General features: G+C 72.7%; 54 protein-coding genes (1 of these 54 only partly in view). 28 read left to right on the forward strand and 26 right to left on the reverse strand.

Annotated elements, in window-relative coordinates:
• The first annotated feature begins 561 nt into the window (after positions 1-561).
• The gene (gene gcl / locus ACIP67_RS28305; RefSeq protein ID WP_401695677.1) at positions 562-2,346 is read left to right on the forward strand and encodes a glyoxylate carboligase; all 1,785 of its coding nucleotides are present in this window, start codon (positions 562-564) and stop codon (positions 2,344-2,346) included.
• Between the two features lie 134 nt (positions 2,347-2,480).
• On the opposite strand, the gene ACIP67_RS28310 is transcribed toward gcl, so the two are convergent.
• The 4 genes from ACIP67_RS28310 to ACIP67_RS28325 all read right to left on the reverse strand — a co-directional run bounded on the left by ACIP67_RS28310 (position 2,481) and on the right by ACIP67_RS28325 (position 6,111).
• Positions 2,481-3,098 (reverse strand): TIGR04222 domain-containing membrane protein, encoded by a 618-nt coding sequence (locus ACIP67_RS28310; RefSeq protein ID WP_401695678.1) that lies wholly within the window; start codon positions 3,096-3,098, stop codon positions 2,481-2,483.
• Positions 3,099-3,275: 177 nt separating this feature from the next.
• The gene (locus ACIP67_RS28315; RefSeq protein ID WP_389515010.1) at positions 3,276-3,524 is read right to left on the reverse strand and encodes a hypothetical protein; all 249 of its coding nucleotides are present in this window, start codon (positions 3,522-3,524) and stop codon (positions 3,276-3,278) included.
• Positions 3,525-4,323: 799 nt separating this feature from the next.
• Positions 4,324-5,241, reverse strand: coding sequence for a 2-hydroxy-3-oxopropionate reductase (locus ACIP67_RS28320; protein WP_401695679.1), 918 nt, complete (start codon positions 5,239-5,241; stop codon positions 4,324-4,326).
• A 30-nt stretch (positions 5,242-5,271) separates the two neighbouring features.
• Positions 5,272-6,111: a TIM barrel protein gene (locus tag ACIP67_RS28325; protein WP_401695680.1), complete on the reverse strand. Its 840-nt coding sequence runs from the start codon at positions 6,109-6,111 to the stop codon at positions 5,272-5,274.
• 350 nt (positions 6,112-6,461) lie between these two features.
• Here ACIP67_RS28325 and ACIP67_RS28330 point away from each other — a divergent pair, with 350 nt between their 5' ends.
• The 8 genes from ACIP67_RS28330 (at position 6,462) to ACIP67_RS28365 (ending at position 13,792) form a co-directional block, all read left to right on the forward strand.
• Positions 6,462-6,713, forward strand: a complete 252-nt coding sequence (locus tag ACIP67_RS28330; RefSeq protein WP_401695681.1) for a hypothetical protein — start codon at positions 6,462-6,464, stop codon at positions 6,711-6,713.
• Positions 6,710-7,078 carry a helix-turn-helix domain-containing protein gene (locus ACIP67_RS28335; protein ID WP_401695682.1) on the forward strand — a complete coding sequence of 123 codons (369 nt, stop codon included), beginning with the start codon at positions 6,710-6,712 and terminating at the stop codon, positions 7,076-7,078. The genes ACIP67_RS28330 and ACIP67_RS28335 overlap by 4 nt, the downstream gene beginning before the upstream one ends.
• A gap of 267 nt (positions 7,079-7,345) precedes the next feature.
• Positions 7,346-7,858, forward strand: a complete 513-nt coding sequence (gene uraD / locus ACIP67_RS28340) for a 2-oxo-4-hydroxy-4-carboxy-5-ureidoimidazoline decarboxylase (protein ID WP_401695684.1) — start codon at positions 7,346-7,348, stop codon at positions 7,856-7,858.
• Positions 7,859-7,860: 2 nt separating this feature from the next.
• Positions 7,861-8,301 carry a hydroxyisourate hydrolase gene (gene uraH, locus ACIP67_RS28345; protein ID WP_401695685.1) on the forward strand — a complete coding sequence of 147 codons (441 nt, stop codon included), beginning with the start codon at positions 7,861-7,863 and terminating at the stop codon, positions 8,299-8,301.
• 6 nt (positions 8,302-8,307) lie between these two features.
• Positions 8,308-9,213: a factor-independent urate hydroxylase gene (pucL, locus tag ACIP67_RS28350; RefSeq protein WP_401695686.1), complete on the forward strand. Its 906-nt coding sequence runs from the start codon at positions 8,308-8,310 to the stop codon at positions 9,211-9,213.
• 123 nt (positions 9,214-9,336) lie between these two features.
• A complete protein-coding gene (locus tag ACIP67_RS28355; protein ID WP_401695687.1) occupies positions 9,337-10,716 on the forward strand; it encodes an 8-oxoguanine deaminase in 1,380 nt (459 codons plus the stop codon).
• Positions 10,717-11,242: 526 nt separating this feature from the next.
• Positions 11,243-12,622, forward strand: a complete 1,380-nt coding sequence (locus ACIP67_RS28360; RefSeq protein WP_401695688.1) for a nucleobase:cation symporter-2 family protein — start codon at positions 11,243-11,245, stop codon at positions 12,620-12,622.
• Positions 12,623-12,964: 342 nt separating this feature from the next.
• The gene (locus tag ACIP67_RS28365) at positions 12,965-13,792 is read left to right on the forward strand and encodes a glycoside hydrolase domain-containing protein (RefSeq protein WP_401695689.1); all 828 of its coding nucleotides are present in this window, start codon (positions 12,965-12,967) and stop codon (positions 13,790-13,792) included.
• Between the two features lie 90 nt (positions 13,793-13,882).
• Here ACIP67_RS28365 and ACIP67_RS28370 read toward each other — a convergent pair whose 3' ends face one another.
• The 4 genes from ACIP67_RS28370 to ACIP67_RS28385 are packed head-to-tail and all read right to left on the reverse strand — an operon-like array spanning position 13,883 to position 17,757.
• Positions 13,883-15,130 (reverse strand): ABC transporter permease, encoded by a 1,248-nt coding sequence (locus ACIP67_RS28370; RefSeq protein ID WP_401695690.1) that lies wholly within the window; start codon positions 15,128-15,130, stop codon positions 13,883-13,885.
• Entirely contained in the window at positions 15,127-15,903 is a 777-nt protein-coding gene (locus tag ACIP67_RS28375) for an ABC transporter ATP-binding protein (RefSeq protein ID WP_401695691.1), read from the reverse strand. The genes ACIP67_RS28370 and ACIP67_RS28375 overlap by 4 nt, the downstream gene beginning before the upstream one ends.
• Complete coding sequence (locus ACIP67_RS28380) at positions 15,900-17,246, reverse strand: peptidoglycan-binding protein (protein WP_401695692.1); 1,347 nt, start codon at positions 17,244-17,246, stop codon at positions 15,900-15,902. The genes ACIP67_RS28375 and ACIP67_RS28380 overlap by 4 nt, the downstream gene beginning before the upstream one ends.
• Positions 17,239-17,757, reverse strand: a complete 519-nt coding sequence (locus ACIP67_RS28385; protein ID WP_401695693.1) for a hypothetical protein — start codon at positions 17,755-17,757, stop codon at positions 17,239-17,241. The genes ACIP67_RS28380 and ACIP67_RS28385 overlap by 8 nt, the downstream gene beginning before the upstream one ends.
• Before the next feature lie 206 nt (positions 17,758-17,963).
• Here ACIP67_RS28385 and ACIP67_RS28390 point away from each other — a divergent pair, with 206 nt between their 5' ends.
• Positions 17,964-18,620: a response regulator transcription factor gene (locus ACIP67_RS28390; protein ID WP_401695694.1), complete on the forward strand. Its 657-nt coding sequence runs from the start codon at positions 17,964-17,966 to the stop codon at positions 18,618-18,620.
• Positions 18,617-20,044, forward strand: a complete 1,428-nt coding sequence (locus ACIP67_RS28395; RefSeq protein ID WP_401695695.1) for a sensor histidine kinase — start codon at positions 18,617-18,619, stop codon at positions 20,042-20,044. Before ACIP67_RS28390 ends, ACIP67_RS28395 begins: the two co-directional genes overlap by 4 nt.
• Here ACIP67_RS28395 and ACIP67_RS28400 read toward each other — a convergent pair.
• From ACIP67_RS28400 to ACIP67_RS28420, 5 genes are read right to left on the reverse strand one after another with little or no spacing between them, the layout of a single operon-like run.
• Complete coding sequence (locus ACIP67_RS28400) at positions 20,004-20,426, reverse strand: acyl-CoA thioesterase (RefSeq protein WP_401695696.1); 423 nt, start codon at positions 20,424-20,426, stop codon at positions 20,004-20,006. The genes ACIP67_RS28395 and ACIP67_RS28400 overlap by 41 nt on opposite strands.
• Before the next feature lie 60 nt (positions 20,427-20,486).
• A complete protein-coding gene (locus ACIP67_RS28405) occupies positions 20,487-21,188 on the reverse strand; it encodes a hypothetical protein (RefSeq protein ID WP_401695697.1) in 702 nt (233 codons plus the stop codon).
• A gap of 46 nt (positions 21,189-21,234) precedes the next feature.
• Positions 21,235-21,834, reverse strand: a complete 600-nt coding sequence (locus tag ACIP67_RS28410) for a histidine phosphatase family protein (protein WP_401695698.1) — start codon at positions 21,832-21,834, stop codon at positions 21,235-21,237.
• 27 nt (positions 21,835-21,861) lie between these two features.
• Positions 21,862-22,059 carry a DUF397 domain-containing protein gene (locus ACIP67_RS28415; protein WP_401695699.1) on the reverse strand — a complete coding sequence of 66 codons (198 nt, stop codon included), beginning with the start codon at positions 22,057-22,059 and terminating at the stop codon, positions 21,862-21,864.
• Positions 22,056-22,907: a helix-turn-helix transcriptional regulator gene (locus ACIP67_RS28420; RefSeq protein WP_401695700.1), complete on the reverse strand. Its 852-nt coding sequence runs from the start codon at positions 22,905-22,907 to the stop codon at positions 22,056-22,058. The genes ACIP67_RS28415 and ACIP67_RS28420 overlap by 4 nt, the downstream gene beginning before the upstream one ends.
• A gap of 157 nt (positions 22,908-23,064) precedes the next feature.
• Between ACIP67_RS28420 and ACIP67_RS28425 the strand changes: the two genes are divergently transcribed.
• Complete coding sequence (locus ACIP67_RS28425) at positions 23,065-23,511, forward strand: ATP-binding protein (RefSeq protein WP_401695701.1); 447 nt, start codon at positions 23,065-23,067, stop codon at positions 23,509-23,511.
• Between the two features lie 65 nt (positions 23,512-23,576).
• Here ACIP67_RS28425 and ACIP67_RS28430 read toward each other — a convergent pair whose 3' ends face one another.
• The gene (locus ACIP67_RS28430; protein WP_401695702.1) at positions 23,577-24,785 is read right to left on the reverse strand and encodes a pyridoxal phosphate-dependent aminotransferase; all 1,209 of its coding nucleotides are present in this window, start codon (positions 24,783-24,785) and stop codon (positions 23,577-23,579) included.
• Positions 24,786-24,866: 81 nt separating this feature from the next.
• On the opposite strand from ACIP67_RS28430, the gene ACIP67_RS28435 reads away from it, so the two are divergent.
• A complete protein-coding gene (locus tag ACIP67_RS28435) occupies positions 24,867-25,499 on the forward strand; it encodes a winged helix-turn-helix transcriptional regulator (RefSeq protein ID WP_401695703.1) in 633 nt (210 codons plus the stop codon).
• Positions 25,500-25,612: 113 nt separating this feature from the next.
• Here ACIP67_RS28435 and ACIP67_RS28440 read toward each other — a convergent pair whose 3' ends face one another.
• From ACIP67_RS28440 to ACIP67_RS28450, 3 genes are read right to left on the reverse strand one after another with little or no spacing between them, the layout of a single operon-like run.
• Positions 25,613-26,473: a hypothetical protein gene (locus tag ACIP67_RS28440; RefSeq protein WP_401695704.1), complete on the reverse strand. Its 861-nt coding sequence runs from the start codon at positions 26,471-26,473 to the stop codon at positions 25,613-25,615.
• Positions 26,473-27,735 carry a VWA domain-containing protein gene (locus tag ACIP67_RS28445; RefSeq protein ID WP_401695705.1) on the reverse strand — a complete coding sequence of 421 codons (1,263 nt, stop codon included), beginning with the start codon at positions 27,733-27,735 and terminating at the stop codon, positions 26,473-26,475. The genes ACIP67_RS28440 and ACIP67_RS28445 overlap by 1 nt, the downstream gene beginning before the upstream one ends.
• Positions 27,736-27,789: 54 nt before the next feature.
• Positions 27,790-29,493 (reverse strand): IucA/IucC family protein, encoded by a 1,704-nt coding sequence (locus tag ACIP67_RS28450; RefSeq protein ID WP_401695706.1) that lies wholly within the window; start codon positions 29,491-29,493, stop codon positions 27,790-27,792.
• Between the two features lie 73 nt (positions 29,494-29,566).
• On the opposite strand from ACIP67_RS28450, the gene ACIP67_RS28455 reads away from it, so the two are divergent.
• Entirely contained in the window at positions 29,567-31,144 is a 1,578-nt protein-coding gene (locus ACIP67_RS28455) for an IucA/IucC family protein (protein WP_401695707.1), read from the forward strand.
• Between the two features lie 250 nt (positions 31,145-31,394).
• Here ACIP67_RS28455 and ACIP67_RS28460 read toward each other — a convergent pair whose 3' ends face one another.
• Positions 31,395-32,237: an MBL fold metallo-hydrolase gene (locus tag ACIP67_RS28460; protein ID WP_401695708.1), complete on the reverse strand. Its 843-nt coding sequence runs from the start codon at positions 32,235-32,237 to the stop codon at positions 31,395-31,397.
• A 114-nt stretch (positions 32,238-32,351) separates the two neighbouring features.
• Positions 32,352-32,834, reverse strand: a complete 483-nt coding sequence (locus ACIP67_RS28465) for an SPW repeat protein (protein WP_401695709.1) — start codon at positions 32,832-32,834, stop codon at positions 32,352-32,354.
• Between the two features lie 225 nt (positions 32,835-33,059).
• Here ACIP67_RS28465 and ACIP67_RS28470 point away from each other — a divergent pair, with 225 nt between their 5' ends.
• Positions 33,060-33,974 (forward strand): HipA family kinase, encoded by a 915-nt coding sequence (locus ACIP67_RS28470; RefSeq protein ID WP_401695710.1) that lies wholly within the window; start codon positions 33,060-33,062, stop codon positions 33,972-33,974.
• Positions 33,975-34,018: 44 nt separating this feature from the next.
• Positions 34,019-34,303, forward strand: a complete 285-nt coding sequence (locus tag ACIP67_RS28475) for a SelT/SelW/SelH family protein (protein WP_401695864.1) — start codon at positions 34,019-34,021, stop codon at positions 34,301-34,303.
• Between the two features lie 3 nt (positions 34,304-34,306).
• On the opposite strand, the gene aceB is transcribed toward ACIP67_RS28475, so the two are convergent.
• Both aceB and ACIP67_RS28485 read right to left on the reverse strand, forming a co-directional pair.
• Positions 34,307-35,932, reverse strand: coding sequence for a malate synthase A (aceB, locus tag ACIP67_RS28480; protein WP_401695712.1), 1,626 nt, complete (start codon positions 35,930-35,932; stop codon positions 34,307-34,309).
• A 266-nt stretch (positions 35,933-36,198) separates the two neighbouring features.
• Complete coding sequence (locus ACIP67_RS28485) at positions 36,199-36,816, reverse strand: NTP transferase domain-containing protein (protein WP_401695713.1); 618 nt, start codon at positions 36,814-36,816, stop codon at positions 36,199-36,201.
• 198 nt (positions 36,817-37,014) lie between these two features.
• Here ACIP67_RS28485 and ACIP67_RS28490 point away from each other — a divergent pair, with 198 nt between their 5' ends.
• The gene (locus ACIP67_RS28490; RefSeq protein ID WP_401695714.1) at positions 37,015-37,317 is read left to right on the forward strand and encodes a DUF5955 family protein; all 303 of its coding nucleotides are present in this window, start codon (positions 37,015-37,017) and stop codon (positions 37,315-37,317) included.
• Between the two features lie 210 nt (positions 37,318-37,527).
• Here ACIP67_RS28490 and ACIP67_RS28495 read toward each other — a convergent pair whose 3' ends face one another.
• On the reverse strand, positions 37,528-38,325 hold the full coding sequence (locus ACIP67_RS28495; protein WP_401695715.1) for an IclR family transcriptional regulator: 798 nt from the start codon (positions 38,323-38,325) through the stop codon (positions 37,528-37,530).
• A 282-nt stretch (positions 38,326-38,607) separates the two neighbouring features.
• Here ACIP67_RS28495 and allB point away from each other — a divergent pair, with 282 nt between their 5' ends.
• The 3 genes from allB to ACIP67_RS28510 all read left to right on the forward strand — a co-directional run bounded on the left by allB (position 38,608) and on the right by ACIP67_RS28510 (position 42,942).
• Positions 38,608-39,945, forward strand: coding sequence for an allantoinase AllB (gene allB, locus ACIP67_RS28500; RefSeq protein WP_401695716.1), 1,338 nt, complete (start codon positions 38,608-38,610; stop codon positions 39,943-39,945).
• 46 nt (positions 39,946-39,991) lie between these two features.
• The gene (alc, locus tag ACIP67_RS28505; RefSeq protein ID WP_401695717.1) at positions 39,992-41,107 is read left to right on the forward strand and encodes an allantoicase; all 1,116 of its coding nucleotides are present in this window, start codon (positions 39,992-39,994) and stop codon (positions 41,105-41,107) included.
• 800 nt (positions 41,108-41,907) lie between these two features.
• On the forward strand, positions 41,908-42,942 hold the full coding sequence (locus ACIP67_RS28510; RefSeq protein WP_401695718.1) for a BTAD domain-containing putative transcriptional regulator: 1,035 nt from the start codon (positions 41,908-41,910) through the stop codon (positions 42,940-42,942).
• Positions 42,943-42,991: 49 nt separating this feature from the next.
• Here the strand turns inward: ACIP67_RS28510 and ACIP67_RS28515 are convergent, their stop codons facing one another.
• Complete coding sequence (locus tag ACIP67_RS28515) at positions 42,992-43,951, reverse strand: fatty acid desaturase family protein (protein ID WP_401695719.1); 960 nt, start codon at positions 43,949-43,951, stop codon at positions 42,992-42,994.
• Positions 43,952-44,068: 117 nt separating this feature from the next.
• On the reverse strand, positions 44,069-45,178 hold the full coding sequence (locus ACIP67_RS28520; RefSeq protein ID WP_401695720.1) for an amidinotransferase: 1,110 nt from the start codon (positions 45,176-45,178) through the stop codon (positions 44,069-44,071).
• Positions 45,179-45,575: 397 nt separating this feature from the next.
• Between ACIP67_RS28520 and ACIP67_RS28525 the strand changes: the two genes are divergently transcribed.
• Together ACIP67_RS28525 and ACIP67_RS28530 are read left to right on the forward strand one after the other, a co-directional pair.
• The gene (locus ACIP67_RS28525; protein ID WP_401695721.1) at positions 45,576-46,724 is read left to right on the forward strand and encodes an NAD(P)/FAD-dependent oxidoreductase; all 1,149 of its coding nucleotides are present in this window, start codon (positions 45,576-45,578) and stop codon (positions 46,722-46,724) included.
• Positions 46,725-46,811: 87 nt separating this feature from the next.
• Positions 46,812-47,726: a DMT family transporter gene (locus ACIP67_RS28530; protein ID WP_401695722.1), complete on the forward strand. Its 915-nt coding sequence runs from the start codon at positions 46,812-46,814 to the stop codon at positions 47,724-47,726.
• A 183-nt stretch (positions 47,727-47,909) separates the two neighbouring features.
• Here the strand turns inward: ACIP67_RS28530 and ACIP67_RS28535 are convergent, their stop codons facing one another.
• Positions 47,910-48,899, reverse strand: a complete 990-nt coding sequence (locus ACIP67_RS28535; RefSeq protein WP_401695724.1) for an aldo/keto reductase — start codon at positions 48,897-48,899, stop codon at positions 47,910-47,912.
• A gap of 34 nt (positions 48,900-48,933) precedes the next feature.
• Complete coding sequence (locus ACIP67_RS28540) at positions 48,934-49,677, reverse strand: 2OG-Fe dioxygenase family protein (RefSeq protein ID WP_401695725.1); 744 nt, start codon at positions 49,675-49,677, stop codon at positions 48,934-48,936.
• Positions 49,678-50,082: 405 nt separating this feature from the next.
• Here ACIP67_RS28540 and ACIP67_RS28545 point away from each other — a divergent pair, with 405 nt between their 5' ends.
• The 6 genes from ACIP67_RS28545 to ACIP67_RS28570 form a co-directional block, all read left to right on the forward strand.
• Positions 50,083-50,943: a hypothetical protein gene (locus ACIP67_RS28545; protein WP_401695726.1), complete on the forward strand. Its 861-nt coding sequence runs from the start codon at positions 50,083-50,085 to the stop codon at positions 50,941-50,943.
• 13 nt (positions 50,944-50,956) lie between these two features.
• Positions 50,957-51,523 carry a nitroreductase family protein gene (locus tag ACIP67_RS28550; RefSeq protein ID WP_401695865.1) on the forward strand — a complete coding sequence of 189 codons (567 nt, stop codon included), beginning with the start codon at positions 50,957-50,959 and terminating at the stop codon, positions 51,521-51,523.
• A 279-nt stretch (positions 51,524-51,802) separates the two neighbouring features.
• The gene (locus ACIP67_RS28555; protein ID WP_401695727.1) at positions 51,803-52,987 is read left to right on the forward strand and encodes a cytochrome P450; all 1,185 of its coding nucleotides are present in this window, start codon (positions 51,803-51,805) and stop codon (positions 52,985-52,987) included.
• 170 nt (positions 52,988-53,157) lie between these two features.
• A complete protein-coding gene (locus ACIP67_RS28560) occupies positions 53,158-53,895 on the forward strand; it encodes a GntR family transcriptional regulator (protein ID WP_401695867.1) in 738 nt (245 codons plus the stop codon).
• Between the two features lie 247 nt (positions 53,896-54,142).
• On the forward strand, positions 54,143-55,147 hold the full coding sequence (locus ACIP67_RS28565) for a sugar ABC transporter substrate-binding protein (protein ID WP_401695728.1): 1,005 nt from the start codon (positions 54,143-54,145) through the stop codon (positions 55,145-55,147).
• A protein-coding gene (locus ACIP67_RS28570) for an ABC transporter permease (RefSeq protein ID WP_401695729.1) crosses the window boundary here: on the forward strand, positions 55,144-55,734 show its 5' portion. 543 nt of this gene lie beyond the right edge of the window; the window shows 591 of its 1,134 coding nt (coding positions 1-591); it begins with the start codon at positions 55,144-55,146; its stop codon lies off the right edge, out of view. The genes ACIP67_RS28565 and ACIP67_RS28570 overlap by 4 nt, the downstream gene beginning before the upstream one ends.

The following is a 55,734-nucleotide window of genomic DNA, read 5'->3' on the forward strand; positions in this document are numbered from 1 at the left end:
GTCCCCACCGACACAACCGACAACGACTGAACCACCACCAACCGGGTCAGAATTCAACCGCCCAAAGTGGGTCCAAGTTCAACCGACGCCGACACCGGATTATGGACGTGTGCCCGCGACGAATCCAGAAATGTGTGGCTGGCGGGCTGATGTCGGTCGTCGTGGAGTGCGGTCATCGTCGGATTTCCTCGGCGCGCGGCGAGGGCGGATCCTCGCGGTCGGTGAGGGGGCCTGCCCGCGGGTGGGCGGCTGGTGTGGCGCAGCATGGCCCATCGAGCAGGTCGGCCGCCAGGTGTATGCCGCGCGGGGCGACTTCCGCGCGCATCATCGGAGGCGCGGCCTCGGGTGGCGGTGGCGCAGTGTGCGCCCCTCGCGCGGACACATCAGGACCGAGGTCGGTCTCTCATCCCTCCGTGCCCGTCTCTTGACGGCCTCTCCCCACCCCCCTACATTGCTTCCAGATAGTAGAAACAGTTTTCCGCAATGTGAAATTCATAGCGGAGGTGCTCGCCGCGGGGCGCGACGGGAGAGCACGTCCGACAGCCGAAGCTGGAGTACTCGATGGCTCGAATGACCGCTGCCCGCGCGGCAGTCGAAATCCTCAGGCGCGAGGGCGTCACCGCCGCGTTCGGTGTCCCCGGCGCGGCGATCAACCCGTTCTACGCGGCCCTCGAGGCCTCCGGCGGCATCGCCCACACGCTCGCCCGCCACGTCGAGGGCGCCTCGCACATGGCGGAGGGGTACACCCGCGCCCACCCGGGCAACATCGGCGTCTGCGTCGGCACGTCGGGACCCGCCGGCACCGACATGATCACCGGCCTGTACTCGGCCATCGGCGACTCCGTCCCGATTCTGTGCATCACGGGCCAGGCCCCGACCTCCGTGATCCACAAGGAGGACTTCCAGGCCGTCGACATCGCCTCGATCGCCAGGCCGGTGACCAAGATGGCGGTGACCGTCCTGGAGGCCGCCCAGGTGCCCGGCGTCTTCCAGCAGGCCTTCCACCTCATGCGCTCCGGCCGTCCCGGCCCGGTCCTCGTCGACCTGCCGATCGACGTCCAGCTCACCGAGATCGAGTTCGACCCGGACACCTACGAGCCGCTGCCCGTCTACAAGCCGGCCGCGACCCGCGCCCAGATCGACAAGGCGCTCGGCATGCTGAACGCCGCCGAACGCCCGCTGATCGTCGCGGGCGGCGGTGTCGTCAACGCCGACGCGTCCGACCTCCTGGTGGAGTTCGCCGAACTGACCGGCACACCGGTCGTGCCGACCCTGATGGGCTGGGGGACGATCCCCGACGACCACGACCTGAACGCGGGCATGGTCGGCCTCCAGACCTCGCACCGCTACGGCAACGCGACCTTCCTGGAGTCCGACTTCGTGCTCGGCATCGGGAACCGCTGGGCCAACCGCCACACCGGGAAACTGGACGTCTACACCGCCGGCCGCACCTTCGTCCACGTCGACGTCGAGCCCACCCAGATCGGCAGGATCTTCGCCCCCGACTACGGCATCGCCTCCGATGCCAAGGCGGCCCTGGAACTGTTCGTCGAGGCGGCCCGCGAGCTGAAGGCGGCGGGCAGGCTGCCCGACCGCTCCGCCTGGGCCGCCGCGGCGCAGGAGAAGCGGGCCACGCTCCAGCGCCGTACGCACTTCGACGACATCCCGATCAAGCCGCAGCGCGTCTACGAGGAGATGAACAAGGCCTTCGGCCCTCAGACCCGCTACGTCTCCACCATCGGCCTCTCGCAGATCGCCGGCGCCCAGATGCTGCACGTCTACCGGCCGCGCCACTGGATCAACTGCGGCCAGGCGGGCCCCCTCGGCTGGACCGTCCCGGCCGCCCTCGGCGTCGCCACGGCCGACCCGGAGGCCACCGTCGTCGCCCTCTCCGGGGACTACGACTTCCAGTTCATGATCGAGGAACTGGCGGTGGGCGCGCAGCACAAGATCCCCTACGTCCACGTCCTGGTCAACAACTCCTACCTGGGCCTCATCCGCCAGGCGCAACGCGCCTTCGACATCGACTTCCAGGTCAAGCTGGAGTTCGAGAACGTCAACTCGCCCGAGCTGGGCGTCTACGGCGTCGACCACGTCAAGGTCGCCGAGGGCCTCGGCTGCAAGGCGATCCGCGTGACCGACCCGAACGAGCTGGGCGCCGCCTTCGAGCAGGCCAGGAAGCTCGCCGCCGAGTTCCGGGTGCCGGTCGTCGTGGAGGCGATCCTGGAGCGCGTCACCAACATCTCCATGAGCGTCACCAACGACATCGGCAACGTCGTGGAGTTCGAGGAGACCGCCACGGAACCGGGGCACGCCCCGACGGCGATCAGGACGCTGAAGGTCTGACGCGCGGCGTCCTGGAGCCGTAGCGGGGAGTGTGGGAGCGGAGGAACGGGAGCGGCTCGTCGGGGGACGGGCCGCTTTTCCGCATGCCTTCCGCGGTGGGCGGGTTCAGGCGCGGTCCGGGGCGTGCGCGCTCCTCAGTCCGGGCCGCCGCCCCCGCCGCCGCAGGAGTACGGGGTCCCGCCCGTGCCGCCGCCGCGGGGCGACCGGGAGTGGAACCCCTTGTCCGCCACCGGGGCCCGGCCGACCAGTCCCGCCCGCAGGGCGAAGCGCGGGACGAGCACCCGCAGCGCCGCCTCGCCGTGCAGCGCGACGGCGAGCAGTCTGTCGTGGTCGGTCAGGCCGCGCCGCTCCGCGGGCAGGGCGTGCCGCTCCCGCAGGGCACGCACATGGCGGCGGGCGGCGCGGGTCGGGCCGAGCAGCGGGTAGCGCAGCAGACCGGCCTCCGCCAGGGGGATGCGCATCAGGGCCACCGCCAGGCGGACGTCCGGCCGTCTCACCAACTGCCGCAGCCCGCAGGGCTCGGCGAGGGACGCGCGCACGGCGCTCTCCAGCGGCGGGAGGGGAGGCGGCGACTGTCCCGGGACCGTGTCCGCGACGAGCGGTCGCGGCGCCCTCATCGTCCCCGGCCGGCCCGCTTCCACCGCGCCCCGCAGATGGAGGCCGACCACGGCGACCGTGACGGCGGCGCGCGGACCGCCCCGCAGCAGCGCGACCTCGTGCGGCTGGAGCCGGATGTCCGTGTCCCCACTCATGGCAGACCCCCTGGAGCGGAGCCCGCCGCCCCCGTGCAGGCGGGCCCCGCGTGACCAGGATGTGCCCGGGTACGGCAGGAGTTGAAGCCCGCTGAACCGAGTTCAGAGCTTGATTTGAGGTTCGGGTCACCACCGAAGTGAGGTTCGGGCCACCCCGGCCCGTGTCCCTCCGGCCGTCTACGGCTCGTGGTGCTGTTCGTGGTGTTCCGACAGCCCCGGCCAGTCGTCCGGGCCGCCGCCCTGCCACTCGATGAGGTCGCTCTCCTCCACCTCGATCCGGTCCAGGTCGGCCAGCCGGAGGATCTCGACGACGTCGTCGAGGTGGGTGGCGAGTCCCAGGGTGACGTCACCTGCGGTGACCCGGCGCGAGCCGTCCAGCGCCGGAGGGTGGACCACGATGTGCGGGTACTGCGTCGTATCGCCCATGCCTTCAGGCTGCTGCGGGCCGGGCGGACGCGCACGCCGGGGGGACCGGCAGGACCGTGGAGGAGCGTGGGGCGACGCGCCGCGCTCCCCCGCGGTCGTGGGACCGGCGGGGGAGCGCGGGACAGGGTGTGGCCGTCCGACGGCGCGAGACCGGGCGCGACAGGACGTTCGCGCCGCCGGACGGGGTATCGGGAGGCCGTCGAGGGGCCGGGACCGCGGCGGATGCGACGGAGCCGGGGTGTCCTCCCTCTGGCCGGAAGGGCACCGCGGGTCCTTCACCACCGCACTGGCTCGCACACCGCCGCGGTCCTCGCCCCGCCCGCCGCGCACCCCGCGATCACCCCTCATGCGGATCACGCGGTGGCGGCGGGTCACGCGCACGGGATCACGACCTCCCGTCGATCCCGTGCGCGGGCCGGGGGGTCAGTCCTCGCGCGGGGCGCGGGCCGCTGGGGTGTGGATCGCTGGGGTGTGGACCGCTGTGGCGCGGGCCGCTGTGGCGCGGGCCGCTGGGGTGTGGACCGCCGGGGCGCGGGCCGCTGTGGCGCGGGCTGCTGGGGCGTGGACCGCAGGGGCGTGGACCGCTGTGGCGCGGGCACGAGCGGTGGGCGCGCGCTTCGACATCGTGGACCATCCTGGAGAGGGAAGCGGAAAAGTTCTTCCGCTTCGTGGAGCCTAGGTTCGGGGTGAACCGGAGGTCAACAGTCTGTTGACGTCCGGTGGGTGGTTCCGGGCGGCGCCGCCGCCTCGGGCGCGACAGGACAGGTGTCGGCGGGGGTGCCGCCCGGAGGCCGGGGTGTCAGACCTGGGCGCCGGACAGGCGCTCCACGGCCCGCAGCAGTGCGGAGTGGTCCAGGCCGCCGTCGCCCTGCGCGCGCAGGCTCGCCACGAGCTGGGCCACCACGGCGCCGACGGGCAGGGCCGCGCCGACGGCGCGGGCGGCGTCCGTGACGATGCCCATGTCCTTGTGGTGCAGGTCGATGCGGAAGCCCGGCTTGAAGTCGCGCTCCAGGAAGTTGTCCTTCTTGCGGGTCAGCACGGTGGAGCCGGCCAGACCGCCGCCGAGGACGTCCAGCGCCGCCTTCAGGTCCACGCCCGACTTCTCCAGGAAGACCACGGCCTCGGCGCACGCCTGGATGTTCACGGCGACGATCAGCTGGTTGGCGGCCTTCACGGTCTGGCCCGAGCCGTGCGGACCGCACAGCACGATGGTCCTGCCCAGCGCCTCGAAGACCGGCCGGGCCTCGTCGAAGTCGGCCCGCTCGCCGCCGACCATGATGGACAGCACCGCCTCGACCGCGCCCGCCTCGCCGCCGGACACCGGCGCGTCGAGCACGCGGATGCCCTTGTCCCGCGCGGCCTCCGCCAGGCGGACCGAGGTCTGCGGGGTGATCGAGGACATGTCGATCAGCAGCGCGCCGGAGCGCGCGTTCTCGAGGATGCCGTCGGGGCCGTACGCGATGGCCTCGACCTGGGGGGAGGCGGGCACCATCGTGATCACGACGTCGGCGTCCCGGACGGCCTCGGCGATCGAGCCCGCCGCGGTGCCGCCGGCGGCGGCCAGGCGGTCCAGCTTCTCCCGCTCCAGGGTGAAGCCGGTGACGTCGTAGCCCGCCTTGATCAGGTTCTCCGACATGGGGGAGCCCATGATGCCGAGGCCGATCCAGGCGATCGCCGGGCGGGTCGGGTGGGAACCGGCTGCAAGGTTGTTGCTCATGGTGAGGGAGCCTCTCGGTGACGGGGGTGTTCAGCGGGCGGCGCGCGCCGCGGCCGGGAGCCAGTCGAACGCCTCGGAGCTCGGACGGTCGCCCGGCTTGTACTCCAGCCCCACCCAGCCCTCGTATCCGGCCTTCGCCAGCTGGTCGAGGAGGTCCTCCAGGGGGAGCGAGCCGGTGCCGGGGGCGCCGCGGCCGGGGTTGTCGGCGATCTGGACGTGCCCGGTCGCCGCCGCGTACCGCTCGATCACCGACGGAAGGTCCTCGCCGTTCATGGACAGGTGGTAGAGGTCCATCAGGAACCGGGCGTTGCCGAGGCCGGTGGCCTCGTTGACCCGGTCCACGACCGTCACGGCGGCCGGGGCCGACACCAGCGGGTACAGCGGTGACTCGGCGCGGTTCAGGGCCTCGATCAGCAGGGTCGCGCCGATCCGGTCGGCGGCCCGCGCGGCGAGCGCCAGGTTCTCCAGGGCCAGCGCGTCCTGCTCGGCCGGGTCCACGCCGTCGACGCGGTTGCCGTAGAGCGCGTTGAGCGCCGTGCAGCCCAGCGACCCGGCGAAACCGGCGGCCACGTCGATGTTGGCGCGGAACCGCTCCGACTCCTCGCCGGGGACCGACAGGGCGCCGCGGTCTGGGCCGGGGAGCCGCCCGGCGTAGAAGTTCAGGCCGGTCAGCCGTACGCCCGCGTCCTCGACGGCCGTCCTCAGGGCGTCGAGCTCGGACCGCTCGGGCGTGGGGGAGTCGATCCAGGGCCACCACAGCTCGACCGCGGTGAAGCCGGCCGCGGCGGCGGCCGCGGGGCGCTCCAGGAGCGGGAGTTCCGTGAAGAGGATGGACAGGTTGACGTTGAAGCGCTGGTCTGCGAATCCCATCGGGTGCCGCGCTCCTTCCGTGTCGCCACCGGGTGTGTCCAGTGAGTCGGTGTGTCTTTTATTCCGGCTTGGTTTCCGTAATGCGGAATTAGGTTTCTGCCTATTGGAAGACTGCCGTCGGGTGTCGGGCTTGTCAAGAGGCGCGGGGGCCACTCGGGGGCCGTGCGTGCTCTCGGGGGGCTGTCGCCGGCCGGAGGCTGCCGGGTCCGAGGGCCCGATGGCCGCGCGGCGCGGTCCGTTAAGGTCGGGGTCCGGGCGTCGGGAACCGGTTCACGACCGCGTGCGGGGCCCGGATCCGCCCTCCCGTCGGAGGGCGTCATGACGCGCAGGTCAGAGAGGTGTGCGGCGCGATGCGTCTGAGAGTTGAGTTCACCACCGAGCCCTTCGACCTCGACGAGGCGCCCGCGCACGCGCTGGTCGCCCGCGAGGTCGTCGAAGTCGCCGACCTCGACGCCGTCGACGTCGGCCCGTTCGGCAACACCGCGGAGGGCGGCGCCGACGCGGTCCTGAACGCCGTGGACGCCCTGCTGCGCCGGACCCTGGCGGCCGGCGCCACCCGGGTCACCCTCCAGGTCAACGTCCTCGGGGAGGGCGAGAAGTGACCGGTGCCCGGGACGAGCCCTTCATCACGGCGGTGAAGCCGCTGGTCGACGCCATGGGCGGCGAGTTGCTCCCGCCGGACGAGGCCGGCCCCGACGACGTCGTCCTGGCCTGGGAGGGCGCCGACGTCGTCGCCGTGCGCCTGCCGCAGCTCGCCGACTCGCTCGACCACATCCTGGCCGCCATGGAGCGCAAGAAGGGCAAGCCCCTGGCCGACCTGGACCGCAAGGCCAAGCAGGAGGTCGTGCGGACGCTCGAGGCGCGCGGCGCCTTCTCCGTCCGGCACGGCGTGGAGACCGTGGCGAGCGCGCTCGGCGTGAGCCGCTTCACCGTCTACAACTACCTCAACCGGGAGAAGGGCAACTGAGCGCGGCCGCGCTGCCGGGGCCGATGATGAGGCCCGGGGCGGGGGCGGCGCGCTCGGCGGCACGGGCGGCGGCGGGCCCCGACGGCCCCCGCGCGCGGCCCCGGACACGCGCCGGAGGCCCGGTCGGGCGCGGCTGCGGCGCCCTGTCGCGGCCCTCGGGTTTCGTTACCCGGAATTTTCAACAAAGTGTTGACGGGGTGTTTCTGAAGGGCGTTAAGTAGCCGCAGCCCGTTCAGCACGAAGGCCCACGCGGCCACGGAGGCTCCCGTGACGTCGACTTCCCTGCCCCCGGGTCTGGCCCGGTTCAACGAACTCGAGGAGTCCGCGGCCTCCGCCGCGCTCCACGAGGCGTGCGCCTCGACGGCCTGGGCCGGCCGACTGCTCGCGGCCCGCCCCTACGCCACCGCCGACGCCCTCTACGCCGCCAGTGACGCCGCCATGGCCGCGCTGACCGCGCGGGACCTCGCGGAGGCGATGGCCGGTCACCCCCCGATCGGCCGCCCCAAGCCGGGCGACCCGGCCTCGGCGCGCGAACAGCGCGGCATGGCCGGCGCCTCCGACGAGCTCAAGGCGGAGATGCTCGAACTCAACCTGGCCTACCAGGAGCGGTTCGGCCACGTCTTCCTGATCTGCGCCACCGGCCGTACCGGCGAGCAGATGCGCGACGCGGTCAAGGAGCGGATCGGCAACGCGCCGGAACAGGAGCGGGAGATCGTCCGCACCGAGCTCGGGAAGATCAACCGCATCCGGCTCGCCCGACTCGTCGAAGAGGAGGCCTGACCATGAGCACCAGCACCACCGCCTCCGTGTCCACGCACATCCTGGACACCAGCGTCGGCCGCCCCGCCGGGGGCGTCGCCGTCCGGCTCTCCGCCCGCTCCGGGCGCGACGCCGACTGGCGGGCGCTCGGCGGTTCCGCGACCGACGCGGACGGCCGGTGCAAGGACCTCCCGGCACTGCCGGAGGGCACCACCCACGTACGGCTCGACTTCGCCGTGGAGCCGTATTTCGAGAAGAACCAGAAGAACGAGAAGAACGAGAACAACGAGAAGAACGAGAAGAAGAAGCAAGCCGATGCGCAGCAGGACGCCCCCGCGAATCGGGACAGCGGTGCCGTGTTCTTCCCCGAGGTGGCGATCACCTTCGCCGTGAACCCCGGCGAGCACTACCACGTACCGCTGCTGCTCAACCCGTTCGGCTACTCCGTTTACCGAGGGAGCTAGCTAGATATGCCCACCCTTCTGGGACAGAACCAGTACGGCAAGGCCGAGAACCGGGTCGTCAAGATCACGCGGGACGGCGCCACCCACCACATCAAGGACCTCAACGTGTCGGTGTCGCTCAGCGGCGACATGGACGAGGTCCACCACTCCGGCTCCAACGCCCACGTCCTGCCGACCGACACCACCAAGAACACGGTGTACGCGTTCGCCAAGGAGCACGGCATCGAGTCCGCCGAGCAGTTCGGCATCCACCTCGCCCGCCACTTCGTCACCTCGCAGGAGCCGATCCACCGGGCGCGCATCCGCATCGAGGAGTACGCCTGGGAGCGGATCGAGCACGCGGGGGAGAGCGCGCACTCCTTCGCCCGCAAGGGCCAGGAGACCCGGCTGACCCAGATCACCTACGACGGCTCGTCCTGGGAGGTCGTCTCCGGTCTGAAGGACCTGGTCGTGATGAACTCCACCGACTCCGAGTTCTGGGGCTACGTCAAGGACAAGTACACGACCCTCACCGAGACGCACGACCGGATTCTCGCCACCGAGGTCTCCGCGCGCTGGCGGTTCAACTGGACCGACGACGGGCAGCCGGCGCCCGACTGGGACGCCTCCTACGCCCGCACCCGCACGCACCTGCTCGAAGCCTTCGCCGAGACCTACTCGCTCTCCCTCCAGCAGACCCTCTACGCGATGGGCACCCGGATCATCGACCACCGCGACGAGATAGACGAGGTCCGCTTCTCCCTCCCGAACAAGCACCACTTCCTGGTCGACCTGGAGCCGTTCGGGCTGAAGAACGACACCGCCGACGGGGCCGTCTACTTCGCCGCCGACCGCCCGTACGGCCTGATCGAGGCCACCGTCCTGCGGGACGGCTGCGAGGCGCGCATACCGGTGGACCTCACCAACCTGTAGGTCCCTCCGCTCGGCACCCGTGGCCGGGGTACGCGTCCCCGGCCACGGCGCTCGAACTCCCGCGGGTCCTGCCGTGCCCACTCCACCGCTCCACTGCCGAACCCCAGCGAACAAGGACGAACCATGGCAGCAGACCGGCGTATCGTCATCGAGAACTGTGCGATCGCGACCGTCGACGCCCACGACACCGAGTACGCGGACGGTCACCTCGTCATCGCCGGCAACCGCGTCGAGTCGCTCGGCGCGGGCAGGGCCCCGGACGGCCTGACGGACGTCGCCCGCCGTATCGACGCCACCGGGCACCTGGTGACCCCCGGTCTGGTCAACACCCACCACCACTTCTACCAGTGGATCACCCGGGGCCTGGCCACGGACCACAACCTCTTCGACTGGCTCGTCGCCCTCTACCCCACCTGGGCGCGCATCGACGAGCCGATGGTCCGCGCGGCCGCCGAGGGCTCGCTCGCGATGATGGCCCGCGGCGGCGTCACCACCGCCATGGACCACCACTACGTCTTCCCCCGGGGCACCGGCGACCTCTCCGGCGCGATCATCGGCGCCGCCCGCGACATGGGCGTGCGCTTCACCCTCGCCCGCGGCTCCATGGACCGCAGCGAGAAGGACGGCGGCCTGCCCCCCGACTTCGCCGTCGAGACCCTGGAGGGCGCCCTCACCGCCACCGAGGAGACGGTACGGCAGCACCACGACGCCTCCTCCGACGCGATGACCCAGGTCGCCGTCGCCCCCTGCTCCCCGTTCTCCGTCTCCACCGAACTGCTCCGCGAGGGCGCCGGACTGGCCCGCCGCCTCGGGGTGCGCCTGCACACCCACGGCTCGGAGACGGTCGAGGAGGAGAAGTTCTGCCACGAGCTGTTCGGCATGGGCCCGACCGACTACTTCGAGTCCACCGGCTGGCTCGGTGCGGACGTGTGGATGGCGCACTGCGTCCACATGAACGACTCCGACATCGCCGCGTTCGCCCGCACCGGGACCGGTGTCGCCCACTGCCCGTCCTCCAACGCCCGCCTGGCCGCCGGCATCGCCCGCGTCCCCGACATGCTCGCGGCCGGCGTCCCGGTCGGCCTCGGCGTCGACGGCACCGCCTCCAACGAGTCCGGCGAACTCCACACCGAACTGCGCAACGCCCTCCTCGTCAACCGCCTCGGCCCCCACCGCGAGGCCGCCCTGAACGCCCGCCAGGCGCTGCGCCTCGGCACCCACGGCGGTGCCCGGGTCCTGGGCCGGGCGGCCGAGATCGGCTCGCTGGAGCCGGGCAAGCTCGCCGACCTGGTGCTGTGGAAGCTGGACACCCTCGCCCACGCCTCCATCGCCGACCCGGTGACCGCACTGGTCCTCGGCGCGGCCGCCCCGGTCACCGCCTCCTTCGTGAACGGCCGTCAGATCGTCGAGGACGGCCGCCTGCTCACCGCCGACGAGGACGCCATCGCGCGCGCCACGCGCGCGGAGGCGCGGCGGCTCGCCCGGATCACCGCACAGGGCTGAGCGGCCCGGACCCCCGGCCCCGAACCGGGGCCCAGCACTTCGGCCCTCAACTCGGGCCCAGAACGCCGGCCCAGCACTCCGGCCCCGAACCGGGGCTCAGCACGCCGGCCCAGTACTCCGGCCCCGAACCCGGGCCCAGAACTCCGGCCGAGGGGGACGGCCCTCGACCGGACGCCGTGACCGGGGCGCGCGTGGACGCGTGCGCCCCGGGACGGTTCCCCGCCGTCCCGCCCGTATCCCGGCGGCCGGTTCCCCCACCGTCCCCCCACCCCGAGATGGGCCGTCCCCCCACCCCGGGATGGACCGTCCCCCCACCCCGGGATGGACCGTCCCCCCACCCCGGGATGGACCGTCCCCCCACCCCGGGGCGGACCGTCCCCCACCCCGGGGCGGACCCCCGTCCCCGCTTTCCCGGTCCCTCCCCCGCTCTCGACTTCGCTCGAGCGGGAGGTGCCCCCATGACCGCGCACCACCTCCCTGAAACCCACGCCAGAGCTGCCGTGTATCCAACCGGAGGAGAGCCGCCGTGTCCGCCCACCCTGTCGACGAGAAACTCCCCGCCCTGAAAATGGCGACGAGCGGCCTTCAGCATGTGGCCGCCATGTACGCGGGGGTCGTCGCCCCGCCCCTGATCGTCGGCGCGGCCATCGGCCTCACCGGCACCGACCTCACCTTCCTCACCGGCGCCTGCCTCTTCACCGCCGGCCTCGCGACCTTCCTGCAGACGCTGGGCATCTGGAAGATCGGCGCCCGGCTGCCCTTCGTCAACGGCGTCACCTTCGCCGGCGTCGCCCCCATGACGGCCATCGTCGCCTCCACCGAGGACAAGTCCGACGCCCTGCCGGTCATCTTCGGCGCGGTGATCGTCGCCGGACTGCTGGGCTTCCTCGCCGCCCCCGTCTTCTGCAAGGCGGTCCGCTTCTTCCCGCCCGTCGTCACCGGCACCGTGATCACCCTGATCGGCGTGTCCCTGCTGCCCGTCGCCTTCGGCTGGGCCCAGGGCCCGGATCCGGCGGCGGACGACTACGGGTCGGCGACCTACCTCGCCCTGGCCGGCATCACCCTGCTGCTCGTCCTGCTCCTGCGCCGGTTCACCCGGGGCTTCGTCAAGCAGATAGCCGTCCTGCTCGGCCTGGTAGCCGGGACGCTGGTCGCGATCCCGTTCGGCGTCACCGACTTCGGTCCCGTCGCGGACGCGGACGTGGTCGGCTTCCCCACCCCCTTCCACTTCGGCGCCCCGCAGTTCCACCTCGCCGCGATCCTGTCGATGTGCGTGGTGATGGTGGTCTCGATGACCGAGTCCACGGCGGACATGCTGGCGCTGGGCGAGATCGTCGGCCGTCCCGCGGACGAGCGGACGATCGCGGCGGGCCTGCGCGCCGACACCCTCGGCTCCGCCCTCAGCCCCGTCTTCAACGGCTTCATGTGCAGCGCCTTCGCCCAGAACATCGGGCTCGTCGCCATGACGAGGATCCGCAGCCGCTTCGTCGTGGCGGCCGGCGGCGGCTTCCTGGTCCTCATGGGCCTGTGCCCGGTGGCCGCCTCGCTCATCGCCGTCGTACCGCGCCCGGTCCTCGGCGGGGCGGGCGTGGTCCTGTTCGGGTCGGTGGCGGCGAGCGGCATCCAGACCCTCGTCCGGGCCGGTCTGGACAAGGACAACAACGTCCTGATCGTCGCCGTCTCCCTCGCCGTCGGCATCGTCCCGATCACCGCGCCGGAGTTCTACCACGCCTTCCCGGAGACGGTGAGGATCGTCCTGGACTCGGGCATCTCCACCGGCTGCGTGGCGGCCGTCCTGCTCAACCTCGTCTTCAACCACCTCGGCACGAGCCGCGACGCGCAGGACGTGACCCATCCGATGGAGGCGGGGGAGGAGATCGCGGGAGTACCGGCGAAAGCGCTCTGACGCCCGTCGGCCGGAGCCGGGACGCCCGCGGGCCGGGAACGGGGCGCCCGGCTCCCGGGCCCGCACCGCGGAGCGCCCGGCCCTGCCCGAGGCCGGACCGGGCGCTCCGCGGTGCGGGCCCGGGCAGGGCCGACGTACTCCGGCTCACAGGCCTTGGATAGGGTCGGACCGCTTCGGACCGCTTCGGACACCGGAGCCGTACCGCGCCACCGCAGGCGGCACCGAGCGCCGCGACCGCACCCCCGTGGAGTGCCACCGCACCCCACGGAGTGCCGCCGCACGCGCCGGCCGCCGCGGGCGCACCAGCCGCGGCCGTGGGCCGCGCGTCGAATGGGGTGGGAAATGTCCAGTCACCGGATGTCCAGAAGAGGCCGCTACATCGCCTGGTCGACGGCGGGTGTCGTCGTCGCCGCCGGCGCCGGGATCGCGGCACAGACCTCGATGGCGGCCACGGCCTGGCCGGCGCAGAAGACCTACACGGGCCGGGCGTTCGACACCTGCACGGCGCCTTCCCTGGCGGCGATGAAGGCCTGGAACACCGGCTTCTACGGTGCCGCCGCCGTCTACATCGGCGGCAAGAACCGCGGCTGCGCCCAGCCCAACCTGACCGCGTCCTGGGTGAAGTCGGTCAACTCCCTCGGCTACAAGCTCATCCCGCTGTACGTCGGCGCCCAGCCGCCCTGCCAGACCGGTACGAACCCGGAGAAGTTCACCGCCGCCACGGCGGCCTCCCTCGGCGCGAGCAACGCGGGCGACGCGGTCGCCAAGGCCGCCGCGCTCGGCATGAAGGCCGGCAGTGCGATCTACCTCGACATGGAGCCCTACGCCATCACGGACAAGGCGTGCAACGACGCCGTCCTGACCTACGTGCGCTCCTTCACCAAGACCCTGCGCGCCAAGACCTACCGCGCCGGCTACTACGGCTTCAGCAGCTCCAGCGCCAAGGCCATCGCCACCGCGACGAACAAGACGGACCTGCCGGGCAACCTCTGGTACGCGCTGTGGGACAAGAAGAACACCACCACCACGGACTGGCCCTGGGACCCCAAGCTGTTCACCAACCACAGCCGCGGCCACCAGTACATCGTCAACAGCAAGGAGACGCGCGGCGGTCACACCATCACCGTCGACCGCAACGCCTGGGACGCCCCCGTCGCGATCATCGGCTGACGCGACACCGGCCGGCCGGTAGGTCACCGGCCGGCCCTGTCGTCGTCGCTCACCCCGCCCTCCGCCGCGTACGAACCCTCGGCCGGCCGGTCATGGCGTCGCCAGCGCCTCCGTCGGGGAGAGCCGGGAGGCCCGGACCGCCGGATACAGGCCGGCCAGCCCGCCGATCACCAGCGTGGCCGCCACCCCGCCCGCCAGGGCCCAGGCCGGGACCGTCGCCGGCCAGCCCTGGTAGAGGGCATAGCCGACGGTCACGGCCAGCCCCAGCACGGCCCCGCCCGCCCCGCCGAGCGCCGACAGCAGCAAGGACTCCATGAGGAACTGCCCGCGGATCTGCCCCCGCGTCGCCCCCAGCGAGCGGCGCAGGCCCACCTCGGCCCGGCGCTCCAGCACCGAGATGACCATCGTGTTGGCCACCCCCACCCCGCCGACCAGCAGCGCCACCGCTCCCAGGCCCAGCAGCAGTCCGGTGAACGCCTCGTCGGTCGCCTGCTGCGCCGCCAGCGCGTCCGAGGGCCGCGAGACGTTCACCTCGCTCGGCGCCTCCGGGTTCGCCGTCGCGGCCAGCACGGTCCGCACCGACTCCACCTTCTCCTCCGCGGAGCGCGTGTAGACGGTCGTGGCGTACCCGTCGAAGCCCAGCTCCCGCTCCGCCGTCGGCCAGCCGACCAGCGCCGCCGAGTTCAGCTCCGCGGCCAGCGGCATCGACCGGAGGATCCCGACGACGGTGAACCACCGTCCGCCGACCAGTACCCGCGTGTCCTGCCCCGCCCGGCCGATGCCCAGCCGCTCGGCGGCCGCCGAGCCGAGCACCACGGCCGGGTAGCGGGCCGTGGCCGTGTTCAGCCAGGCCCCGCTCGCCAGCCGGCCCCCGACGGCGGAACGCAGGGAGGTACGGGCCGCGTAGGCCGCGATGCCGTTCGTCTGCACCTGCGGGATCCGGTCGTTGCGGTACACCTTCGCGTCCGGCACCTTGCCGACCGCCGACACCGACTCCACCCCGTCGATCCGGGCCACCATCTCCTCCGCCGAGGCGGGGAGCCGGGCCTGTCCTCCGGTCAGTGTGCTGCCGGGGGAGACGGTGAGCAGATTGGTGCCCAGGGCCGCCAGCGCCCGGTCCAGGTCGGCCCGGGAGGACGACGAGATCCCCACGACGGCCACCATGGCGGCGATGCCGATCGCGATCCCCAGCGCGGACAGGAACGCCCGCAGCGGACGGGTGCGCAGCCCCACGGCGCCCACCCGCACGACGTCGGAGGGACGGAGCCGGGCGGGGCGCGGCAGCTCGGGCGGCGGTACCGCCGCCGGGACACGCTCCTCGGTCAGCTGTACGGTCATCGCGCCGCTCCCGCCGTGAGCGCGGCCGTGCCGGCCGTGCCGGCCGTGCCGGCCGGGTGCGCCGGGTCCGGCGGGTCCCGGTCCGCCGAGCCGCCGACGGAGGGGTCCCGGTCCGCCGAGTCCTCCACCACCCGCCCGTCCCGCATCCGCACCTGCCGGGGCAGGGCCGCGGCGATCTCCTGGTCGTGGGTGATGATCACGACCGTGGTGCCGGCCGCGTTCAGCTCCCGCAGCAGCGCCATCACCCCCGCCCCGGACGCCGAGTCCAGGGCTCCGGTGGGTTCGTCCGCCAGCAGCAGCGACGGCCCGCCGGCCACCGCGCGGGCCACCGCGACGCGCTGACGCTCACCGCCCGACAGCTCGTGCGGGGCGTGGTGCAGCCGGTGCCCGAGGCCCACCCGGCGCAGCGCGGCCGCGGCCCGGGAACGGCGTTCGGACGGGCGCAGACCGGAGTACAGCAACCCGTCCGCCACGTTCGTCAGCGCCGACGTCCTGCTCGCCAGGTGGAACTGCTGGAACACGAACCCGATGCGGCGCGCCCGCAGCGCCGACAGGCGCGCGTCCGACAGGGCGCCGGTGTCGTACCCGTCGACGCGGATCCGGCCCGAGGTGGGCCGGTCCAGGGTGCCGAGCATGTTCAGCATCGTCGACTTGCCCGACCCCGACGGGCCGACCACGGCGACGAGTTCGCCGCGCGCCACGGTCAGGGTGACCCCGGCGAGCGCGGTCACCCCGCCCGGGTACGCCTTGGTGACGCCGGTGAGCTCGATCATCCGGGCACCCCCACCGTCGTGCCGGCGGCGATCCCGTCACCGCTGATCTCCACCCGCCCGTCCGCGAACAGGCCCGTCCTCACGGGGACGTTCCGGGTTTCCTTCCCCTCGACCACCTCCACGCCGAACCCGCCCCCGGGGAGCGCGACCAGCGCGGCGACCGGAACCGTGAGCACGTTCTCGCGCTCACCGGCGGTGAAGGACACGTCGACGGACGCCAGGACGTAGGACTCGGCCGCCTTCTGCGCCTCGTCCCCGTCCAGGACGACCAGCACCTTCACCTGCGTGGTGGGCTCGGCGTCGGCGCCCTCGCCCGGCACGACCTCGGTCGTCACCTCCGACACCCGGCCGGCGACCGACGTCCCGTCCGGCAGCTCCACGGTGACCTTCGAGCCCTGCGTGGCCAGTCTCCGGTCGGCGGTGTCGAGCTCCACGGTGACGGCCTGGGCGGTCGCGGTGTACGACAGCACCTTCTGGCCGGGGCCCGTCGCGGCGCCCTCCTGGGTCTCCAGGGCGTCCACCCGCACCGCGGCCGGCGCGAACACGACCCGGCCGAGCTCCACCACGCCGGTCTCCTCCAGCCCGGCGTCCTCCTGCCACTCCCGTACGGCGTCCGCGGTGGCCTCGGTGAAGGTGTCGTCGACGGTGAAGCCGTCGTACCCCAGGGCCTCGAGGTTGCTCTCCAACTGCTTCACGTCCGCGCCCTCCAAGCCCGTGCGCAGGGCCCGGTACGCCGGTACCGAGCCGTACATCAGGACCACCGGCGTGTCGTCCACGCGGTAGAGGTCCTCGCCGCGGGTGATCCGCTCGTCGGCCTCCGGCAGACGGGTGACCGTGCCGGGGAGGCGGCCCGCCGCCGTCGCCGATGTGCCGTACCCGAGTTCGCCGTCGGCGGTGAGACTGTCCCGGAGCGTCTGCCGGGTCACCTCGGCCGTGGCCGGGGGAAGGCCGCCGTCCTTGCTCTCGCTCCCGGAACCCTGGTCACCGAACTGCGTCCCGGCGGCCGCGGCGCCGCCGACCGCGGCGAGGACACCGAGGGCGGCAAGGAGGCGCAGGGGGCGGCGGCGGGAGCGGCGGCCGTGGGCCGGGGTGGGGGTGGGCGTGTCCGGGACCGCCGCCCCGGACGCCGGGCCGGCGCCGGGGGCGGGCGTGCCGGATGCGGCGGAACCGCCGTCGACAGCGCCACCCGCCGGCCCGCCACCTGCCTCACCGTCTCCCGCCGGAGCGTTCTGCGCCGCCGTGGGGTTCGCCTCCCGGTCTCCCGCCGGGACGGCCGGCCCTTCCGGCCCTTCGTGCCGCCTGTCCCCGTCCTTCTCCTCGTCCGTCACCGCGGCCTCAGCCATTGCCGTCGCTCCCGTCGGACCGCTGGCTGCCGGACGGCGCGTACTTGTCGCACTCCGTCTGCGCCTTCTCGAAGTCCGGGTCCTCCGCCACGTCCGGGCCGATCTGGATGCCCTGGCCGGGCTCCGGGTCGGGGAACTTCTCGACGCCGTTGTCGCGCATGCACTGCGCCATCTTCCGCATCCGCTCCTCCACCTCGGGATCCGCGTTCGCGCCCTCCCGCACCGGGCTGTACTCGCGGCACGCCTCCGTGGCGGCGTCGACGCTCTCCTTGTCGGGCCGGCCGGTGAGCCGCATGCCCCCTCCGTCGCTCAACTCCACCGTCACACCGTGCTCGCCCATGCACTCCACGAACTTCGCCTGCTGCTCGCTCCGGGCGTCCGCCTCGGCCGCGGCCTCGGCGGCCGGGTCGGTGTCGTCGCCCTGCGAGCCGCAGCCCGCCACGGTCAGGGCCAGCGCCAGCAGCAGCGCCGACGGGAGCGCCGCGCGGGCGCCGCCGGTCCGTATCCGCATCACGTCTTCTCCAAGGGTTCGGGACGGGATCTTTGGCACGAAGCGAAGCGGGTGAGCCGTTTCCCCGGCGTTTCCGTCGCCCCCCCGGGGACCCGTGCGCCGCACGCTTACGCCCGGGAAACACGGACTGCGGCACCCTTTTCCCGCTGAGCGGCCCGCTCGCCCGACCGGGCGGGCGTTCCCGGAGAACGGAAAGGGTGTCCCGGATGCGGGTCCTGGTGGTCGAGGACGAAACCCTGCTGGCTGACACGATCGCCGAGTGGCTGCGCGGCCAGGCGCACGCCGTCGACCTCGCGTACGACGGCGCGGCGGCCCTCGAACGTGTCGGCGTCGTCGACTACGACGTCGTCGTGCTGGACCGGGACCTGCCCCTCGTGCACGGCGATGACGTCTGCCGCGCGGTCGTGGCCGGCGAGAGCGCCTCCCGGGTCCTGATGCTGACCGCGGCGGCCGACGTCACCGACCGGGTGGAAGGCCTCGCCCTGGGCGCGGACGACTACCTCGTCAAGCCCTTCGCCTTCCCGGAGCTCGCGGCCCGCGTCCTGGCGCTGGGCCGCCGCTCCCGGCCCGCCGCGCCGCCGGTCCTGCGCCGGGCCGGCCTCACCCTCGACCCGGCGCGCGGTGAGGTGTTCCGGGGGAGCCGCTACGTCCCGCTGTCGCGGAAGGAGTTCGCGGTGCTGGCCGAGCTGCTGCGGGCCGAGGGGGCGGCCGTCTCGGCGGAGCAGTTGCTGGAGAAGGCCTGGGACGAGAACGCCGACCCTTTCACCGGCGCGGTCCGCCTGGCGGTCCTCAAACTGCGCCGCAAACTCGGGGATCCGCCGCTGGTGGAGACCGTGACCGGAGTGGGGTACCGCATCCCGTGAGCCGTCCGAGCCCCCGCGCGGGCCGCCCCCGCCGCCCGCGCCCGCTGCCTCGCCGTACGACCCTCCGCGCCCGCCTCACCCTCACCTACGGCGGGCTGTTCCTCGTCGGCGGTGTCCTGCTGCTCGGCGTCACCTACGCGCTGCTCGACCAGCAACTGGGCGGCGCGGGGACGAAGATGGTGTCACGGACGGACGCGAGCGCGCCGCCACCGGGCGCCACCGGTGCGACGGACTCCCCGGCGCGCCGCAACGGCACCCCGTCGTCCACGGCCCCCTCCGCCCCCGCGACGGCTCCCGGCACGACGGCCGCCCCGGCCGGCCCGACGCACGGAACCCGTACCATCCTGGGCGGTCCCAATCTCTCCGCCCCGCCACCCGGCGCCGACCTGGAGCAGTGGATGGAGGAGCAGCGCGACCGCTGGCGCACGGAGGCCACCACCTCCCTGCTCACCCAGGGCGGGATCGCGCTCGGGGGCGTCGGCTGTGCCGCGGCCGCCCTCGGCTGGGTGCTCGCCGGCCGGGTCCTCGCGCCGCTGCACCGGGTGACCGACACGGCGCGCCGTATCGCCGGTGCCCCGGCGGCCGACCGAGGGCTGCACGAGCGCATCGCGTTGCGCGGTCCGGACGACGAGGTGAAGGTCCTCGCGGACACCTTCGACACGATGGTCGAACGGCTCGACCGCTCATTCGACGGGCAGCGCCGCTTCGTGGCCAACGCCTCGCACGAGCTGCGCACCCCGCTGACCCTGGGCCGTGCCCTGGTCGAAGTGGCCATGCACCGCCCCACCGCGTCGGAGGACGTCAAGCAGCTCGGCGAGAACCTGCTGGAGATCAACACCCGGCACGAGCGGCTGATCAGCGGTCTTCTGCTGCTGGCGCGTTCGGAGCACGAGATCGCAGAGCGGCTGCCGGTGGACCTGGCCGACGTGGTGGCGCATGTGGTGGACCAGACGGCGCCGGAGGCGGCGCGGGCCGGGATCACCGTCCGGGACGACTGCGCCGAGGCGCCCACGCTCGGCGACGCGCTGCTGCTGGAGCGGCTTATGCACAACCTCGTCGAGAACGCCGTCCGGCACAACACCGGCCCCGGCGGCCGGGTGCGGATCGTCACCCGGGACCGGGGTGCGGACGTGATCGAGCTGGAGGTCGGCAACACGGGCCCGGTCGTCGCGCCCTACGAGGTGCCGTTCCTGTTCGAGCCGTTCCGCCGCCTCGGCGCCGACCGGGTGGTCACCGGGAAGGGGGCCGGGCTCGGCCTGTCCATCGTGCGGGCGATCACCCTGGCCCACGGAGGGGAGGCCACGGCCACCTCCCGGGAGGGCGGGGGCCTGACGGTGACGGTGACGCTGCCGAGGGATCCGGAGGCCGGCGCCGTGTCACCGGTCAGAGCCCGAACAGGCTCGGATCGGACGCCAGTTCATTGAAGTACTCCCGCGGGTGGGCCACCAGCCGCCGCTTCTCCAGGTCCAGCAGCCCGCCGACCGCGGTCAGCTCGGCGGCCACCGTGCCGTCCGCCTTGCGGACGGTCTGCTCGATCGTGAACGTCTTGCCCTCGCCCCACGCGAAGGCGCACGTCACGTCCACCTCGTCGCCGGCGAGGAGCTCGCGCCGGTACCGGATGGTCGTCTCCAGGGCGACCGGTCCGATGCCCCGGCCGATCAGCCCGGCCTGGGTGATGCCCGCGGCCCGGAGCAGCGACCAGCGCGCGTGTTCCGCGTAGTTGAGGTAGACGGCCTGGTTGAGGTGGCCCTGTACGTCGGTCTCGTAGCCACGGACGGTGACCCGGACGGAGAACGGCTCGCTCACTGCTTCCCCTGCTCGTCGTCGACGGGTATCGATGCCCTGCCCACCGATCCTGGCACGTCCTCAGGCCCGGCGGGGCGAAGCCAGCACATAGCGCGCTCTGGTGCGGGGGTCGGTGTGCTCGCCCGCCTGCCAGCCCGCCTCCTCCAGGGTCGCCGCGCAGCCCCGCAGGACCGCGTCGTCCGGGCCGTGCACGGCGACGGCCTCCGGCTGCGGGGTCGGGCGCACCCGGTAGCCGTCGTCGTCCGGCCCGGCGGGGCGGTGTCCGGCGGCCTCCAACGCGAGCGCGGCGGCCCGCACCAGGTGCATGCGCTCCCAGCCGCACGGCCGGTCCACGGCGCCGTCCGGGTTGGTCATCCGGCGCAGCTCCAGCAGCCCCTGCCAGGCGCTGCGCACCTCACGCGCGCGCGACGGCCCGCCGTCCGGCCGCTCCTCACCGCCGACGCGCGCGGCGAACACGCCGTCGGCGTCCGCGGGCGGGGATGCGGGCGCGGGCGGGCCGGGCGGCAACGGTCGGGACGCGGAGGACGCGGAGGGCACAGAGGGCACAGAGGACGCGGGGGACGCGGACACCCCGTCCGCCCCCTCCCGTATCCGGTGCCCCGCCGGCGTGAGGAAGTGATCGTGCGGCGGGCGCGGGTGCCGGAAGGCGAGCCCCCGCCCGACCAGCGCCGCGAGCTGCGCCTCGGTACCCTTGAGCCGCCCGGTGACGGAATCGGCGGCGTCGATCACCCGCCGCTGGGCGGCGGTCGGCGGTCGGGTCACGAACGTACTCCCTCCAGTGCTGGGGCTCTCCCCACCACCTCGAAGGCTACGACCCGGGTCTGACATTCCAGGCGGCGATCACCGGCCGAGCGTGCTCGGTGCCCAGTCGGCACAGCGTCCCCGTGGCGAGCTGGAAGTGGGCGCCCGCGGCGGGCGGCAGCCCGAGCCACCGCGCGGTGAGGACGCGCAGGAAGTGCCCGTGCGCCACCAGCACCACACACCCCTCGGTGTTGGCGAGCGCCGCGTCCACCTTGGCCAGCATCCGGTCGGCGCGCTCCCCGACCTGCTCCGGCGACTCCCCGGGGTGCTCCGGCGGCCCCGGCGCGACCCCGTCCGTGAACAGGAACCAGTCCGGCCGCTCCCGCTGGATCTCCACGGTGGTCACGCCCTCGTACCCGCCGTAGTCCCACTCCCGCAGATCGGGGTCGACCCGCACCTCGTGCAGCCCGATCAGCTCGGCCGTCTCCCGCGCCCGCTGCGAGGGGCTGGCGAACGCGGCCCCGATCCGGTGCGAGCGGATCAGCGGCACCAGCCGCCGTGCCTCGTCCCGCCCGTGCTCGGTCAGCGGCACGTCCGTCGATCCGGTGTGCCGGCCGGAACGCGACCAGGCGGTCTCTCCGTGCCGGACGAGAAACAGGTCACCCACGCTTGTCCTTCTTGCCGTCGTCGTACGTCAGTGACCTGAAGCGTACGAGAGGAAGGCGGCCCATTCGTGTGCCCCGAACGCGAGTCGGGGGCCCTGCTGGTTCTTCGAGTCGCGTATGTGGACGGTGCCGGGGACGAAGGCGACTTCGACGCATTCGGGGCCGTCGTTGCTGCTGTAGCTGCTCTTGAACCACTCCAATGGAGCTTCGGATGGGGTGGGCGTCATGTTTCCTCTCCCAGGACTTTCTCGATGAAGGCCAGTGACTCGCTGGGCGTGAGAGCCTGCGCCCGGATCATTCCATAGCGCATCTCCAGGATCTGGACCTCCCTGGTGTCGCTGATCAGGTGGCTGTGCAGCTGGGCCTCCGAATGCCCCACCGTCTTGCCCTCACTGAGCTTCAGCAGTTGCAGCGAACCGGCCATGCCTGCGTGGTCCTCACGGTCCGTGGGCATCACCTGGATCTCAACATGCCTCAGTGCGCTGATCTCCAGAAGGTGTTCGAGCTGCTGGCGCAACACCATTTTGCCCCCGAGGGGCCGTCGCAGTGTCACCTCTTCCTGGACGAAGCTGAGGAGCGGCGAGGGCAGGCGCTCGAAGACGGACTTCCGTGCCATCCGTGCGGCGACGTGACGGTTGATCTCGTCCTCCGTGTACGTCGGCCGCCGCATCGCGTACAGGGCTTCCGCGTACTCCGGGGTCTGCAACAGACCGTGGATGTGGTGGCTGGCATAGGCACCCAAGTCAACTGCCTGCGCCTCCAACTTCGCCAAGTCCCGCACCTTCTTCGGGTACCGGGCCTCCTCCACGTCCTTCCGCAGACCGGCGATCAGTCCGCCCGCCCCGAGCACCTCGTCGGCCGCCTCCAGGAACTGCGGCTTCGGCGCCCGCCGTCCCCGTTCCACCGAGGACACCTGCTCCTCGCTGTACCGGATGGCCGTGCCCAACTCGGCCTGCGTCAGCCCCTTCCGCTCCCGGCACATCTTGATGACCTTGCCGACGGTCCGCAGTACCGCCGTCGACTCCTCGTCGCCGGCCTGCGGCTCCTCGGCGTCTCCCTGTCCCGTCGCGCCCATCCTCGGACACCTCCTCGTGCCGTTGGTCCCCAACTCCGCGCCGGCCCGGCGCGTCACGCGTCGCCGTCCGGACAGAGCCGGACAGCGATCGGACAGTGACGCTGCGTACCGTCGTCGTTGCTGTTCAGAGTAAGGTCGCGCGAGCACGCTGAGTGACATGAATGTGGAGATCGCCCAGACCACCCCCACCACCCGTCACTTCACCGCTCACCTCCCCGCCACCCCCGGAGGCGCCCGCCGCGCGCGCCGTCTGGCCGCCGGGCAACTCGACGCCTGGGGCTGGCCCCACGCCACGGACGCGAACGGCACGGTCGCGCTCCTCGTCGCCGAACTCGCGACGAACGCCGTACGGCACGGCAGGGAGAACGGCCGCGACTTCAGGCTGCGCCTGACGCTCCACCCGGAGGACGCCACCCTCCGTATCGAGGTCACGGACGCCCGCCCCGCCCACCGGCCGCCCACCCCCGGAACGCTCCGGCCACCCGCGCCCGACGCGGAATCCGGCCGGGGCCTCCACCTCGTCGAGGCCCTGTCGAGCCACTGGGGAGCGACGTGGGGGGACGGGTACACCAAGACGGTGTGGTGCGAGGTCGTGCTCGGGTGAGTGTCGGTGCCGTCTGTGACCCTGCGGGCATGACGAGGACAGCTGCCGGTACCGGCTGAGAACGCCTACTGCCGGTACCCGCCCAGGAAGCGGCCGATCCGGCCGATCGCCGCCTCCAGGTCCTCCGCGTGCGGCAGGGTGAGGATGCGGAAGTGGTCGGGGGCGGGCCAGTTGAAGCCGGTGCCCTGGACGACCTGGATCTTCTCGCGCAGGAGCAGGTCGAGGACGAACCTCTCGTCGTCGTGGATCCGGTGCACCTTCGGGTCCAGGCGGGGGAACGCGTACAGGGCGCCCTTGGGCTTCACGCAGGACACGCCCGGGATCTCGTTGAGCCTCTCGAAGACGACGTCCCGCTGTTCGCGCAGCCGGCCGCCCGGCGCGGTCAGCTCGTCGATGGACTGGCGGCCGCCGAGGGCGGCCTGGATGGCGTACTGGGCGGGGGCGTTGGGGCACAGGCGCATGGAGGCCAGCATGGTGAGGCCCTCCAGGTAGTCCCTGGCGTGCTGCTTGGGGCCCGTGACGACCAGCCAGCCCGAGCGGAAGCCCGCCACCCGGTACGTCTTCGACAGGCCGCAGAAGGTCAGGACCACCAGGTCGGGGGCGAGCGCGGCGGCCGAGTGGTGCACGGCGTCGTCGTAGAGGATCTGGTCGTAGATCTCGTCGGCGAGGACCATCAGGCCGTGCCGGCGGGCGAGGTCGAGGATGCCCTCGACGATCTCCTTCGGGTAGACGGCGCCCGTGGGGTTGTTCGGGTTGATGATCACGACGGCCTTGGTGCGGTCGGTGATCTTCGAGGCCATGTCGTCCAGATCCGGGTACCAGTCGGCCTGTTCGTCGCAGAGGTAGTGGACCGCCTTGCCGCCGGCGAGCGTGGTCACCGCCGTCCAGAGGGGGAAATCGGGGGCGGGGATCAGGATCTCGTCGCCGTCCTCCACCAGTGCCTGGACGGCCATGGAGACCAGTTCCGAGACGCCGTTGCCGAGGAAGACGTCGTCGACGTCGACCTCCAGGCCGCGGGTCTGGTAGCGCTGGGCGACCGCCCGGCGGGCGGAGAGGATGCCGCGGGAGTCGGTGTAGCCGTGCGCCTGCGGAAGCATCCGGATCATGTCCTGGATGATCTCCTCCGGCGCCTCGAAGCCGAAGAGCGCGGGGTTGCCGGTGTTCAGGCGGAGCACGCTGTGGCCCGCCTCCTCCAGCGCGTTGGCGTGCTCGATCACCGGGCCGCGGATCTCGTAACAGACCTCGCTGAGCTTGTTCGACTGCCGGAACTCCATGCGCCCCTCCGGTATCTGGTGTTGCTTGGTTTTACCAAGTTCCAGCTTGGAAAGTCCAATGACATGTCTAGACTGCGTCGCATGTCACCTCGCCGAAGCTACGACCAGTACTGTTCCGCCGCCCGCGCGCTCGACGTCGTCGGCGACCGCTGGACCCTGCTGATCGTCCGGGAGCTGCTCGCCGGCCCGCGCCGCTACACGGACCTGCACGCCGACCTGCCGGGCGTGAGCACGGACGTACTCGCCTCACGGCTGAAGGACATGGAGCGCGACGGGCTCGCCGGCCGGCGCCGGCTGCCGCCGCCCGGTGCGGCCTACGTGTACGAACTCACCGGGCGTGGGCGCGAGTTGCTGCCCGTGCTCCAGGCGCTCGGGGTGTGGGGGCAGGCGGAGCTGGGGGAGCGGCGGCCCACCGACGCCGTCCGCGCCCACTGGTTCGCGCTGCCCCTGCTGCGCGCGCTGGAGGGGGCAGGGGCGGGGGTCGTCGACGTCCGGTTGGAGGAGGGGGACTTCCATCTTCGCGTCGGCGCCGAGGAGGGGTCCGTGTACGGCGACGGGCCCGCGCCCGGGGAGCCCGACGCCCGGCTCACCCTGGACGGGGAGACCTGCACGGCGCTGGCGCGGGGCGAGGTGCGGCTGCTCGACGCGGTGCGCGACGGGCGGATCGCCGTGGACGGCGACGGCACCCTGGCGAAGGCGCTGCGGGAGGGGTAGGCGAGCGGGGCTCGATGGTGTGTGACCGGTGGTGCGGGCCGGACGGGCGGAAGGCCCACCGCGGGTGTCGCGGTGGGCCTTCCGGAGGGGCGTCAGGTGCTTCGAAGAGGGTGTCAGGCGCCTGGCGGCACCCTGGCCGGGCGGCCCGACCCGCGGGTGAGCGCGTAGCCGCCGATGCCGGCGAGCGCCGCCAGCACGCCGCCCACCGCTGTCCACACCCAGCGGTCCGACCACCAGCCGGACGACCAGCCGTCGTCCGGTTCGAGGCTCGACAGCACGGCGGAGTCGGAGTCGTCGTCCTCCTGCGCCGCCGAGGTCACCGCGATGCCCGGCACCAGCGGCTCGGCCAGCCGGCCGTCCACCGCCGCCGACCCGCCGATGTCCTTGGAGTCCACCCGCAGTTCGGCGCTCACCGGCAGCCCCAGGTCGGCCGCCTTCAGGCCGACGGCCGTGAGACGGACGTAGTACGTGCCCGGCAGCGGGTCGTTCGCCCACTCCTCCGACCAGGCGCGGACCGTGCGCAATACGCAGGCCACCTCGACGGACGACGCGCCCTGGGCGGCGGTGCGCGTCTGGGCGCCGTACTGGCAGGCCTGGCGGCGCCGCAGACCGTCGTACACGTCGATCTGCCAGGTCTGGGCGACGTGCTCGTCCGGCAGTTTCACCGTCGCCCGCACGGTGGGGCGCTGTCCCGCGTCCGCGGGGAACGACCAGTACAGGTAGTCGCCGGTGGAGGCGCTCGCGGTGGCGGTCTGCCCCTGCTCGACCTCCGTCGCCGTACGGAACGACGTACCGGCCGAGGTCGGCGCGGAGGTGTCGTCGGACGGGCTCGCCGAGGGGGTGGAGTCGGCGGCGGCCGGAACCGCGGCCGGCCCCAGCCCCAGCCCCAGCGCCAGCAGTGCGGTGCTCAGCACCCGTGTCATCCGCACCCGCGTCATCCGCACCCGTGTCATCCGCACCCGTGTGATCCGCATCAGTTGGTCCTCCACACCGCGACACGCCAGCGCGACAGCCAGCCCCACAGCAGACCGGCGACGAAGCCGGTCAGGATCAGTGCGCCGAGCAGCCACCAGCCGCGGCCCAGGCCGAAGGAGGCCACGTCGTCTGCCTGCGACGGGCCGTCGACGACGTCCACGGTCAGCTCCAGCGGCAGGCCGGGGGTGGTCTTCACGCCCGCTCCGGCCGAGAACGAGTTGGTCACCTGGAGGCACACCGTCTCGGCCGGCGCGTCGTCCTCGTCGCTCTCCGCCGTCGGATGGCGCAGGCCGGTCGAGATCACGTCCGTACGGCCGTTGCCCGCCGCCTCGCCGCGCACGATCTCCCGGCCGTGCGTCGTGACGGCCCGCAGCAGCACCCCGTAGTCGGGGTTCACGGTCCGGTCCGCCGACACGCTCACCGAGGCGCGCACCTCCTGGCCCGGCTCGACCTCCACCCGGTACCAGCGCTCCTGGCCGAACTCCTCGCGGTCGGTGTACAGACCCGACTCCAGCGTCGGCGCCTTCGCGCAGGAGTCCGCGCCCTGCGTGGCGACCGGGGTCACCACGGGGTCGGCCGCCCGGTCCACCAACTGGTTGACCTTGTCGGTGAGTTCGTCGGTGTGCTCGACCGAGGTGTAGGTGCCGCCGGTCGCCTCGGCGATGCAGCTGAGCTGCTGCCGCATCTTGGTGTTGGGCACCAGGCCCAGGGTGTCGATGGTCAGGCCGATGCCCTTGGCCGCGATCTCGCGGGCCACCTCGCACGGGTCGAGCGGCGCGCAGGTGTCCTCGCCGTCACTGATCAGCACGATGCGCTTGGAGCCGGTGCCGCCGTCGAGGTCGTCGGCCGCCTTCAGCAGCGCGGGGCCGATCGGCGTCCAGCCGGTGGGGGACAGGGTCGCCACCGCCGTCTTGGCCTCGGTACGGTCCAGCGGGCCGACCGGGTAGAGCTGCGCGGTGTCCTTGCAGCCCGTCTTCTGGTCGTCGCCGGGGTAGTTGGCGCCCAGCGTGCGGATGCCGAGCTGGACCTCCTCGGGGGTCGCGTCCAGCACCTCGTTGAACGCCTGCTTGGCCGCGGCCATCCGCGTCCCGCCGTCGATGTCCTTGGTCCGCATCGAACCACTGACGTCGAGAACCAGGTCTACCTTCGGCGCGCCCGCTGTGGTCTCGTCGGCGACCGCCCCGGCCGGGAACGCGATCCCGGCCGCGAGCGCGGCGAGCAGGGCGCCCACGCCCGCCGCCAGCCGTTGTGTTCTGATCATCGGCGGATCCTATTGATCAGAGGTGTCCGCCCACAAAACGGGGACCGCCCCGCGTCAACCCTGACCATGAACCAGCGGGTTGGGCAGCAGCGTCCACCGGTCGCCGGCCACCCCCGGCGACAGCCGCATCAGCGTGAGCGCCTTCACCGGCAGCGGCTCCCCGCACAGCGCGCCGAGGTCCGGTGTGGACGGCACCTCCCGCACCGCCGTCTCCAGCATCGCCCGCAGCGCGTCCCGGCCGCCGGCCGTGCCCGCCAGCGCGCCCGCCACCAGCGAGCCGAACAGCTTGCGCCGCAGCGCCGCCACGTCGTCCGTGAGGATCCGTTCCGGCAGGTCCCGCGCCGGCAGCCCGTGGCGGGCCAGCCGGGCCGGGCTGACGCGGATGTCGGCGAGATCCCGGTAGACCAGCCGCAGCGGCTCACCCGACGCCGACAGTACGACCAGCAGGTTCTGCCCGTGCGCCTCCAGTGCCACGCCCATCTCCAGCAGCCGCAGCCCCACGGTGAGCGCGAGCGCGGCGAACCGCGCCGACCAGTCGGGCGACGCCGCCAGGCGTGTGGTGGTGAGGGCGGCGACCGGCACGACGTGCTCGCCCGGCCCCGCGTACGCGGCCGGCGGCTCGCGCAGTACGGCCGCGAGGTCGGGGGAGTGGGCGGTGACCGCGCCCAGCGTGCGGGTGACGTGCAGCAGCCCGTCGGTGCGCTCCGCGAGTTCCTCGCCGAACTCCGACAGGGCCGCGGAGGCGGTGATCGAGCCGATGGAGATGTCCCGTACCGAGGACGTCAGCCGGGTGCTCAACGCGGTCTTCACATGCGGCCCGTCCGGCAGCGCGAGCGTCCGCAGCGACATCAGCGGATGCGCCGCGAGTCCCTCCGGCGACGACCGCTTGAGCACGTGCTGCGCCTGCCACGGGTGCACCGGGATCACCAGCCGCCCACCGTCCCGCAGCGAGGACGGCCACACCCCCGACACCAGGCACTCACCGGCCGGCACCGGCAGCAGCCCCAGCCGTACCGAGGACGGCCGGTGCTCCGGCGCGTACGCCAGCTGCTCGGCCACCGAGAAGCCCGGCCGGGCCCGGCAGTTGGGGTGGTACGGATGCCCGTCGACGACCCGCTGCTCCCACTCCCAGTCGTGCAGGGCCGATCCGGCGGTGTGCGCGGTCCAGTCGGCGGTGTGCGCGGTCCAGTCGGTGGTGTGCGAGGTCCGGGCCGTGGTGCCCGCGGTCGACCCGGTCCTGTCCGCGGTCGATCGGGGGGTGTCCGCGGTCGCCCCGGCGGTCTCCGCGGTCGACCCGGTGGTGTGGGAGGTCCACTCCATCGAGTGAGGGGCCGACGCCCCCTGTGCCGCCCGTGACAGTGCCAACGACGCCGCGCTGTAACCGAGTTCGGCCGCGAAGCCACTGCCGTGCGGCACCGCGAGGTCGCCCATCAGGCGCGCCGGATCGTCGTGAGCGACCCCCCGTCCGTGCCCCGCGCCGGCCAGGTGAACGACCGTCACGTACGCGGCCGTCGTGTACGGGTCGGGGTGCGGGCCGTGCAGCCGGCGGCCGTCGGCCAGGTGCAGGACGAGGCCCTCCCGGACCTGTTCGCGGCGGGCGATCCAGGGCAGTGGCTCATGCGCGAGCGCCCGCCACAGGCGGGTCAGCACGGCCGCGCGGGCGCCCGGCAGCGCGGCCGCGAACCGCGGTCCGAGCGCGGGGCGCACGGCGGCGAGCTCGGCGCCCAACTCGGCGTCCGCGGTGGGGGGATGGTGCACAGGGGTCTCCTCGGGTACGAGTAGGACGTCGGGGCGGGCCGCGACGACAGCGATACTGAACGTCTCCGCCCGCATGAACCGTAGGGAACGAGTACAACGCGTGGACCTCATCCCCCCGCCCGTCGAGACCGTGGCGCCGGCCGACCGCACCGCGCCCCGGGGCCCGGAAGCCCTCGCCGACGCCCACGCGGCCGCGCCGCTGCTGAACTGCCTGCTGCGCGAGGTGGCCGAGCCGCTGTCGGAGCGTGACGGACGGTTCGCGCACCGGCTGCCCTCCGGCCGTACGCTGCGCGTCCTCGGCACCCGCCGCCCCGCCGAACCCGAGGTGTACGCGGCCGGCGCCTGGCACCGCCTCGACCACACTGCCCTCGTCGCCCTGGTCGCCGAGGAACTGCGCCGGCACACCGGACTCGCCAACGACGAGCTCCCCGCCGAGATGCTCGCCAGCCGGGACGCGGTGGCCGCCCTGCTCACGGCACGCGCGCGGGCCGTCCCGCCCGCCGACCCCTACCTGCGGTCCGAACAGTCCCTCGTCACCGGCCACCCCCACCACCCCGCACCCAAGGCGCGCGGCGCCGGCCCGGCCGCCGACTGGCTGCCGTACGCCCCCGAGGCGCACGCCCGCTTCCCGCTCGCCCTCCTCGGTCTGCGTGAGGACCAGGTCGTCGAGGAGGGGGACACCTCCGCGCTCGACGCCCTCGGCGAGGCCCCGCCCGGCTACCGGCTGCTGCCCGCCCACCCTTGGCAGCTCGACCTCACCGCCCCCGCCCTCGCGCCCGCCTTCGCCGACGGCCGTCTGGTCCGGCTCGGTGCCACCGGGCCCCAGGCGTGGCCGACGGCCGCCGTGCGCACGCTGTACGCACCCGGACAGGACCTGTTCCTGAAGTTCAGCCTCGACGTGCGCATCACCAACGACATCCGCCGGCTGTGGCGCCACGACCTGCTGAAGCTGCGGCGGACCGACGCGGCCGTCACGGCGGCCTTCGCGGCCCTCGGCGGCCCGGCGGCCTGGCTGAGCGACCGCGGCTACCGCACCGCCGCGTTCGCCTTCGAGGAACTGGCCGTCCTGGTCCGCGACGGCCTGCGCGACCACGTCCTGCCCGGCGCGACCCCCCTGCTCGCGGCGAGCCTCGTGGAGGGGCCGAGCGCCGGCCGCCCCGGCGGCTCACCCGACGGCCTGCCGGTCGTCGGGGCGGACCCGTCGGCCTGGTGGGAGGCGTATCTCGCCGCGGTCGTCCCCCCGGCGCTGGCCGCCTTCGCCGGCCACGGCGTCGTCCTCGAGGCCCACCTCCAGAACACCCTGGTCGCGGTGGACGCCGCCGGCCTGCCGGTGCAGGCCCTGTTCCGGGACGCCGAGGGCGTCAAGCTGCCGGCGGACGTGCCCCGCGCCGCGGGCTGGGAGCGGCTCGTGTACTGCCTGGTCGTCAACCACCTCACCGAGATCGCGGCCGTCCTCGCCGAACGGCACCCGGGCCTCGACCCCTGGCCCGCCGCCCGCCGCGAACTGGCCCGGCACGACCTTCCCGAGGTCCACGCCCTGCTCACGGCACCCACCCTGCCCGGCAAGACGAACCTCCTGCTGCGCTGGACGGACGCGGACGGCGCCGACGCCCGCTACCTGCCCCTGCCGAACCCCCTGGCCGGCGCATGAGCCGAACCACTCCCCTCGGCATCGGAACGAGGAGCGTCACCCGTCACCCGTCACCCGCCACTCGCCACCCGCCACCTGTCGGCCGTGGCCCGCGCTGCCCGCCGTCTGCCCGGCCGACGCCCGCCGTCGTCCCCCGTCCGTACCGGACGTCCGCGCACCGGGCCGGCGCGTGAACGGCCTCGCGCCGGGCGATGTCGCCGACCGGACAGGTGGCGGGGTCCCTGCCCGCACCGAGGACCCGCACGTGATGTCAGCGCACCGTGGGCCGGTCGCCCCGGGGCGCCACGCGCGCGTGCTGCCCGCGGCCGCAGCGGACCAGCCGCTCCCGCAGCCCGAGCCGGTCGGCTTCGGCGAGGAAGTCATCGAGCGGCGAGCGGAAGACGGAGTAGTCGTCGTAGTGGACCGGCAGCGCACGGTGGCAGTCGAGGCGGCGAGTGAGTTCGGCGCCCTGAGCGCCGTTCATGGTGACGACGAAGCCGCCAGGAAGCCGGGTGCCTCCCAGGTGGAGCACGGCCAGGTCGGCGCGGGGCGAACGCCGGGCGATCTCGTCCAGCCCGTCGTACACAAGCGTGTCGCCCGAGAGGTACAAGCGCAGGCCGACCGGCCCGTCGGGACGACCGAACTCCAGCATGCTGCCCATCACCGGCGGCAGCAGCCTGCGCAGCACAGGATGCAGTGAGTGCATCCCGGGCAGCGCCGTGATCCGGACCTGTGAGCGGCCGTTGCGCATCGTGCAGCTCTCCCAGGTCCGCAGGCCGCCGGCACGGTCGAAACCCTGACAGGTGCGCAGGTGGCGGGCGGCGTGCCGGGTGGTGACGATCGGCACCGAACGGTCCAGGCCGCGCCTGGCCCTGCGGTCCCAGTGATCACCGTGCAGGTGGGAGAGGACCACGGCGTCCAGCGCCGGAAGTTCCGTCTCGCGAAGGGCCGGCTCGGTCAGGCGCCTGCTCGTCAGCCCGTATCCCAGGTGGGCGCGCTCGCCGCGGTGCAGGAAATTGGGGTCGGTGAGCAAGGTCAGTTCGCCGTACCGCAGCAGCACGGTCGCGGTGCCGATGAAGTACAGGTCGAGCACATCGTCGTCGAAGGCAGCCATGGTGGTCCTTGCCCTACGGGGTGCAAGCGTTCAGGACGACGGGCCGGCGCGACGCATCGCGGTCGGCACGCGGCCCGGCGCCGGCCCGTTCGTCCACCGCAACCGGCCCCCGCGTCAGCGAGTCATCCGAGCGGAGCGGCTCCGACCGCTCGTGTCACCGCTCCTGTCGGTCCGGCTCGCCGCGGCACTGGCCGCCAGGGCCAGCAGCAGTGCGATGATGCCGACGATGACGTTGTTGACGATGGTGCGCGTGGTGTCGACGTTCCCGGCCACCACCCACGGCGCGACGATGGTCCAGACACCGAGAAGGGCCGCTGTCCAGGCGCGTGCGTGTGTCCGCTCATAGGCGTGGCCGAAGCCACTCAGCAGCAGTGCGTAGGCGATGCCCGTGATCAGGTTGTTCACGGCCAGGGTGCTGAAACCGCTGAAGCCCGCGATCCAGGGAGACGCGGCCAGGTACAGGCCGCAGAGCATGGCCAGTGCCTCGAGGGCCTGTCCCTGCTGGGTCGTCGCCATCTGTTCGGCGAGGGCGTGGCGCTGCCGCATTTCCACGATGTCCGGGTGCGACTCCATGGTGGAGCGGGTCTGGTCGGTCATGACGACCTCCTGCTTCAGATGCACACTCTGTACATACCGGAGGACCGAGTACCCATCGAACGGTGGCGAATCGGTACATTTCGGATGGATGTGCTGACGGTGCCGCCGGCTGTGCCGACGGGGGAGTCCGTGGGGCGCCGGTGTGATGGCTCGGACACTCGTCCCCGGCGGTCACGCCCGCTTACTATGCTCACTTCAGGTTATCGAGCCTTGGGGCCTTGGAATATGCTGAGAGAGGTCACCGCGACCCGCTATGTCGAGCCCCTGCGCTCCGGCGGTTCCGTGCCCGCCCTGGTCGAGGCCGACGACCTCGGCACGTACGTCGTGAAGTTCACCGGTTCCGCGCAGGGCCGCAAGGCGCTGGTCGCCGAGGTGATCGTGGGCGGGCTGGCGCGGGCGCTGGGGCTGCGCTTCCCCGAGCTGGTGCTGGTGCGCTTCGACCCGGCGATCGCCGAGGAGGAGCCGCACCAGGAGGTGCGCCAGCTGCACCGGGCGAGCGCGGGCGTCAACCTCGGCATGGACCACCTGCCGGGTGCCCGGGACTTCACCCCGGAGGTCGCCCGGCACTTCCGGGTGGACCCGCTGGAGGCGGGCCGGATCGTCTGGCTGGACGCCCTCACGGTGAACGTCGACCGCACCGTCCACAGCTCCAACCTGATGGTCTGGCCGACACTGGGCACCGTTCCGCCGCGCCTGTGGCTGATCGACCACGGTGCCGCGCTCGTCTTCCACCACCGCTGGGACGGCGCCGACCCCGCCAAGGCCTACGACTTCCGCCACCACGCCCTCGGCCACTACGCCCCCGACGTGCGGGCGGCCGACGCCGAGCTGGCGCCGAAGGTGACCCGGGACCTGCTGCGGGACATCGCGGCCGAGGTCCCGGACGCCTGGCTGACCGTCGAGGAGGGCTTCACGACGCCGGACGACGTCCGCGCGGTGTACGTGGACCACCTCCACGCGCGCGTGCGGGCCTCCGCGGCCTGGCTCCCCACCGACTTCCCCGCCCGGGAGGAACTCGCCGCCGAGGAGGCCCTCCGGGCGGCACGGACCCAGCAGGGCCGCCCGGACTGGCTGAAGCGGGTCCCGGACCTGCACGGCAAGCCGGCGGCGGAACAGGATTGGTCGGTGCACCTGGGATGACGGACGTGATGACGGACGTGATGACGGACGGGATGCAGGACGGGATGACGGACGCACAGCGGGTCGAGATCGAGTACTGCACGCAGTGCCGCTGGCTGCCCCGGGCCGCCTGGCTGGCGCAGGAGCTGCTGACGACCTTCGAGGCCGAGCTGACGGAGCTGGCGCTCCGGCCGGGCACGGGCGGGGTCTTCGTGGTGCGGGTGAACGACGAGGTGGTGTGGGACCGCCGCGAGCAGGGCTTCCCGGAGCCGACGGCCGTCAAGCGGGCCGTACGCGACCGAGTGGCCCCGGGGAAGTCCCTGGGCCACTCGGACACGCCGGCTCTTTGAGGTTCAGCCCTTGAGCTGCTCGTACGCCGGCAGCGTGAGGAAGTCGGCGTAGTCCTCGTCGAGCGCGACCTCGAGCAGCAGGTCGTGGGCCTGCTGCCAGTGGCCGGCGGCGAACGCCTCCTCGCCGAGCTCGGCGCGGATGCCCCGCAGTTCCTCGGCGGCGACCGTGCGCGCCAGTTCCGGCGTGGCCTTCTCGCCGTTCTCGAACTCGACGCCCGCGTTGATCCACTGCCAGATCTGCGAGCGGGAGATCTCGGCGGTGGCCGCGTCCTCCATGAGGTTGAAGATGGCGACCGCGCCGAGGCCGCGCAGCCACGCCTCGATGTACCGGATGCCGACCTGCACGGCGTTGACGAGGCCGGCGTACGTCGGCCTCGCGTCCAGCGAGTCGATCGCGATCAGGTCAGCCGCCGCGACCTCGACGTCCTCGCGCAGCCGGTCCTTCTGGTTCGGCCGGTCGCCGAGGACCTTGTCGAAGGACTCCATGGCGATCGGGACGAGGTCGGGGTGGGCGACCCAGGAGCCGTCGAAGCCGTCGTTCGCCTCGCGGTCCTTGTCGGCGCGGACCTTCTCGAAGGCCACCTTGTTGACCTCCGGGTCGCGGCGGGAGGGGATGAAGGCCGCCATGCCGCCGATGGCGTGCGCGCCGCGCTTGTGGCAGGTGCGGACGAGGAGTTCGGTGTACGCCCGCATGAACGGGGCGGTCATCGTGACCGCGTTGCGGTCGGGCAGCACGAACCGGGCGCCGCCGTCACGGAAGTTCTTCACGATGGAGAACAGGTAGTCCCAGCGGCCGGCGTTCAGCCCGGAGGCGTGGTCGCGGAGTTCGTAGAGGATCTCCTCCATCTCGTACGCGGCCGTGATCGTCTCGATCAGGACGGTCGCGCGGACGGTGCCGTGGGGGATGCCGACGTACTCCTGGGCGAAGACGAAGACGTCGTTCCAGAGGCGGGCCTCCAGGTGCGACTCGGTCTTCGGGAGGTAGAAATAGGGCCCCTTGCCGAGGTCGAGCAGGCGCCGGGCGTTGTGGAAGAAGTAGAGGCCGAAGTCGACGAGGGCGCCGGGGACCCGGGTGCCGTCGGTGTCGGCCAGGTGCCGCTCGTCCAGGTGCCAGCCGCGCGGACGCATGACGACGGTCGCCAGCTCCTCGTCCGGACGCAGGGCGTACGACTTCCCCGAGGCCGGGTCCGTGAAGTCGATGTTCCGGGTGTACGCGTCGCTCAGGTTGAGCTGGCCCAGGACGACGTTCTCCCAGGTCGGGGCGGAGGCGTCCTCGAAGTCCGCGAGCCAGATCCGGGCGCCGGAGTTCAGGGCGTTGATGGTCATCTTGCGGTCGGTGGGCCCGGTGATCTCGACCCGGCGGTCGTCGAGGGCCGCGGGGGAGGGGGCCACCTTCCAGGAGTCGTCCGCGCGGACGGCGGCGGTCTCCGGGAGGAAGTCGAGGGCGGAGGTGCGGGCGATCTCGGCGCGGCGCTCCGCACGGCGGGCGAGGAGTTCGTCACGGCGCGGTGTGAACCGGCGGTGCAGCTCGGCCACGAAGGCGAGGGCCGCGTCGGTGAGGACCTCCTCCTGCCGGGGCAGGGGCTCGGCGTCGACGATGGCCAGCGGGGACGGCGCTGGTGCGGACATGAGCTGTCACTTCCTTCAGCGAGCGGGGCACCGGGTGCCAGGAGACCCGGGTGGGGCGGAGGGCACCCGTGGGCGGCGCGGAGCCGTCGCGCGCGGTCAGGAGCCGCCGGAGGTCGTCGAGGGCCGCCGGGAACCGCCGAGCGCTGCCGGGTGCCGGCGAGTGCTTCTGGTCAGTGGATACTAGTTTCCTCATTGTGGAAGTTCAATGGTTTGTTGATGTCGAGATTCTCCGGGGCGAGGCAGGGCGGCGCAGCGTGCCACCCCCTTCACTCCAGGTGCGCCAGGTCCTCGGGGGTGTCGATGTCATAGGGGCTCGCCACGTCCCCGCACTCGGCCAGCCGAACCGAGTCGTCGTGCGCCTTCAGATAGGCGCGTGCCCCCCGGTCGCCGGTCGCACTCGACGCGATGCCCGCCCAGTGCGCGGCGCCGAACAGGACGGGATGCCCGCGCACCCCGCCGTAGGCCGCCGCCACCAGCGACGACTCGTCCTCGTACGCGGCGAGCACCCGGGCCACCGCCTCCGCCCCGATGCCCGGCTGGTCGACCAGCGAGACCAGCGCGGCCCGTGCCCCCGTCCCGGCCAGCGAACCGAGCCCGGCCCGCAGCGATGACCCCATGCCCAGCTCCCACCGCGGATTGTCCACCAGCACGCATCCGTCCACCAGCACGCATCCGTCCAGCCGCGCCCGCTCCCGTACGGTGTCGGCGGCGGCCCCCAGGACCACGTGGACGCGTGCGCAGCCGGCCGTGCGCAGCACCTCCACCGCGTGCTCCACGAGGGGCCGCCCCCGGTGCGTCAACAATGCCTTGGGGCGCCCGCCGAGCCGGCGCCCGCCGCCCGCCGCGAGGAGCAGCCCGGCGACCTCGTCCTCCGTGTGCGTCATACGTTCTGCATACCTGACGCGGCGACGGCCACGCGGTCTCCCAGGGCTGAATTTCGGTCCGCGCGGTGGCGCGCCGCGCGGCGGTGGCGTTTACTGACCCGCGCGTCCCGCGGTGGCCGACCGGTGCCCGCGGGCGGGGCGGGGACACGAGCGCTTGTGCACGAGGGTGTGCCAGGGGGGAGAGCTGTGTTGCGGAGCATGGGGCAGAGGGCAGTGACCGGCAGCGACGAGGATCCGAGGGTGGCGGAACTGCGGACCGCGGTGTCCCGGCTGCGCCGCGGACTCGCCGCGCTCCCGGCCGAGTTCCCGGACCGGGGCGTCGCCGAGGACGAGCTGGCCGCCCTCGCTGCGATGGCGGCCCACGGAACCCCGGAGATTCTCCGGCTGCGCCGCTCCCTGCTGTTGATCGCGGGCGCGATCGGGTCGGTGAGCGCGCTGTCGCGCGGCCTGTCGGACGTGCGCGACGCCGTGGAGCTGTTCGGGCGGTCACCGCGGGGGTGAGGCGGCGCGGCTCGGACGGGTGCCGACGCCCCGGCTGGGGAGGGGGTGAAGCCCCGGGCTCGGACGGGCCGGTGTCCCGGCTCGGGCGGGGGCCGAAGCCCCAGGGGGCGGACGGGGTGGTGTCCCGGCTCGGGCGGGGGCTGGTGTCCCGGCTCGGACGGGCCGGTGCCCAGGCTCGGGCGGGGGGCCGGTGTCCCGGCCGGGTGACGGCTAGGCGGCCGGGCCGGAGCTCGTCAGGGCCTCCGACAGTTCCACCGCCACCTGCTGGAGGACCGGCACGATCGTCTCCGTGGCGGCCTCGGTGACGCGGCCGGCCGGGCCGGAGATGGAGATGGCCGCCGCGGTGGGGGAGTCGGGGACCGGGACCGCGAGACAGCGGACGCCGATCTCCTGTTCGTTGTCGTCGACCGCGTAGCCCTGGGCGCGCACGTCCCGGAGGGCGGCCAGGAAGCCGTCCGCGGTGGTGATGGTCTTCTCGGTCGCGGCAGGCATGCCGGTGCGGTGCAGCAGGGCGCGCACCTCGTCGTCCGGGAAGCCGGAGAGCAGGGCCTTGCCGACGCCCGTGGAGTGCGGCAGGACCCGGCGGCCGACCTCCGTGAACATCCGCATCGAGTGCTTGGACGGCACCTGCGCCACGTACACGATCTCGTCGCCGTCCAGCAGCGCCATGTTCGCCGTCTCGCCGGTCACCTCGACCAGACGGGCCAGGTAGGGGCGGGCCCAGGTGCCCAGCAGGCGGGAGGCGGACTCGCCGAGGCGGATCAGACGGGGGCCCAGCGCGTACCGGCGGTTGGCCTGCTGACGGACGTATCCGCAGGCCACCAGGGTGCGCATCAGCCGGTGGATGGTGGGCAGGGGCAGTCCGCTGCTCGCGGACAGCTCGCTCAGCCCCACCTCGCCGCCCGCGTCCGCCATCCGCTCGAGCAGGTCGAAGGCGCGCTCTAGGGACTGGACCCCTCCGCCGGCGGACCTGGCGGAGTCGGTGGTGCTGGCGCTGGACGTCGGCACGGCGCGTTCCTTTCGAAACTGGCGGGAAGAGCTGAAGCCTACCCGGCGGTCGGTCGACTCCCCGCTGGTACGGCACTACGTTCTGCCTGTCGGAATCATAATTTCGCTTTATGGAATCGTCCAGACCGGTGGCGCGCGAGGTGCCGCAAGGGGGCGCACTCTTGACGGCGGCGCGACCGGGAGTGAAGACTCCTTCAACAGAACGTTGAATTCCGTTACGCGGAAGTCACGCGGGAGTTACTCCCGCTTGCGGAAGCAGAACGGCGGCAGAGAGGGGTCCGGGTGTCCGACGCTGAACTGGTGCTGCGCTCGACGCGCGTCATCACTGAGGAAGGGACGCGCGCCGCCTCGGTCGCGGTCCTCGCCGGCACCATCACGGCCGTCCTGCCGTACGACGCCGAGGTGCCGTCGGGCGCCCGGCTGGAGGACCTCGGCGACGACGTCCTGCTGCCCGGCCTGGTCGACACCCACGTCCACGTCAACGACCCCGGCCGCACCGAGTGGGAGGGGTTCTGGACCGCCACCCGCGCGGCGGCGGCCGGCGGCATCACCACGCTCGTGGACATGCCGCTCAACTCCCTCCCGCCGACCACCACCGTCGGCCACCTGCACACCAAGCGGCGGGTGGCCGCCGACAAGGCGCACATCGACGTCGGCTTCTGGGGCGGCGCCCTGCCCGACAACGTCGAGGACCTCCGCCCGCTGCACGACGCCGGCGTCTTCGGCTTCAAGGCCTTCCTGTCGCCGTCGGGCGTGGACGAGTTCCCGCACCTGGACCAGGACGGGCTGGCCCGGTCCCTCGCCGAGATCGCCGGCTTCGGCGGCCTGCTGATCGTGCACGCCGAGGACCCCCACCACCTCGACGCGGCCCCCCAGCGGCCCGGACCCCGGTACGCCGACTTCCTCGCCAGCCGCCCCCGCGACGCCGAGGACACCGCCGTCGCGCACCTCATCGACCAGGCGAAACGCCTCCACGCGCGCGTGCACGTCCTGCACCTGTCGTCGAGCGACGCACTGCCGCTCATCGCGCGGGCCAAGCAGGACGGCGTCCGCATCACGGTCGAGACCTGCCCGCACTACCTCACCCTCACCGCCGAGGAAGTCCCCGACGGCGCCAGCGAGTTCAAGTGCTGCCCGCCCATCCGTGAGGCCGCCAACCAGGACCTGCTCTGGCAGGCGCTGGCGGACGGCACCGTCGACTGCGTGGTCACCGACCACTCCCCGTCGACCGCCGACCTCAAGACGGACGACTTCGCCACGGCCTGGGGCGGCATCTCCGGCCTCCAGCTCAGCCTGCCGGCCGTCTGGACCGAGGCCCGCCGGCGCGGCCACGGCCTGGAGGACGTCGTCCGGTGGATGTCCACCCGCACGGCCGCCCTCGTGGGCCTCGGCCGCAAGGGCGCGATCGAGGCCGGCCGCGACGCCGACTTCGCGGTCCTCGCCCCCGACGAGACGTTCACCGTCGACCCGGCGGCCCTACAGCACCGCAACCGCGTCACCGCGTACGCCGGCCGGACCCTGTACGGCGTCGTGAAGTCCACCTGGCTGCGCGGCGAACGCGTCGTCGCCGACGGCGAGTTCACCGCGCCCCGGGGACGACTGCTCACCCGCGACCACTGACCACCGCCCCGCACCCCGCGGCGGCCGACTCCGAAAGGCACATCCCGTGACGGCGACACCCAGCTTCACCGGCGACGCGAACCCCTACGGCGGCGGCGACCCGTACGCGGACTACCGCACCGCCGACTTCCCTTTCACCCACCACGCCGACCTCGCCGACCGGCGGCTCGGCGGCTCGGTGATCGCCGCCAACGACGAGTTCTTCGCCCAGCGGGAGAACCTCCTGGTACCCGGGCGCGCGGAGTTCGACCCCGAGCACTTCGGGCACAAAGGCAAGATCATGGACGGCTGGGAGACGCGCCGCCGCCGCGGGGTGTCCGCCGACCACCCCTGGCCCACCGCCGACGACCACGACTGGGCGCTGGTCCGCCTCGGCGCGCCCGGGGTGATCCGGGGCATCGTCGTCGACACGGCCCACTTCCGCGGCAACTACCCGCAGGCGGTGTCCGTCGAGGGCACCTCGGTCGCCGGCTCCCCCGCCCCGGAGGAACTGCTGGGCGACGACGTGAAGTGGACGACGCTCGTCCCCCGCACCCCGGTCGGCGGCCACGCGGCCAACGGCTTCCCGGTGGCGGTGGAGCAGCGCTTCACCCACCTGCGCGTCAGACAGCACCCCGACGGCGGCATCGCCCGCCTGCGCGTGCACGGCGAGGTCGCGCCCGATCCCGCCTGGCTCGCGGCCCTCGGCACCTTCGACGTCGTCGCCCTGGAGAACGGCGGCCGGGTCGAGGACGCCTCCGACCTCTTCTACTCGCCGGCCACCCACACCATCCAGCCCGGACGCTCCCGCAAGATGGACGACGGCTGGGAGACGCGCCGCCGCCGCGACCGGGGCCACGACTGGATCCGCTACCGCCTGGCCGCGCAGGCCCGGATCCGCGCCGTGGAGATCGACACGGCGTACCTGAAGGGCAACAGCGCGGGCTGGGCGTCGGTGTCGGTGCGGGACGGCGACGACGGCGCCTGGCGGGAGATCCTGCCGCGCACCCGCCTCCAGCCGGACACCGACCACCGCTTCGTCCTGCCGGCCCCGGCCGTGGGCACGCACGCGCGCGTGGACATCTTCCCCGACGGCGGCATCTCCCGGCTGCGGCTGTTCGGCACGCTCACGGAGGCGGGAGCGGCCGGTCTCGCGGCGCGCCACCGGGAGCTGGGCGGCTGACGACACCGTAAGGCGGTCGGCCGGCTCCAGAAGACGGTCGGCTGAGGCACCGTAAGGCGGTCGGCCGAGGCGCCGTACGACGGTCGGCCGAGGCGCCGGGCGCCGGGATGCGGGCTCGGGCGGGGTCCACGCTGATGACAGCGGACCCCGTCCGAGCCCTCGGTAATTGTCGCGCCTCGCATGAACATGGAGATCATGTCGATAAATCTGCGCGAGGGGGACATAAGGAACTGATCGGTTATGTGTCTCAGGAGGTGAGACCGTCTGTTGCGGCGATGATTACTGTTAACTACCGTTCTGTTTGCGGATTGGTCTGGGACGGGCGATCCCAGGAAATCTCTGTCGAACGGAGTGGCTTGATGAAGCTTCGCTGGCCACCTCGTCGCCCTTTCTCGACGCGATGAGTGAATCGGTGTCGATTCCGACGCGCGTCAGAGCGGCGCGGTGCAGGTCAAGGTCGATATCCCTACTCTGTTCGTCCCCGTGTGTCCGGCCGCGGCCAAAGGTGTTTCCTGTGCTTTTCCAGTGAGTACCTGATTGGCGCGGAGATTTTCGGGGAGAGCCGGTACATCCGGATCCGAATGCGAAACAGCCGCACGCTGATTCGCTGCTGCGACGAGGCGCGTGCGAGCACCAGGACCACCGCACACGGCGGGCGCACGTCCTCTGCCCTGTTCCGAGGCGCCGTCCGTCGACCGGCATGCCGAAGGCGACCACGTCTGCCGATGCGCCGGCCCTGTCGTACCGGGCGACCGATCCTTCCTCAATGGTGATCACTCACTGTGTGTCCCGGAGGCTCAATGAACAGTCACCTCCCCCCTCGAGAACTGGCCTATCTGGTACAGGAGTTCCGGCAGCGAGCCGGCCTGACGCAGGACGAACTGGCAGCGCGGGCGAGCATCAGCCTCGGCGGGCTGCGGGACATAGAGCAGCAGCGGGTCGTCCGCCCCCGGGGTGGCACCCTGCGCCGGCTCGTGGGCGCGCTGGACCTGTCGCCCGTGGAGGGCCAGGAGCTGCTCCGTGTCGGACGGCAGGGGCCGCTGCTCTCCCACGACCTGCGATTACGGATCCTCGGCCCGCTGTCGGTGCTGGTCGACGGTGTCGCGGTGGAACTGCGCTCGGAGCGGCAGCGCACCCTGCTCGGACTGCTCGCCCTGTCCCCGGGAGCGCCGGTGGGCGGCGACGCCCTGGTCGACGCGATGTGGGGTGCCCAGCCCCCGCCCACCATCGTCGAACTGGTCCGCACCCAGGTGTCCCGGCTGCGCCAGCGGATCCAGCCGAAACGCACGGGACCGAGCGTTCTGATCGCCACGGGCGGCGGGTACGAGCTGCGCGTCAACGACGACCAACACGACGTCCTCGCCTTCGGCAGGCTGGTGGAGTGCGCCCGCCGTGAGTGCGCCGCGGGGAGGCCCGAGTCGGCGATGGGCTTCTACCAGCAGGCGCTGGGCCTGTGGCGGGGGGAACCGCTGGCCGACCTTCCGGGGCTGCATCTGCACGCCGCGCGGGTGGCGCTGGTGCGGCAGCTGGAGAGGGTCCTGATGGAGTACGCCGACGTCGCGGCCCGGGGCGGCCACTACGAACAACTCCTCACACCGTTGTACCGGTTCGTGGAGGCCAATCCCTTACACGAGTCAGCGCACGCCCGGCTCATGACGGCACTGGCGGGCTCGGGGCAGCGCGCGGTCGCGCTGGAACTGTTCGAGCGGCTGCGCCGCCGTCTGGCCGACGAACTGGGCGTCGACCCCGGTGCCGAGCTGAAGCTCACCCACCAGGGACTCCTCCGCGGCGCCTTCTCGTGGGAGCCGCCGCACCCGGTCGCCCCACGGCGATGACGCCGGCCTGCCCCCGCCGGGGGGCAGGCCGCCGGCCCGGTGCCGCGGATCAGGGGCGCCGGGCGTCCTCGTCCGGGATCCGGTGCAGCAACGGCCTGCTCCGGTCCAGGAAGCCGAGCATCGCCGGTACGGGGCTGATGATCCGCGGCCCCGTGTCGGCCGCCGCCAGCCTCCGCTCGTACACGGCGGGCAGCTGCGACCAGTGGGTGGCGGGGCTGAGGTGGTGCTCCTGGTGGTAGCCGTCGTTGAAGGTGAGCAGGTTGTACAGGCGGCCGTAGTGGCTCACCGCGTCCGCCGTGCGACGGCTCGGGTCGGCGCCGTAATGCCGGTAGTAGTTCTGCACGTTGACCAGGACGAGCGCCGCGAAGAACGCCGGGAGGTAGCAGAACACCGTCCACTGCCACGACAGCACCGCGCACCCGGCCAGGGTCAGGCAGTGCGCCGCGCGGTCGGCCTGCACCTGGCGCAGTTCCACCGTGCGCCGCGGCTCCCTGCGGGCCGCGAGGTCCAGCAGCCTGCGCTCGGCCGCGCTGACGCGCCACAGCCGGGTCACGGCGAGCAGCTCCCCGCCGCGGTCCAGCAAGGTGTCCCAGGCCCCCTTGAAGATGTACGGCAGCAGCGGCGCGTGGTCACCGTCCTGTCCGTCGCGGTAGGTCGAGGTGGTGTCCCGGGTCGTGCCGTCCGGCCCGACGGGATCGTTGTTGAACCGGTGGTGGTTGCGCACATGGCTCAGCTCGTAGCCCTGCGCCGACTGCCCGATGCAGGCCGAGTTGACGACCGACGCGACGGCGTTGAGCCGGGCCGAGGTGAACCACGGCACATGGGTGAACAGATGGGACACCACGATGATGTTGTAGGCGGTCATCGCGGTCACCAGGGCCACCTGGCCGGCCCAGCCCGCGACGGAGAAGCCGGACCACCGGGCGGCGAACAGGATCATCACGGTCAGTTGCACGACGCTGAACCCGAACAGCACGGCGTCCTTCGGGCTGTGCTTCCACAGGGACATTCTCCGCTGTCCTCCTCGGTCTTCCCGGTCTTCCCGGTCTTCTTCGTCTTCTTCGCCTTCTCGGTCCTCTTCGTCTTCTCCGTCTTCGGCGGAGCCGTCCACGGGCGACGGGCGCGGTCAGAGGTAGGAGCGGAGGACACCTCGGCGGCGGACGTCGAGGGTGGCGCAGTGGAACGAGCCGCCGAAGCTGTTGAAGTTGCGGAAGTCGCACGGAATGGGCGTGAGCCCGAACTTCTCGAGAGCGTTGATCATGGGCTCGTCCTGGCGCTCCACGACCACTCGGGTCTCGTCCAGCATCAGCAGGTTCATGTTGATCCACTTGCTGGTCATGTACAGCGGGTGCGCGTCGGGAATGACCGGGGCCGGCGCTTCGAGCACGTCCCAGCCCTTGAACAGGTCCGGAACCTTCGGCACGCGCTCGGGGTTGACCAGCAGCTTGCCCGGGGCGAGCGGCATCAGCGTGGCGTCGATGTGCATCGGGTGGGAGTCCTCGAACTCGAGCACGTGGATGCGGTAGTCGTCACCGAGGTGCCGGCGCAGCCATTCGATGCCGAACGCGTTGGTCACGTTGCTCATCTGGGCGATGATGTCCCGCCCGCAGCGGATGAAGTCGGCGGCGTCGAACGTCGGCTCGAACTCGGTCACCACGAGGTGCGCGGAACCGTCCGTGTGCCCGTCGGACCAGTCCTGGTCGAACTGTGCGTCGGTGAGCTCGGGCTTGGGACCGGCGCTCCACCGCGCGCCGCCGTGGAAGTACTCCTTGAGCAGCGGACGGTAGGCGAGTGCCTCGTAGTAGCGCGACCGCCAGGCCATCGGGCACTCGATGATGTCCTCGCCGATCACCAGCAGCGTGTCGCGCGGCATGGCCGCGTACATGCCGCTGCTGCTCCAGTCGAGCGTGCTGTAGGTGGTGCGCTGCGGAATCGGTTCCGGACGCCGTACCCGCACCCCTTCGGCCTCCAGGATGTGGACGAACTCCTCCAGTTCGCGCCGGGCCGCGTCGATCCGCTCGGCCGGGAACGGCCTGCCCGCCTGCGTGCGGAACGTCTCGACCTGGTGCTCGGGCAGCACCGGGGGCAGCGCCAGGTGCCAGGAGGGGAAGCTGGCTCCGTCGACGATCCCGACGACGACCTCTTCCAGCGGGTCCCACTCGGTGTAGGAGCACACCGGTCCGGCCGGTGCCTCGCTCCGGTCGGGGGCCGGCTCGCTCGTCTGCACAACGGTCATGGGTCTTCTCCAGACTTCGTCGGGGAGGCCGTCGGCGGGACCGGCGCCCGCCATGGATCCATCGTGGCGAGGGCACGCGTCACCGTGATGGCACTCACCGGCGCGCGGCAGCGGAGCGACACCCCAGATCAGACCGTGTGCACCGGGCCCTCGACGGGATTGCCACGGGCGTTGGGCCGCAGGGCCGGTTCCCGTGACGGGGCATCTCGCGCCCCCGCCGCACGTGTGGGCCGCTTCCCGTACCCGGCCCACAGGCGAACCGTGGACGGGAGGCTGTCCAGCCCCTTCGCCGGGGCGGCGGGTGACGCGGCCGACCACGACGTGTCAGGCCGGACGTCCATCATCGGAAGTCACCCCCGGGCGCCGGGCGCAGGGCAACAGCGAGGGAGAGCACACGGTGACACTTCCAGCGTCTGCGGACGTCGTGATCGTCGGAGGCGGCGTGATCGGCACGAGCATCGCCTTCCACCTGGCCGAAGCCGGCGTCCGGGACGTCGTGCTCCTCGAACGCGCCGAACTCGGCTCCGGATCCACCTCCAAGGCGGCGGGCGGGGTGCGCGCGCAGTTCTCCGACGCGCTGAACATCCAGCTCGGCGCCCGGAGCCTGGAGGCCTACCGTGCCTTCGGCTCCCGCCCCGGCCAGGAGATCGACCTGCGGTCCTCGGGCTACCTGTTCCTGCTGTCGCGCCCCGAGGACGTCGCGTCGTTCGAGGCGGGCGTCGCCCTCCAGAACTCGCTGGGCGTGCCCAGCCGGATGATCGACACGGCGGAGGCCCGGAAGCTGTCCCCGCTGATCGAGGAGGAGGGCCTGCTGGCCGCCGCGCACTCACCCGACGACGGGCACTGCTCGCCGGAGTCCGTGGTCCTCGGGTACGCGACCGGAGCGCGCGGACACGGCGCACGCCTGGTGTCCCACTGCGACGTGCTCGGGGTGGAGACGTCGGGAGGGGAGATCCGCGCCGTCCGGACGAACCGGGGCCGGATCGCGACCTCGACCGTCGTGTGCGCCGCCGGAGCCTGGTCGGCGGCCGTCGGAGACATGGTCGGCACCCGGCTGCCGGTGGTCCCCTACCAGCGGCAGATCGTCTTCACCGAGCCGTTCGTCCCCGAGCTGCGGATGCCGTTGACCATCGACTTCGCGTCGGCCTTCTACTTCCGGCGCGAGGGCCGCGGACTGCTGCTCGGCATGTCCGACCCGGACGAGCCGCCGGGCTTCCGGACCAAACCGTCCGAGACCTGGCTGCCGCGGCTGACCGAGGTGATGGCCCGGCGGGTGCCCGCGCTTCTCGACGCCGGTCTCGTCGGAGGCTGGACGGGGTTCTACGAGATCACCCCGGACCACAACGCCCTCATCGGGGAGGCCGACGTCGTCGGCAGGTTCCTGTACGCCTGCGGCTTCTCGGGACACGGCTTCCTCCAGGCCCCCGCGGTCGGCGAGATCGTCCGCGACCTCGTGCTCGGCCGGCCGCCCTTCGTCGACATCACCCCCCTGGACGCGGGACGGTTCACCGGCGAGCGCCTGCGCGTGGAAGCCAACTACGTGTGAGCGTAAGGGTGTTGAGCCGGGATACGGTGATCGCGGACCGGAGTGCCCTCCGGTCCGCACGACGAGCCGTACAGGGAGGGGAGACGCATGCGGGGCGCTGACGTGGCTCGCTACGGGACCGTCGCGGTGGTCTGGGGTGTCTCGTTCGCGGTGCTGGCACGAGCGGAGCGGACCTTCGGCTGGGTGGGGGCGGTCGCCTTCCGGGCCCTCATCGCCGGGGCGGTCGTGGCCGTGATCGCCCTGGCGGGCAGACGCAGACTCGACTTCACGGCCGGCTGGTGGCCGTTCGCCGTGGTCGGCGCGACGACCGTCGCCGGCCAGCTGATCGGCGTCTCCTACGCCACCCCCCGCATCGGCTCGGCCATGGCCGCCATCTTCGTGGCGACGATCCCGTTGTTCTCCATGGTCATCGGCCACCTGTGGGGGCTCGAGCGGATGACGGTGCGGGGCTGGGTCGGCCTGTCGCTCGGCCTCGTGGGCATCGTCCTGCTGGTGGGCTTTCCGGACGCCCCGGTCACGGACTCCTTCCGCCTCGGCTGCGTCGGCTCACTCGTCGGAGCGCTCTCGGCCGCCTACGGAAGCAACTACGCCCGCGCCCGGCTGCACGACGTCGGTTCCTGGGAACTGACCATCGGGTCCTTCTTCTTCGGCGGCGTGCTGACCCTGCCGCTGCTCTTCCTGGTGCCGGTGGCCGCTGCACCCGGCCTCGTCGACTACGGGTATCTCCTGCTGCTCGGTGGCGTGATGAGCGGCGTGATGTACGTGCTCTACTTCCGGCTCGTCGCCGGAGTCGGTGCCACCCGGGCGCTCAGTGTCGAGTTCGCGGTGACGGCCGTGGCGGTGGTCGTCGGCTCGGCCGTTCTGGACGAACGGCTGTCCGCGCCGCAACTGCTGGGCACGGCGGTCGTCGTCGGCAGCTGCTCCCTGGTGCTCGGGCTGGTCCCGCGGCTGACGCCCCGTCGCTCGGAGCCTGCTCCGCGGCACCCTTCCCAAGTGCCCTGACCGTTCCCGGCGTGCCGCTGTCGTTTCCGGCGTGCCGCGGCTGTTCCCGGCGTGCCCTGACCGTTTCCGGCGTGCCCTGAACCGTTCCCCGCGCGCCCCGGCCGGCCTCCGACCGCCCCACCGCACGCGGGCCACGGCGCGTACGGCGGACACCGCCGTACGCGCCGTGGCCCCGCCGCGTCCCTACCCGGCCGCGCGCCGGGTGCGCGGTACGGCGAAGGAGTGCCGGTCGCCCGACCAGGCGGACCGCGGGATCACCGACTCGATCTCCCGGACGTCCGACTCGGACAGGGTGAACTCGGCGGCCGCGACGTTCTCCATGAGCCGTCGGGCGCTGCGGGTGCCGGGGATCGCCACGACGTCGTCCCCCTGCGCGAGCAGCCAGGCGAGCGCGAGCTGCCCCGCCGTCACCCCGCGCGCCTCGGCCAGTTCCTTCAGCCGCTCCACCTGTGCGGCGTTGCGGGCCAGGTGCGCACCGTGGAAACGCTGGTCGGGAAGCCGGTCGTCGTCCTGGGTCAGCGTGTCGAGGTCGAGCGTCCCGGTGAGGAAGCCACGGCCGAGCGGACTGAACGCCACCAGCCCGACACCCAGTTTGCGGGCCAGCGGCACGACGTCGTCCTCGATCTCCCGCCACCACAGCGACCATTCGTACTGCACGGCGCTGACGGGATGCACACCGACGGCGCGCGTCAGTTCCTCCCCGCTGGTCTCGGACAGTCCGAGGTGGCGCACCTTGCCCTCGGCCACCAGCTCGGCCATCGCCCCCACGCTGTCCTCGATCGGCACCTCGGGATCGACCCGGTGCAGGTAGTACAGGTCGATGTAGTCGGTGCCCAGCCGACTCAGCGAGGCCTCGCAGTACCGGCGGATGTCCTCGGGCCGGGCCGCCAGCCGTGCGGGATCACCGCGCCGCTCCCGGAAGATGCCGAACTTCGTCGCCACGGTCACCTCGGCGCGCCGGCCCTCGATCGCGCGCCCCACGAGGCGCTCGTTGTGACCGGCGCCGTAGCTCATGGACGTGTCGAGCAGCGTGACGCCGAGGTCCAGGGCGCGCCGCAGGACGGCGAGGGACTCGTCGTCGTCGGCGGGGCCGTAGTCCTGGGACATGCCCATGCAGCCGAGGCCGATGGCGGACACGGTCAGGCCCTGGTCACCCAGTCGGCGGGTGGTCATGAGAACTCCCCTTTCCTGGTCGTCGCCGGCCGGGTCATGCCAGTCGGCCGGGGAGCGCGGAGTAGTTCAGCACCAGGACGTCGCGGTGGGCGGGCCGCTCCTTGTCGACGGCCTCGATCGGGGTCACCGCGTGGTAGGTCCGCTGGTCGTCGTTGAGCAGCAGGTCACCGGGCTCGGACAGGGTGACGGTCCGCAGCCGCTTGCCCGCCTCGTCGAACGTCGAGCTCTCCCCGCCGGTGATGTTGAGCCGGTCGACGAGCAGCGATCCGACGAAGGTCTCGCCGTCCCGGTGGCGCCCCTCCGGGGCGGGCTTGCCGATCTCCGCGCCGGCGGTGATGCGCACCGGGTGCAGTTTGATCAGCCACCGCTGGGTGTCGTCGATCGTGGTGAAGACCCGGCCCAGCCAGATCAGCAGGCCGTGCAGCAGCGGGTCCTCGGCGAAGTCCGGCGTGAGGGGCTCGTAGACGCGGTCGACACCGCCGTTGAGCCGGTTGAAGTACCGTTCCTGCCGGTACGGCTCGTGGGGCAGCGCGGTGAGTTCGCCGGTGTGCGGGTTCAGCTCGAACCGCCCGTAGCGGCGGTGGCGGTAGGTGCCGCCGTCCGCCATGAACGTGTCGAGGCAGAGGTCCTCCCAGTTCCGTGCGAAGCGGGCCCAGTCCTCGGGCCCGGCCCCGAGGACGCCGGAGAGTTCGCTTCCGGTCACCAGGTGCTCGCCGACGTCGGTCAGCGTCTGGATCACGTCGCGGGAACCGGAGTCGAGAACGATGTTGCCAGGCATGGCGATCCCTTCGGACGAGGAAAGGGCGACGCATCGATGCTGACGGGTCCGGCTGGCGGGGCGCGGGCACGTGACTGGCACCCGGGTGCCGGTGGCCGCGCTGGTGGAGGACGTGGCCGCGGACGGGCAATGGGTCCGCTACGGGGAGCGGGGGGTGCGCGCCCGGCGCGAGAGCGCGGCCCGCGCGCCGACGGGCCCGCGCGCCGACGGGCCCGCGCGCCGACGGGCCGGCGGGCCGCGCCGGGTTCCGTACAAAGACCGTACCGTCCCCGGCGCCGCCCGGGGCCCGTGCCGCCGACGTGCGGTGTCCGGCCCGGTGGGCGGGCAGCCGGACGTCGGCTTCCGACCGGCACCGCCGGTCATCATCGGAGGGTTCCGGACTCAGCGCGGCCCCAGGGAGGAACCTTGATCGCCGAAACGGACACTCCGCGGATCACGGGTGAGGCCCTGCCCGCGGACCGGTTCACGGTGTGCGAGACGCCCGGTCGGCTCGACACCGGCAAGGTGCTCGACGTCCTGCACGGCAGACTGGCGGCCTACCGGGTGCCGGGGTTCGTCTCCGCGCGCCACTGCGCGACCATCACCGACAACTTCCTGGCGTCCGGGCAGCGCACACCGCGGTACGGCGAGGGCGCGGACGGGGTGGAGGCGTACCTGGTCGGCGCCTCGCACATCGACAAGGACACCGACGCCTACCTGTCGGACGCCGCGCGCACCGCCGACGCGGTACGGGCGCTCCACAGGGACGCGGAGGACCCCGTCGAGACCTTCCTCGCCGCGCTCGTGGCGGCGGGCGCCGTGGCCGGGACCCGTCCCGCCTGCCACGACGGCCGGCCCGCCGGCGGCTCGAAGGCGGTGTGCTGGAACAACACCGGCGAGTACCTCCTGCTGCCGCACGAGGACCTCGCGCAGCTGAGCGACCCGCTCCAGGCCGGGTTCGAGGTCCAGGGCATCCGCCGTGTCATGGCCGTGAACGTCTATCCCCACGTGCCCGGCGACGGCGGTCAGCTCCGGATGTGGAACGTCGCTCCGGACGACGCCACCCGTGCCGCGCTCGGCCTCACGCACAGCGGTTATCCCTATCCCCGGGATCTGCTCGCGGACCACCCGAGCCTGGACGTCCCGGTGCGGACCGGGGACCTCTGCGTGATCAACGGGAACCTGGTGCACGCCGTCCTCGGCGGCGGACCGGACGCGCCGCGCGGCCGGCTGCTGCTCACCTGCTTCACCGGCCTGATCGGCGCCGACCTCGTCCGGTGGACGTGACGCCGTGGACGTGATGACGGCCATCCTGACCCGGCGCAGCGTCCACGCGCTGCGCGCGCCCGGCCCCTCGGACGAGGAGTTCGCCTATCTGCTCAGAGGCGCCGCGGTCGCCCCCGACCACGGCGGACTGCGCCCCTGGCGCTGGATCCTGCTGCGGGACACGGACGTGGAGGCGCTCGCCGCCCGTCCGGCCGGCGGAACGGAGCCCCGCCCACGGGACCGGGACGCCCGCGGCACCCCGAGCGCGCCGTTGAGGGCGGTGCTCGTCCTCTCTCCCGCACCCGACCAGGACGTTCCCGAGTGGGAGCAGGTGGCCGCGGCGAGTTCCGTCGCCTACGGCCTGATGCTGCTGCTCCACGCGCGGGGCTTCGGCAGCAGCTGGCGCACCGGGCGGCTGTGCGCGGGTCCCGAAGCCCGGGACCTGCTGCGCCTCGGCCCGGGTGAACAGTTCCTGGGCGCCCTGGACATCGGCACCCCCGAGGCGTCGACGCGGCCCGCACGCCGGTCCTGCCCGGACGTGTCCGACCGGGTCCAGCGCCTGGGACGGCCCGTCGGGGCGGTGGGCACGGCCGGTGCGTGAGGCCGGCATCGGCGCGGGGGTACGACGGGGGTCTTAGGCTGGGCGCACGGGGCCTTTGGCCGGGCGCACGGGGCCATTGGCCGGGCGGGGGTCTTCGGGCCGGGTACACGGGGGTCTTCGGTCGGCCACACGAGGGCCTTCCGCCGGGCACGTGGGGCCCTTCACCGAGCGCACGGGGGACTCCTTGCCGAGGACACGCGGGGCCTCTCGCCGAGGCCACGGGGGCGGGCACTGATCGGTACCCTCGCGCGTTGACGCAGTGACGGCAGGGGGAACGTGATGACCGATGTGATCGACCTGGAAGCGTTCGGCGAGGAGTTCCGGCGCGACCCGCACGCGGTGTACGCGCGGCTGCGTGAGCGCGGCCCGGTGCACCGGGTGCGCCCGCCCGGATCCGACAGGACCTACGAGACCTGGCTCGTGGTCGGGTACGAGGAGGCGCGGGCCGCGCTCGCCGACCCCCTGCTGGTCAAGGACGGGGAGCGGATCGGCATGACGCTCATGGACGAGGAACTGGTCGGCAAGCACCTGCTGATCACCGACCCGCCGCAGCACACACGGCTGCGCTCCCTCGTCTCCCGCGCGTTCACCATGCGCCGCGTCGAGGGGCTGCGCCCGCGCGTGCAGCAGATCACCGACGAACTGCTCGACGCGATGCTGCCGCGCGGCCGCGCCGACCTGGTGGAGTCCTTCGCCTACCCGCTGCCCATCACCGTCATCTGCGAGCTGCTCGGCGTCCCCGAGATCGACCGTGCGGCGTTCCGCGAGATGTCGACCGAGGTGGTCGCCCCCACCAGCGGGGACAGCGGTTACGACGCGTTCGCGCGGCTCGGCGGCTACCTCACCGAACTGATCGAGGACAAGCGGTGCGCCGGGCCGGGCGGCGATCTGCTCAGCGACCTGATCCGCACCACCGCCGAGGACGGCGACCGGCTCTCCGCCGAGGAACTGCGCGGCATGGCGTTCCTCCTGCTCATCGCCGGCCACGAGACCACGGTGAACCTCATCACCAACACCGTCCACGCCCTGCTCACCCACCCCGCCCAGCTCGCGGCCCTGCGCGCCGACCCGGCGCTCGTCGACGGCGTGGTGGAGGAGACGCTGCGCTGGGAGGGGCCGGTGGAGAACGCCACGTACCGGTTCGCCGTCGAGCCGCTGGAGATCGCGGGCGTGGCGATCGGAAAGGGCGATCCGGTGCTGATCGGCCTGGCCTCCGCCGACCGCGACGCCCTGCGCTACGAGGACCCCGACCGGTACGACGTCCGCCGCGACCCGCGCGGCCACCTGGCCTTCGGCCACGGCGTCCACTACTGCCTGGGGGCGCCCCTGGCCCGTCTGGAAGCCCGGATCGCCCTGGCTTCGCTGCTGGAGCGGGCCCCCGCCCTCAGCCTGGACGGTCCGTCCGGCGAGTGGCTCCCGGGCATGCTGATGCGCGGACTGCGCAGCCTGCCCGTGCGCTGGTAGGGGAGCATGGCCCTGCGCCGGTAGGGGAGCCTGCCCCTGCGCCGGTAGGGAAGCGTGGCCGCGCCCGCGGGCACGGGATTGTTTGTCCGGACAACCGAACTTCACAACTTCCCGTCAACCGGTCGCAGAGCTACGCTCGGCCCGTGCCGAAATCAGAAGTGGACCCGACCGTGCAGCTCGACCTCCGTGTGGACCGGAGCTCTCCGGTGCCGCTGTACTTCCAGCTGTCCCAGCAGCTCGAAGCCGCCATCGAGCAGGGATCGCTCACCCCCGGCAGCCTGCTGGGCAACGAGATCGAGCTCGCCGCCCGGCTCGGCCTGTCCCGCCCGACCGTGCGCCAGGCCATCCAGTCCCTCGTCGACAAAGGCCTGCTGGTACGCCGCCGGGGCGTCGGCACCCAGGTCGTGCACAGCCAGGTCAAGCGCCCGCTGGAGCTCAGCAGCCTCTACGACGACCTGGAGGCGGCCGGGCAGCGCCCCGCGACCACGGTCCTGGTCAACACCGTCGTCCCCGCGTCCGCCGAGGTCGCGGCCGCCCTCGGGGTCGCCGAGGGCGGTGAGGTGCAGCGCGTGGAACGGCTGCGTCTCGCGCACGGCGAGCCGATGGCGTACCTGTGCAACCACCTGCCGCCCGGTCTGCTCGACCTGGACACCGCGCAGTTGGAGGCGACCGGTCTGTACCGGCTGATGCGGGCGGCCGGCATCACCCTGCACAGCGCCCGCCAGTCCATCGGGGCCCGCGCCGCCACCGCCGCCGAGGCCGAGCGGCTCGCCGAGGAGCAGGGCGCGCCGCTGCTCACCATGCAGCGCACCACCTTCGACGACACGGGCCGCGCGGTCGAGTTCGGCGACCACATCTACCGCCCGACCCGCTACTCCTTCGAGTTCCAGCTGCTCGTGCGGTCCTGAGGACGACGCCCCCGGCGGCCGGGCGGTCCGGGCGGTCCGGGCGGTCCGGGCGAGGAGACCTCGCGTCCGGACGGAAGGGCCCGCGGGCGCGACCTCATGTTGTCCGGACAAGGTGACCGCGTCGCGGTCCCCGGCCGTGGAGCGACCGTCCCCGTGTTCGATACTGGGGCGTTTGCGTCCGGTGAGCGATCACCGGACGGATGCGCACGACAGACACGACAGAACACGGCAAGAAGGGCACGGCCTCGTGGCACGGTTTCGGACCTGGGCAGGGATCGCATTGGCGGGGGCGCTCTGCGTGTCCCTCGCGGGGTGCAGCAGCACGGGGGGCAAGCGCGCCGAGGACGCCCGCAAGGCCGCGGCGGCCGGGGGGAAGGCGGCGGTGGACACCCCCCGCTGGACCATCGCGATGATCACCCACTCGGGGGACGGCGACACGTTCTGGGACATCGTCCAGAGCGGCGCCGAGCAGGCGGCCGTCAAGGACAACATCAACTTCCTGTACTCCCACGACGACGAGGCCCAGCAGCAGGCGCAGCTCGTCGACGCGGCGGTCGACAAGAAGGTCGACGGCATCATCGTCACGCTCGCCAAGCCCGACGCCCTGAAGGCCGCGGTGGCCCGGGCCGTGAAGGCGGGCATCCCGGTGGTCACGGTGAACTCCGGATCGGCCGAGTCCGAGGCGTTCGGCGCGCTCACCCACATCGGCCAGGACGAGACGATCGCCGGCGAGGCCGTCGGCGAGGAGCTGAACCGGCGCGGGAAGAAGAAGGCGCTGTGCGTCCTGCACGAGCAGGGCAACGTCGGTCACGAGCAGCGCTGCGACGGCGTCGCGTCCACCTTCACCGGCACGCTCTCCGACCTCTACGTCAACGGCACCAGCATGCCCGACGTGCAGTCCGCGATCGAGGCCAAGCTCCAGGCGGACCCTGCCATCGACACCGTCGTCACCCTCGGCGCCCCGTACGCCGACACCGCGGCGAAGGCCCGGCAGGCCGCCGGCAGCGAGGCCGAGATCGACACCTTCGACCTCAACGCCAAGGTCGCCGCCGGCCTCACGGACGGCACCCTGGGCTTCGCCGTCGACCAGCAGCCCTACCTCCAGGGCTACCAGGCCGTCGACCTGCTGTGGCTGTACCGGTACAACGGCGACGTCCTCGGCGGCGGGCAGCCGGTGCTGACCGGCCCGCAGATCATCACCAAGGACCAGGCGGACGAGCTCGCCGAGTACACCGAGCGGGGCACCCGATGAGCGCGCTCACCGACGAAAAGCCGGCAGACGAAAAGCCGGCAGACGAAAAGCCGGCAGACGAAAAGCCGGCAGACGAAAGGCCGGCAGACGAAAGGCCGGCAGACGAGAAGCCCTCTGACGAAAGGATTCTGCAGAGGTCTCCGCTGCGCCGGCTGCTCGCCCGCCCGGAGCTGGGCTCGGTCGTCGGCGCGCTCGCGGTCTTCCTCTTCTTCGCCGTCGCCGCCGACAGCTTCCTGCACGCCGCCAGCCTCGGCACGGTCCTGTACGCGGCCTCCACGATCGGCATCATGGCGGTCCCGGTCGCGCTGCTGATGATCGGCGGCGAGTTCGACCTCTCGGCCGGCGTCCTGGTGACGTCCTCGGCGCTGGTCTCGTCGCTGTTCAGCTACCAGATGACGGCGAACGTCTGGGTGGGCGTCGGGGTGTCGCTGCTGGCGACCCTGGCCATCGGCGCCTTCAACGGCTTCGTCCTCACCCGCACCCGGCTGCCCAGCTTCATCGTGACCCTGGGCACCTTCCTGATGCTGACCGGCATGAACCTCGGGTTCACCAAGCTGATCGACGGCACGGTGTCGACGAAGACCATC

This window comes from Streptomyces sp. NPDC088812, from assembly GCF_044750285.1.
In the GTDB taxonomy this organism is placed as follows: Bacteria; Actinomycetota; Actinomycetes; order Streptomycetales; family Streptomycetaceae; genus Streptomyces.

Coding starts and splice junctions, on each gene's coding strand:
- ACIP67_RS28390 (WP_401695694.1), top strand. CDS start 17,964: ATGCGGGTCCTGGTGGTCGAGGACGAAACCCTGCTGGCTGACACGATC.
- gcl (WP_401695677.1), top strand. CDS start 562: ATGGCTCGAATGACCGCTGCCCGCGCGGCAGTCGAAATCCTCAGGCGC.
- uraH (WP_401695685.1), top strand. CDS start 7,861: ATGAGCACCAGCACCACCGCCTCCGTGTCCACGCACATCCTGGACACC.
- ACIP67_RS28375 (WP_401695691.1), bottom strand. CDS start 15,903: ATGATCGAGCTCACCGGCGTCACCAAGGCGTACCCGGGCGGGGTGACC.
- ACIP67_RS28430 (WP_401695702.1), bottom strand. CDS start 24,785: ATGGAGTTCCGGCAGTCGAACAAGCTCAGCGAGGTCTGTTACGAGATC.
- ACIP67_RS28325 (WP_401695680.1), bottom strand. CDS start 6,111: ATGGGATTCGCAGACCAGCGCTTCAACGTCAACCTGTCCATCCTCTTC.
- ACIP67_RS28380 (WP_401695692.1), bottom strand. CDS start 17,246: ATGGCTGAGGCCGCGGTGACGGACGAGGAGAAGGACGGGGACAGGCGG.
- ACIP67_RS28470 (WP_401695710.1), top strand. CDS start 33,060: ATGCTGAGAGAGGTCACCGCGACCCGCTATGTCGAGCCCCTGCGCTCC.
- ACIP67_RS28435 (WP_401695703.1), top strand. CDS start 24,867: ATGTCACCTCGCCGAAGCTACGACCAGTACTGTTCCGCCGCCCGCGCG.
- ACIP67_RS28365 (WP_401695689.1), top strand. CDS start 12,965: ATGTCCAGTCACCGGATGTCCAGAAGAGGCCGCTACATCGCCTGGTCG.
- ACIP67_RS28555 (WP_401695727.1), top strand. CDS start 51,803: ATGACCGATGTGATCGACCTGGAAGCGTTCGGCGAGGAGTTCCGGCGC.
- ACIP67_RS28310 (WP_401695678.1), bottom strand. CDS start 3,098: ATGAGTGGGGACACGGACATCCGGCTCCAGCCGCACGAGGTCGCGCTG.
- ACIP67_RS28530 (WP_401695722.1), top strand. CDS start 46,812: ATGCGGGGCGCTGACGTGGCTCGCTACGGGACCGTCGCGGTGGTCTGG.
- ACIP67_RS28515 (WP_401695719.1), bottom strand. CDS start 43,951: ATGTCCCTGTGGAAGCACAGCCCGAAGGACGCCGTGCTGTTCGGGTTC.
- pucL (WP_401695686.1), top strand. CDS start 8,308: ATGCCCACCCTTCTGGGACAGAACCAGTACGGCAAGGCCGAGAACCGG.
- ACIP67_RS28520 (WP_401695720.1), bottom strand. CDS start 45,178: ATGACCGTTGTGCAGACGAGCGAGCCGGCCCCCGACCGGAGCGAGGCA.
- ACIP67_RS28440 (WP_401695704.1), bottom strand. CDS start 26,473: ATGCGGATCACACGGGTGCGGATGACACGGGTGCGGATGACGCGGGTG.
- ACIP67_RS28460 (WP_401695708.1), bottom strand. CDS start 32,237: ATGGCTGCCTTCGACGACGATGTGCTCGACCTGTACTTCATCGGCACC.
- ACIP67_RS28475 (WP_401695864.1), top strand. CDS start 34,019: ATGACGGACGCACAGCGGGTCGAGATCGAGTACTGCACGCAGTGCCGC.
- aceB (WP_401695712.1), bottom strand. CDS start 35,932: ATGTCCGCACCAGCGCCGTCCCCGCTGGCCATCGTCGACGCCGAGCCC.
- ACIP67_RS28540 (WP_401695725.1), bottom strand. CDS start 49,677: ATGCCTGGCAACATCGTTCTCGACTCCGGTTCCCGCGACGTGATCCAG.
- ACIP67_RS28415 (WP_401695699.1), bottom strand. CDS start 22,059: ATGACGCCCACCCCATCCGAAGCTCCATTGGAGTGGTTCAAGAGCAGC.
- ACIP67_RS28485 (WP_401695713.1), bottom strand. CDS start 36,816: ATGACGCACACGGAGGACGAGGTCGCCGGGCTGCTCCTCGCGGCGGGC.
- ACIP67_RS28320 (WP_401695679.1), bottom strand. CDS start 5,241: ATGAGCAACAACCTTGCAGCCGGTTCCCACCCGACCCGCCCGGCGATC.
- ACIP67_RS28455 (WP_401695707.1), top strand. CDS start 29,567: ATGAACCGTAGGGAACGAGTACAACGCGTGGACCTCATCCCCCCGCCC.
- ACIP67_RS28420 (WP_401695700.1), bottom strand. CDS start 22,907: ATGGGCGCGACGGGACAGGGAGACGCCGAGGAGCCGCAGGCCGGCGAC.
- ACIP67_RS28425 (WP_401695701.1), top strand. CDS start 23,065: ATGAATGTGGAGATCGCCCAGACCACCCCCACCACCCGTCACTTCACC.
- ACIP67_RS28535 (WP_401695724.1), bottom strand. CDS start 48,899: ATGACCACCCGCCGACTGGGTGACCAGGGCCTGACCGTGTCCGCCATC.
- ACIP67_RS28445 (WP_401695705.1), bottom strand. CDS start 27,735: ATGATCAGAACACAACGGCTGGCGGCGGGCGTGGGCGCCCTGCTCGCC.
- ACIP67_RS28510 (WP_401695718.1), top strand. CDS start 41,908: ATGAACAGTCACCTCCCCCCTCGAGAACTGGCCTATCTGGTACAGGAG.
- ACIP67_RS28550 (WP_401695865.1), top strand. CDS start 50,957: ATGACGGCCATCCTGACCCGGCGCAGCGTCCACGCGCTGCGCGCGCCC.
- ACIP67_RS28355 (WP_401695687.1), top strand. CDS start 9,337: ATGGCAGCAGACCGGCGTATCGTCATCGAGAACTGTGCGATCGCGACC.
- ACIP67_RS28330 (WP_401695681.1), top strand. CDS start 6,462: ATGCGTCTGAGAGTTGAGTTCACCACCGAGCCCTTCGACCTCGACGAG.
- ACIP67_RS28370 (WP_401695690.1), bottom strand. CDS start 15,130: ATGACCGTACAGCTGACCGAGGAGCGTGTCCCGGCGGCGGTACCGCCG.
- ACIP67_RS28490 (WP_401695714.1), top strand. CDS start 37,015: ATGGGGCAGAGGGCAGTGACCGGCAGCGACGAGGATCCGAGGGTGGCG.
- ACIP67_RS28465 (WP_401695709.1), bottom strand. CDS start 32,834: ATGACCGACCAGACCCGCTCCACCATGGAGTCGCACCCGGACATCGTG.
- ACIP67_RS28315 (WP_389515010.1), bottom strand. CDS start 3,524: ATGGGCGATACGACGCAGTACCCGCACATCGTGGTCCACCCTCCGGCG.
- ACIP67_RS28385 (WP_401695693.1), bottom strand. CDS start 17,757: ATGCGGATACGGACCGGCGGCGCCCGCGCGGCGCTCCCGTCGGCGCTG.